The organism is Acinetobacter sp. 24-47-64 (assembly GCF_057737055.1).
In genome coordinates, this window is record NZ_CM173215.1 from 2421237 (window position 1) to 2478907 (window position 57671).

At 37.8% G+C, this 57671-nt stretch carries 48 protein-coding genes (2 of these 48 cut by a window edge); 23 read left to right on the forward strand and 25 right to left on the reverse strand.

Annotation, left to right across the window (positions count from 1 at the left end):
- The 7 genes from AC1M85_RS11525 to AC1M85_RS11555 all read left to right on the forward strand — a co-directional run.
- A protein-coding gene (locus tag AC1M85_RS11525; protein WP_481589064.1) for a ribonucleoside-diphosphate reductase subunit alpha crosses the window boundary here: on the forward strand, nucleotides 1–1026 show its 3' end. Its footprint begins 1800 nt before the window's first position; the window shows 1026 of its 2826 coding nt (coding positions 1801–2826); the start codon falls outside the window, past its left edge; the stop codon is at nucleotides 1024–1026.
- 548 nt (nucleotides 1027–1574) lie between these two features.
- Nucleotides 1575–1706 (forward strand): YhgE/Pip domain-containing protein, encoded by a 132-nt coding sequence (locus AC1M85_RS11530; RefSeq protein ID WP_179999438.1) that lies wholly within the window; start codon nucleotides 1575–1577, stop codon nucleotides 1704–1706.
- Nucleotides 1707–1852: 146 nt separating this feature from the next.
- The gene (locus AC1M85_RS11535; RefSeq protein WP_035267248.1) at nucleotides 1853–3136 is read left to right on the forward strand and encodes a ribonucleotide-diphosphate reductase subunit beta; all 1284 of its coding nucleotides are present in this window, start codon (nucleotides 1853–1855) and stop codon (nucleotides 3134–3136) included.
- Nucleotides 3137–3438: 302 nt separating this feature from the next.
- Nucleotides 3439–4479, forward strand: coding sequence for an SMODS domain-containing nucleotidyltransferase (locus AC1M85_RS11540; protein ID WP_488213103.1), 1041 nt, complete (start codon nucleotides 3439–3441; stop codon nucleotides 4477–4479).
- A complete protein-coding gene (locus AC1M85_RS11545) occupies nucleotides 4476–6197 on the forward strand; it encodes a ThiF family adenylyltransferase (RefSeq protein WP_488213104.1) in 1722 nt (573 codons plus the stop codon). Before AC1M85_RS11540 ends, AC1M85_RS11545 begins: the two co-directional genes overlap by 4 nt.
- The gene (locus AC1M85_RS11550) at nucleotides 6190–6663 is read left to right on the forward strand and encodes a Mov34/MPN/PAD-1 family protein (protein ID WP_488213105.1); all 474 of its coding nucleotides are present in this window, start codon (nucleotides 6190–6192) and stop codon (nucleotides 6661–6663) included. Before AC1M85_RS11545 ends, AC1M85_RS11550 begins: the two co-directional genes overlap by 8 nt.
- A 9-nt stretch (nucleotides 6664–6672) precedes the next feature.
- Nucleotides 6673–8259 (forward strand): SAVED domain-containing protein, encoded by a 1587-nt coding sequence (locus AC1M85_RS11555; RefSeq protein WP_488213106.1) that lies wholly within the window; start codon nucleotides 6673–6675, stop codon nucleotides 8257–8259.
- Nucleotides 8260–8291: 32 nt separating this feature from the next.
- On the opposite strand, the gene AC1M85_RS11560 is transcribed toward AC1M85_RS11555, so the two are convergent.
- Nucleotides 8292–8528, reverse strand: coding sequence for a helix-turn-helix domain-containing protein (locus tag AC1M85_RS11560; RefSeq protein ID WP_312208957.1), 237 nt, complete (start codon nucleotides 8526–8528; stop codon nucleotides 8292–8294).
- A 118-nt stretch (nucleotides 8529–8646) separates the two neighbouring features.
- On the opposite strand from AC1M85_RS11560, the gene AC1M85_RS11565 reads away from it, so the two are divergent.
- Entirely contained in the window at nucleotides 8647–8889 is a 243-nt protein-coding gene (locus AC1M85_RS11565) for a transposase (RefSeq protein ID WP_286381633.1), read from the forward strand.
- 55 nt (nucleotides 8890–8944) lie between these two features.
- Here AC1M85_RS11565 and AC1M85_RS11570 read toward each other — a convergent pair whose 3' ends face one another.
- The gene (locus AC1M85_RS11570; protein WP_488213876.1) at nucleotides 8945–9814 is read right to left on the reverse strand and encodes a hypothetical protein; all 870 of its coding nucleotides are present in this window, start codon (nucleotides 9812–9814) and stop codon (nucleotides 8945–8947) included.
- A gap of 135 nt (nucleotides 9815–9949) precedes the next feature.
- On the opposite strand from AC1M85_RS11570, the gene AC1M85_RS11575 reads away from it, so the two are divergent.
- The 6 genes from AC1M85_RS11575 to AC1M85_RS11600 all read left to right on the forward strand — a co-directional run bounded on the left by AC1M85_RS11575 (nucleotide 9950) and on the right by AC1M85_RS11600 (nucleotide 16732).
- Nucleotides 9950–10216: a hypothetical protein gene (locus AC1M85_RS11575; RefSeq protein ID WP_004891668.1), complete on the forward strand. Its 267-nt coding sequence runs from the start codon at nucleotides 9950–9952 to the stop codon at nucleotides 10214–10216.
- Between the two features lie 240 nt (nucleotides 10217–10456).
- Nucleotides 10457–11161 (forward strand): Tn7 transposase TnsA N-terminal domain-containing protein, encoded by a 705-nt coding sequence (locus AC1M85_RS11580; protein ID WP_488213107.1) that lies wholly within the window; start codon nucleotides 10457–10459, stop codon nucleotides 11159–11161.
- A gap of 1 nt (nucleotide 11162) precedes the next feature.
- On the forward strand, nucleotides 11163–13043 hold the full coding sequence (locus tag AC1M85_RS11585; RefSeq protein ID WP_488213108.1) for a Mu transposase C-terminal domain-containing protein: 1881 nt from the start codon (nucleotides 11163–11165) through the stop codon (nucleotides 13041–13043).
- Nucleotides 13030–13974 carry a TniB family NTP-binding protein gene (locus AC1M85_RS11590; RefSeq protein ID WP_488213109.1) on the forward strand — a complete coding sequence of 315 codons (945 nt, stop codon included), beginning with the start codon at nucleotides 13030–13032 and terminating at the stop codon, nucleotides 13972–13974. Before AC1M85_RS11585 ends, AC1M85_RS11590 begins: the two co-directional genes overlap by 14 nt.
- An 8-nt stretch (nucleotides 13975–13982) precedes the next feature.
- Nucleotides 13983–15938: a TniQ family protein gene (locus AC1M85_RS11595; protein ID WP_488213110.1), complete on the forward strand. Its 1956-nt coding sequence runs from the start codon at nucleotides 13983–13985 to the stop codon at nucleotides 15936–15938.
- A gap of 71 nt (nucleotides 15939–16009) precedes the next feature.
- A complete protein-coding gene (locus AC1M85_RS11600; RefSeq protein WP_488213111.1) occupies nucleotides 16010–16732 on the forward strand; it encodes a hypothetical protein in 723 nt (240 codons plus the stop codon).
- A gap of 304 nt (nucleotides 16733–17036) precedes the next feature.
- Here AC1M85_RS11600 and AC1M85_RS11605 read toward each other — a convergent pair whose 3' ends face one another.
- From AC1M85_RS11605 to AC1M85_RS11645, 9 genes are all read right to left on the reverse strand, one after another.
- The gene (locus AC1M85_RS11605) at nucleotides 17037–18527 is read right to left on the reverse strand and encodes a hypothetical protein (protein ID WP_488213112.1); all 1491 of its coding nucleotides are present in this window, start codon (nucleotides 18525–18527) and stop codon (nucleotides 17037–17039) included.
- 92 nt (nucleotides 18528–18619) lie between these two features.
- Nucleotides 18620–18934, reverse strand: coding sequence for a hypothetical protein (locus tag AC1M85_RS11610; RefSeq protein ID WP_488213113.1), 315 nt, complete (start codon nucleotides 18932–18934; stop codon nucleotides 18620–18622).
- Nucleotides 18935–20289: 1355 nt separating this feature from the next.
- Nucleotides 20290–29748, reverse strand: coding sequence for a BapA/Bap/LapF family large adhesin (locus AC1M85_RS11615; RefSeq protein WP_488213114.1), 9459 nt, complete (start codon nucleotides 29746–29748; stop codon nucleotides 20290–20292).
- 654 nt (nucleotides 29749–30402) lie between these two features.
- Nucleotides 30403–30876: a peptidoglycan-binding protein LysM gene (gene lysM, locus AC1M85_RS11620; RefSeq protein ID WP_092767439.1), complete on the reverse strand. Its 474-nt coding sequence runs from the start codon at nucleotides 30874–30876 to the stop codon at nucleotides 30403–30405.
- Nucleotides 30877–31073: 197 nt separating this feature from the next.
- The gene (acpP, locus tag AC1M85_RS11625) at nucleotides 31074–31310 is read right to left on the reverse strand and encodes an acyl carrier protein (RefSeq protein ID WP_035269198.1); all 237 of its coding nucleotides are present in this window, start codon (nucleotides 31308–31310) and stop codon (nucleotides 31074–31076) included.
- 84 nt (nucleotides 31311–31394) lie between these two features.
- Nucleotides 31395–32129: a 3-oxoacyl-ACP reductase FabG gene (gene fabG, locus AC1M85_RS11630; RefSeq protein WP_481589204.1), complete on the reverse strand. Its 735-nt coding sequence runs from the start codon at nucleotides 32127–32129 to the stop codon at nucleotides 31395–31397.
- On the reverse strand, nucleotides 32126–33112 hold the full coding sequence (gene fabD / locus AC1M85_RS11635; protein WP_481952265.1) for an ACP S-malonyltransferase: 987 nt from the start codon (nucleotides 33110–33112) through the stop codon (nucleotides 32126–32128). The genes fabG and fabD overlap by 4 nt, the downstream gene beginning before the upstream one ends.
- Before the next feature lie 214 nt (nucleotides 33113–33326).
- Nucleotides 33327–33512 (reverse strand): 50S ribosomal protein L32, encoded by a 186-nt coding sequence (rpmF, locus tag AC1M85_RS11640; protein ID WP_035269206.1) that lies wholly within the window; start codon nucleotides 33510–33512, stop codon nucleotides 33327–33329.
- A gap of 77 nt (nucleotides 33513–33589) precedes the next feature.
- Nucleotides 33590–34147, reverse strand: coding sequence for a YceD family protein (locus AC1M85_RS11645; protein ID WP_179999015.1), 558 nt, complete (start codon nucleotides 34145–34147; stop codon nucleotides 33590–33592).
- Nucleotides 34148–34244: 97 nt separating this feature from the next.
- Here AC1M85_RS11645 and AC1M85_RS11650 point away from each other — a divergent pair, with 97 nt between their 5' ends.
- Nucleotides 34245–34907, forward strand: coding sequence for an elongation factor P hydroxylase (locus tag AC1M85_RS11650; RefSeq protein ID WP_481953578.1), 663 nt, complete (start codon nucleotides 34245–34247; stop codon nucleotides 34905–34907).
- Nucleotides 34908–34988: 81 nt separating this feature from the next.
- Nucleotides 34989–35606, forward strand: a complete 618-nt coding sequence (locus AC1M85_RS11655; protein ID WP_488213115.1) for an L-threonylcarbamoyladenylate synthase — start codon at nucleotides 34989–34991, stop codon at nucleotides 35604–35606.
- Between the two features lie 32 nt (nucleotides 35607–35638).
- Here the strand turns inward: AC1M85_RS11655 and AC1M85_RS11660 are convergent, their stop codons facing one another.
- Nucleotides 35639–36370: a GNAT family N-acetyltransferase gene (locus tag AC1M85_RS11660; RefSeq protein WP_488213116.1), complete on the reverse strand. Its 732-nt coding sequence runs from the start codon at nucleotides 36368–36370 to the stop codon at nucleotides 35639–35641.
- A 281-nt stretch (nucleotides 36371–36651) separates the two neighbouring features.
- On the opposite strand from AC1M85_RS11660, the gene AC1M85_RS11665 reads away from it, so the two are divergent.
- Genes AC1M85_RS11665 through rluB form a run of 3 tightly spaced genes read left to right on the forward strand, consistent with a single transcriptional unit; the run spans nucleotide 36652 to nucleotide 39238 of the window.
- Entirely contained in the window at nucleotides 36652–37443 is a 792-nt protein-coding gene (locus AC1M85_RS11665) for a segregation and condensation protein A (protein WP_488213117.1), read from the forward strand.
- Entirely contained in the window at nucleotides 37440–38030 is a 591-nt protein-coding gene (scpB, locus tag AC1M85_RS11670) for an SMC-Scp complex subunit ScpB (RefSeq protein ID WP_035269219.1), read from the forward strand. Before AC1M85_RS11665 ends, scpB begins: the two co-directional genes overlap by 4 nt.
- A 41-nt stretch (nucleotides 38031–38071) precedes the next feature.
- Nucleotides 38072–39238 carry a 23S rRNA pseudouridine(2605) synthase RluB gene (gene rluB, locus AC1M85_RS11675; RefSeq protein WP_081403293.1) on the forward strand — a complete coding sequence of 389 codons (1167 nt, stop codon included), beginning with the start codon at nucleotides 38072–38074 and terminating at the stop codon, nucleotides 39236–39238.
- 47 nt (nucleotides 39239–39285) lie between these two features.
- On the opposite strand, the gene bioD is transcribed toward rluB, so the two are convergent.
- From bioD to ftn, 6 genes are all read right to left on the reverse strand, one after another.
- Nucleotides 39286–39930 carry a dethiobiotin synthase gene (gene bioD / locus AC1M85_RS11680; protein ID WP_092767451.1) on the reverse strand — a complete coding sequence of 215 codons (645 nt, stop codon included), beginning with the start codon at nucleotides 39928–39930 and terminating at the stop codon, nucleotides 39286–39288.
- Nucleotides 39927–40706 (reverse strand): malonyl-ACP O-methyltransferase BioC, encoded by a 780-nt coding sequence (gene bioC, locus AC1M85_RS11685; RefSeq protein WP_488213118.1) that lies wholly within the window; start codon nucleotides 40704–40706, stop codon nucleotides 39927–39929. Before bioC ends, bioD begins: the two co-directional genes overlap by 4 nt.
- A gap of 8 nt (nucleotides 40707–40714) precedes the next feature.
- The gene (locus AC1M85_RS11690; protein WP_488213119.1) at nucleotides 40715–41872 is read right to left on the reverse strand and encodes an 8-amino-7-oxononanoate synthase; all 1158 of its coding nucleotides are present in this window, start codon (nucleotides 41870–41872) and stop codon (nucleotides 40715–40717) included.
- Entirely contained in the window at nucleotides 41869–43152 is a 1284-nt protein-coding gene (bioA, locus tag AC1M85_RS11695; protein ID WP_488213120.1) for an adenosylmethionine--8-amino-7-oxononanoate transaminase, read from the reverse strand. Before bioA ends, AC1M85_RS11690 begins: the two co-directional genes overlap by 4 nt.
- A gap of 82 nt (nucleotides 43153–43234) precedes the next feature.
- Nucleotides 43235–43957, reverse strand: coding sequence for an alpha/beta hydrolase family protein (locus tag AC1M85_RS11700; protein WP_481587224.1), 723 nt, complete (start codon nucleotides 43955–43957; stop codon nucleotides 43235–43237).
- Nucleotides 43958–44123: 166 nt separating this feature from the next.
- On the reverse strand, nucleotides 44124–44588 hold the full coding sequence (ftn, locus tag AC1M85_RS11705) for a heteropolymeric bacterioferritin subunit Ftn (RefSeq protein ID WP_488213121.1): 465 nt from the start codon (nucleotides 44586–44588) through the stop codon (nucleotides 44124–44126).
- A gap of 321 nt (nucleotides 44589–44909) precedes the next feature.
- Between ftn and AC1M85_RS11710 the strand changes: the two genes are divergently transcribed.
- Nucleotides 44910–45974, forward strand: a complete 1065-nt coding sequence (locus AC1M85_RS11710) for an NAD-dependent epimerase/dehydratase family protein (protein ID WP_481589273.1) — start codon at nucleotides 44910–44912, stop codon at nucleotides 45972–45974.
- Between the two features lie 61 nt (nucleotides 45975–46035).
- Here the strand turns inward: AC1M85_RS11710 and ligA are convergent, their stop codons facing one another.
- The 5 genes from ligA to AC1M85_RS11735 form a co-directional block, all read right to left on the reverse strand.
- The gene (gene ligA / locus AC1M85_RS11715) at nucleotides 46036–48081 is read right to left on the reverse strand and encodes an NAD-dependent DNA ligase LigA (protein ID WP_488213122.1); all 2046 of its coding nucleotides are present in this window, start codon (nucleotides 48079–48081) and stop codon (nucleotides 46036–46038) included.
- 96 nt (nucleotides 48082–48177) lie between these two features.
- Nucleotides 48178–49281, reverse strand: a complete 1104-nt coding sequence (locus AC1M85_RS11720) for a cell division protein ZipA C-terminal FtsZ-binding domain-containing protein (protein ID WP_488213123.1) — start codon at nucleotides 49279–49281, stop codon at nucleotides 48178–48180.
- Nucleotide 49282: 1 nt separating this feature from the next.
- Complete coding sequence (gene smc, locus AC1M85_RS11725) at nucleotides 49283–52735, reverse strand: chromosome segregation protein SMC (protein ID WP_488213124.1); 3453 nt, start codon at nucleotides 52733–52735, stop codon at nucleotides 49283–49285.
- 10 nt (nucleotides 52736–52745) lie between these two features.
- On the reverse strand, nucleotides 52746–53441 hold the full coding sequence (locus AC1M85_RS11730) for a GntR family transcriptional regulator (RefSeq protein ID WP_481587219.1): 696 nt from the start codon (nucleotides 53439–53441) through the stop codon (nucleotides 52746–52748).
- A 162-nt stretch (nucleotides 53442–53603) separates the two neighbouring features.
- Complete coding sequence (locus AC1M85_RS11735; protein ID WP_488213125.1) at nucleotides 53604–54404, reverse strand: sulfite exporter TauE/SafE family protein; 801 nt, start codon at nucleotides 54402–54404, stop codon at nucleotides 53604–53606.
- 27 nt (nucleotides 54405–54431) lie between these two features.
- On the opposite strand from AC1M85_RS11735, the gene AC1M85_RS11740 reads away from it, so the two are divergent.
- The 3 genes from AC1M85_RS11740 to AC1M85_RS11750 all read left to right on the forward strand — a co-directional run bounded on the left by AC1M85_RS11740 (nucleotide 54432) and on the right by AC1M85_RS11750 (nucleotide 56521).
- Nucleotides 54432–55184, forward strand: a complete 753-nt coding sequence (locus tag AC1M85_RS11740; protein ID WP_092767469.1) for a biotin--[acetyl-CoA-carboxylase] ligase — start codon at nucleotides 54432–54434, stop codon at nucleotides 55182–55184.
- 26 nt (nucleotides 55185–55210) lie between these two features.
- Nucleotides 55211–55951, forward strand: coding sequence for a type III pantothenate kinase (locus AC1M85_RS11745; RefSeq protein ID WP_035269271.1), 741 nt, complete (start codon nucleotides 55211–55213; stop codon nucleotides 55949–55951).
- 102 nt (nucleotides 55952–56053) lie between these two features.
- Complete coding sequence (locus AC1M85_RS11750; protein WP_488213126.1) at nucleotides 56054–56521, forward strand: hotdog fold domain-containing protein; 468 nt, start codon at nucleotides 56054–56056, stop codon at nucleotides 56519–56521.
- Between the two features lie 30 nt (nucleotides 56522–56551).
- On the opposite strand, the gene AC1M85_RS11755 is transcribed toward AC1M85_RS11750, so the two are convergent.
- Both AC1M85_RS11755 and ffh read right to left on the reverse strand, forming a co-directional pair.
- On the reverse strand, nucleotides 56552–57106 hold the full coding sequence (locus AC1M85_RS11755) for an RBBP9/YdeN family alpha/beta hydrolase (protein WP_488213127.1): 555 nt from the start codon (nucleotides 57104–57106) through the stop codon (nucleotides 56552–56554).
- Nucleotides 57107–57229: 123 nt separating this feature from the next.
- Nucleotides 57230–57671 carry the 3' end of a signal recognition particle protein gene (gene ffh, locus AC1M85_RS11760; protein WP_488213128.1) on the reverse strand. It continues 965 nt past the right edge of the window, so the window shows 442 of its 1407 coding nt (coding positions 966–1407); its start codon lies off the right edge, out of view; the stop codon is at nucleotides 57230–57232.

A 57671-nucleotide genomic window follows, 5' to 3' on the forward strand; every position in this document is an offset into this window, starting at 1 on the left:
AACGTCATCGACATTAACTACTATGCAGTTCCACAAGCGCGTAATTCAAACTTGAAACACCGTCCAGTGGGTATGGGTATCATGGGCTTCCAAGATGCACTATACGAAATGAAGATTGCTTACGGTTCTGATGCTGCGGTTGAGTTTGCAGATGAGTCTATGGAAGTGATTTCTTACTACGCGATTCAAACTTCAAGCGATTTGGCGGTTGAACGTGGTACGTATGAAACATTTAAAGGTTCATTGTGGGATCAAGGTATTTTACCAATTGACTCTCTTGAGCTCGTTGCGAAATCTCGCCCAGAACGTATGTTTGAAGTCGATCGCACACAACGTTTGGATTGGGACACGTTACGTGCCAAAGTCCAAAAAGATGGTATGCGTAACTCGAACGTGATGGCCATTGCACCGACTGCAACCATTTCAAATATTTGTGGTGTATCTCAATCTATTGAGCCAACATTCCAAAACTTATATGTGAAATCGAACTTGTCTGGTGAGTTCACTGTCATCAACCCTTACCTCGTTCGTGCATTAAAAGAACGTGGTCTTTGGGATTCTGTGATGGTCAATGACCTGAAACATTTCGAAGGTTCAGTACAAAAAATTGCGCGTATTCCTGAAGAGTTAAAAGCAATTTTCGCGACAGCATTTGAAGTTGAAGCACGCTGGATTGTTGATGCTGCATCACGTCGTCAAAAATGGATCGACCAAGCACAATCTCTTAACCTTTACATCTCTGGTGCAAACGGTAAGAAATTGGACATCACGTATAAGATGGCATGGTTACGTGGTCTTAAGACGACTTATTATCTTCGTGCATTGGGTGCGACATCTGCTGAGAAATCTACGATTAACACAGGTGCATTAAACGCAGTTAAACCTGCGACAGTTGCAGCACCAGTAGCAGCAGTTGCTCAAGAAGCTAAACCTGAAGCAGCAGCGTCAGAAGAAGGCTTCGAACAAGCAGCGCCAGTGCCAATGGCATGTTCAATTGACAACCCTGATTGTGAAGCTTGTCAATAATCTGACAGGTTTTAAATCCTCCCCCTTGTGAAGCTTTGCTTCTCACCGTTAATAAAGGAGGGGGATTCCTCGAAGCAAATGGCGGGATGCAAGTCCCCCTTTGCAAAAGGGGGATTTAGGGGGATTTCTTAAACTTGATGAACAAAACAGGAGGAAATTAAATATGAGTTTTATAGACGGAAATAAAAATGGCCTGTCTATAGAAACTATAAACAAGCCATTTGAAACCCAAGCTTTCAGAGAAAATAATTCCCTGAATAGCTAAAAGTAGTCAGTTGTTAAATTGTCGAGACTTAACGCTGAATACTTTAGCAAAGTTTAGGGTATGAGTCACTCCTCTGAAAGCATCTTTTACAAAAAGGAGATGCTAATGAGAGTTATGTGCTCATTGGATAAACCTGTCAGTGTATGCGATTACACTCGAGTTCGATTTAATCGACTTGAATATGTTCGCGCTCATTGTCGGAGTTTTCCAAACCAAGCTCAATTAAACTTATGGTAAAAATCGAGAGGCGTTATCGCCTCTCACTTAAATCAAGGAAACCACCATGCCCCATATGACCCATAACTATATGTTAGGACTTGCGGTATTGGTCTTTGCCTTTATTTTCTTTTACACGCCGATGGTCTATGCATTTTTAGCCATTCGCAAACAACAGAAGCGTAAGCAAAATAAGTAGTGCGGAAATTCAATCTACTCAAACGAACAAATTGAGTACATTCATCGGCAAAACTTAATTTTGCTTACACAATATAAGCGTATAGTAGGATGTCTCACGTTGAGATGTCTGAATAAAAAGATATAAGCAACGTAGAGAGAATTGATATGTCTATCCTCAGTTGGGACGATTTCGAAGATGATGAACCGAAACAAACTGCACAAGCACAGCAGTCTGCGCCCATCGAACCGCAAAAAGCGCCTAATCCACAAGTGGTATCTGATGCACGCAACGAACCGACGCGTGTGGCAGCTGCACAACCCGCTCGAACCAGTTCAAACGGAACAACAAATTCAGCCGATCCGTTGGCAAGAGCATCTAACGCCTTAGAACATTTGGACGTTGCTCCAGGTCTTGAAGAGTTAGAGATGGGCGCTCAACGTGTTCAAGTTGATGATAAAGCAATGATCAACTGTCGCGCTGACTTGAACCAACTTGTACCATTCAAATACGAATGGGCTTGGCAAAAATATCTAGATGGTTGTGCAAACCACTGGATGCCACAAGAAGTTAACATGAACCACGATATCGCACTTTGGAAGTCAGAAGATGGCTTAACTGAAGATGAGCGTACCATCGTGATGCGTTCTTTAGGCTTCTTCTCTACTGCCGATTCGTTGGTTGCAAATAATTTGGTTCTTGCGATTTACCGACACATTACTAACCCTGAATGCCGTCAGTACATCTTACGTCAATCATTTGAAGAAGCGATTCACACGCATGCTTACCAATATTGCATCGAATCTTTAGGTATGGATGAAGGCGAAGTCTTCAACATGTACCGCGAAGTTCCATCAGTTGCGCGTAAAGCGGCATGGGGCTTGAAGTACACTCAAGAATTAAGTGATCCAACATTCAAAACAGGCACACCTGAAACAGATCAAATCTTGCTTCGCAACTTGATCGCATTCTACTGTGTTCTTGAAGGTATTTTCTTCTACTGTGGTTTCTCTCAAATCTTGTCAATGGGTCGTCGTAACAAGATGAATGGTGTTGCTGAGCAATTCCAGTACATCTTACGTGATGAGTCAATGCACTTGAACTTTGGTATCGATATGATTAACCAAATCAAGATTGAGAACCCACATTTGTGGACTGCTGAGTTCCAAGAAGAAATCATTCAAATGATTCTTGAAGGTACGATGCTTGAAATCGAATATGCACGTGACACAATGCCACGCGGTGTATTAGGTATGAATGCTGCAATGATGGAAGAATACTTGAAGTTCATCGCAAATCGTCGTTTAGCTCAATTAGGTTTACCTGAGCAATTTGCTGGTGTGAACAATCCATTCCAGTGGATGTCAGAAATGATGGACTTACGTAAAGAGAAGAATTTCTTCGAAACTCGCGTAACAGACTATCAAACTGGTGGTGCGTTAAGCTGGTAATAGATCACGTTATCGTCACGCGACACATTGTTTGTCAAAAACGACACATGGTTTGTCATAAGACGACGCAAGGTTTGTCAAAATATCAATAGACACAGAAATTATCATTGATGCTAATTTCAATATATACCCAATAAGAGATCTAGGTTTCTTATTGGGTAACTTAAAAACATATCACTTTAAAATTTTAAATCTGAAATTGAATATAAAAGTTTGGCTAATTCTGGCTAAGGGGTAATTGTGCTTTGAATAATCAAACAAATAATTAATTTCAAAATAAATAATCAATTAAGAAGGTAAAAATGGGCTTACAAAGTAAATTTTTAACATTTAACACTAATATCCACATAACTCGTCAAAGCGAGGAATATAAGAATGCACGTGAAAAAGACGATAGCATTACAGAAGACATTCGCAAAAAATTTCGAGAAAATGGCTATCCTGTTCAAGAAGATTTCATTCAAGGTTCTTTAGCAACTAACACAGCAATCAAGGAAAAAGGAAAAGACTTCGATATAGATAGAGCGATAGTCATCAATGAAAATGACGCCCCTACTGATCCAACTATACCGAAGAAGGTTGTCTTAGAAATTCTAGAAAATAGAGGTTTCAAGAACGCTAAAATTAAAAAACCTTGTGTCACTGCTGACTATAAAAATGAGGATTTACATATTGATATCCCTATTTATAGTAAATCGGAGAGCGGTTATTACAAATTAGCTGTGGGCAAGAAAAATTCTGATGAAAATAATAGGGAGTGGTCTGACTCAGATCCCAAAGGATTAATTGATTGGATCAATGCTAAAGATAGTTCAGGCATTTATGAAACACAGAAACTCCAGCAATTTAAACGAGTAACTAGATATATAAAAAGATGGAGAAATATCAAATTCCATGAAGAAACATGTAGAAAAATTTTTTCAATCGGTCTAACCGTGATGATTAAAGAAAAATTTCAGAGTTCGATTAATGATGAAGGTCTTGAAAATGATCTAGAAGCTTTGAAGAATACTATCGATCAAATACTAGATCAGTCAAATTACTTTTTATACCAAAATGAGAGTCAATGGACAGTAACAGTTGATTTACCTGTATCACCATACAGGGACATCTTCTCTGGCAGTAGTGTAAATACAGGTACTCAATTGAAAAATAAGCTATCTACATTAAGAAATAACTTAAAAAAAGTCATTGATGAGTCAGATGAAGCTAAACAATGTGATCTATTAAGAGAAATATTTGGTGAAGATTTCCCTGAAGGAACTAAAAATAATTCAAAAAACGAAGCAGCTAAGGTCGTATTTTCCTCAGCTGGATCTGTAGGAACATCTCAAGGCGCATGAACTATCAATTCATAATTCAGCATCTACAAAGCTGTGGATACTCAGTATCTACAGCTGAATTGCTAACTCTAGATACAATAGAAGTTAATGTAACTATTGGGTGTTACGACGTTAAGCTGATTCATATTAAAGTTAAAGAATTAACTTCAATGCCCGCATTTTACTTAAAAAATCCACAACAGTTCCCTAGGTTAGCACATACGACATCTTACAAAGATTTCAATTTAGCTAGTCTATGTGTAAATGTCACAGATTCTGTCTCAATTAATTATGAAGTTCCAGAAATTGCATTTGAAGACTCCTTAAAGAGACATATTGAATTACTAACAAAAAGTTTAACCAATTCGACTTGGAATAAAGATGAACTATTAAGAGAATTTTTAGCTAGTTGGTATAGCTTAAATGATACAAAATTTAATGATGTTCTTTGTCTAGTAGATTCACCTGAATTTTGTAAATTAAAAGTTTATGCGCCTGAGGGGAAATATGGATTAAAAAGTAGCGTGTTAGTTCACCCTGAAAATTATGATCTTGCAACAAAAGAACCTTTTTTTAAAATCCAAGTAGCTCAAAGAAAAAAGAGTCCTGATTTGGGTTGTGTTCTCCCTTTACCTAATCTTTCCTCTATTCCATGGAATGTATCAGACCTTCCTGTATGGTTTTTAGAACATATTGAATTATTAGATTCTGATACAAAACAACGCTTCTTAACTACTTTTGCTCAAATTAGAAAGAATATTTTTTGGATAATATTCAATATTGACACTCCATCAGGAAAATCTTGGTTTGGATTGAAATTTCAGCATAAAAAAAATAAAGTTAATAAGACCCTTCCGCTTAGACTAGAAAGCTTCGCCGAATGGAATATAGAAGCATGCTCGATTAAATTATTTGATAAATCAAGCCTAATTCCCCGTGGTGGTGCCTTTACTGATCTACAAGAGAAAAAAGTCTTATTGGTAGGCTGTGGATCAGTAGGTGGATATATTGCAGACCAGCTCGCCTCATGTGGACTAGGAAGCCTAACGCTAGTTGATTCAGATACAATATCAATTGAAAATACATACAGGCATTACCTTTCAATCGATTACTTAAATTGGGAAAAAACTACAGGACTACAGGTTAAAATTTCAACAAAATATCCTTGGATCAACATCAAGCCTGTTAAGGGATGTTTATTGAATCTTAGAGATATTTCTATTTTAAATTCATTTGATCTAGTTATTATCGCTATAGGTTCTCCAACAAAAGAACGGATATTTCATGATTACTGTATTAAGAATAACGTAGAAACAGCCGTAATTAATGCATGGACAGAAGGTTATGGAGTTGGTGGGCATGCAGTTTTAGATATTCCTGAACAAAAAGGATGCTTAAGATGTGCTTATCTAGATAATAAAAATTTATGTCGAGGCTTGGTATCCAATCTTAATTTTTTAAAACCAAATCAAGATTTAACAAGGAATCTTTCAGGATGTGGTAACGCTTTTCTACCCTATTCAAACTTATCTGCCATTCAGACCGCCAGCATCACTACAGATTTAGCTTTAAAATTTTTACAAGGGAAAGTCAAAGATTCTTCAAAGGTAAGCTGGAGAGGTTCTGATGTAGACGCTTTAAATGAAAATTTAGAGTTAACTAATCGTTATTCTAGCTTTTCAAAATCATTACTAATCACACCACTATTGAATCCAGAATGTGATATTTGTAATGAATGATCAATTAACTGTTCATGTTTCCGACGCTACTGTTCATATCAATAAAGACATCATTGAAATATGGGAACAGTATCGTCAAATCTCATCTGAGTCTAAAGAAGCTTGTGGGATATTGATAGGACATCAAATTCAAAGTACTGAAATCTTTCAAGTAGAATTTGTTACTACCCCACAAAAACTAGACATTAGAACTAGGTATAACTTTGTAATGAAAGATCCATTTCACCAGAAGTTTCTCGATACAAAGTATAAAGAATCTAATGGTACATCTGTTTATTTAGGCACATGGCATAGCCATCCAGAATCGATACCTACACCATCTTCGATTGATAAGCAAGATTGGGAAAATTGCATAGCGAGAAATCATAATAGAAGACTATTTTTTGTAATCGTTGGCATTAAAGAAGTTAAAATTTACACTGTTCAAAATAGCTATTTAAGTACATCTTCAGCCTTGAGGTTTTAATAAAAAAACATGAGTGACACCAATTCTTTGCCTAAATTTGAACTAATACAAAGTAAACTAGAACCATTGGATAACTTACTAACAGCCAAATCATATATCGATGGAATAAAATCTGTTTTAACTTGGGAGAGAATCGGACTATTCATAAGCAAATCAAACAAAAACTTATTAATCTTATTGATTACCTCAGAAAGAATCGAATCTCTTCTGCGGGTTAATCTCTGCGAAATTGATTTGTTAAATTTTCTGGATTACCTTTCAGGTGCTCGATCTACTATCGAGCTACGAGCTACGGATAATATTTTAACATCCGATGATATTGTAAACTTAGAAACGATAAACTCTCTATGGACAACATATGAGTTTTCTAGCGTAAATCTAAAGACCAAGCCATTAAAAATAAAGTTTATAAAAGACTTTTACAGTAATAAGAAAAAGACTGGCCGAGGTAAACAATTCACTAGTAAAACTATCACTAGCTTAATGATTGAGAGTCATGGACGCTGTATGTTTACAGGCTGTGGTGAACGATTAGATATAGATCAGCTTACAGGAGCAAAGGGAAACTTTGCTTATAATGCACATAATATTGCATCTTCAGACAATGGTGAGAGAGGTATACCTTTCTTATCTGAAATGCTTTCTGATGAACCCAATAATGTTTTATTACTATGTGATAAGCACCATAGATTAATAGATAAAGTAGCTCCAAGTAATTATGATGCAGAAACTCTAAATAGCATGAGAAAAGCACATAGTGAAATGGCTCAACAACTTTTAGATGCTCTTGCATTTGAGCCAATTCCAGTATACTCAGTTCTTTGGCCTGTTCATGGCCAACCTGCCTCCAATCCCAACTTAAAAGAGATTTCATCTAGCCTTCTCCCATTACGCTATAGAGTCAATGGCTGCCTCATTCCCCTGTGTGACAGTACTATGAATGGTGAACTCTTCAATACACAGATGATTCAGCATATTGAGAATGAAGCAGCAAAAATTATCAACCAAACCAGAACGACTCATCATAAAGCGGCTATTTTTGCATTTGGCCCTATGCCAGCCTTAATTGGCTTAGGCGCATTGCTAGGAAATAAGGGGGAATTTATCCCTATGTTAAAGTTTAGGGATAGCCAAAAATGGGAATGGCCAAGTCCAACAATGGTAGATCCTTTTAATGAAATAATTGGACTAGACAAACTTAAAAATAACAATGAAGTTGTTCTATGCATTCATGCTACAGCTAAAGTGGATCAGGTACTTGAAAAGGCCCAGCAATTAGCAGAAAGCATTGATAATCAAGTCGTGGAAATATCTACTTTACCTGAGTATATGGGGAGTAAAAGTATGCCCCACCCATTAAACGTTAAAGCTCTTACTGCTCAAATACAAAAACTATTACATCAGTTTAAAAGTGAGTATGGCATTGCCTTAGTACATTTATTCATAACAGCACCGAATGCTGCATGTGTTGCTATAGGACAAGGGATTGATAAAAATCACCCTGATGTAATCGTTTACGACTATAAACAAGCTGGCTTAGAGTCTGTATTAAGGATTAATAGCACTGAAAATGGCAATGAGCTTATATCAGTTTAAAAACAAAAGGCTTGGAAAATATTTTGAGCCTTTTAATTTTGAAAATTACAGAATGTTAGAAACTCTAAAATATTAGCATCCAATACTTTTAACCAATCCATTAGTTCAATCACATCCAGCCGTCTTTCCAAAATTTCAACTTTAGAGACATAAGATTGAGGCTTATTCAAAAGACGAGCAAGCTCAACCTGAGTCACATTTTTTGACTCACGAAGTTCTATAAGTTTTTTAATTAGGTCTTGATACCTAGGATCGTGTATTGAGCGCATGGCTCAATATCAGTTACAATTAAAAATATCCCAAAATAGGATATTTTTAATTTAACTCTATCTGTTTACTGAATTTTTTCTTTTGGATAATCATTGAACGATAGTCTAGGAATTCACTGTGAAGCAAAAATTTTCTATAGCTAAAATCAACAGCATTGTTAAAAAGAATTTAGCAGGTGTAAGTGTTGAGCAGATCTGCGAAGAGTACAAAATCAGTGTTGCTACTTTCTATCGTTGGAAAGCAAACTATATAGATATCAATGAGCAAATTCTGATTCGCTTAGATAAATTAGAACAAGAAAATTTGGCTCTCAAACAAATGTATGCTGAAGAAAGATTATCTAAGCGCCTGAAAATGTAAGGCGTTCTCCCCCAAATATCGAATGTCTACGAAGATATTTTACATTAAAAGTATCTTAGATAGCATCCACTGTCATAATAGTCGATTCTTTAAAGAGATTATGAAACCTGACCTTTTCCAAAAAATCGGATGAAATCCTAACGTCTTTTTTCCAAGTATTAGTTACCAATTTTTCACTGTCCATCTTGGAAAATTGACTCATTAATATTTGTAGATCCACTAGAAAACCTTCTTTGAGGCAATCGCTAAATATTGATTCCTTAGGGTCCACTAAAGAAAATACTTGGGAATGCATCAATAAAATTAAACTTTCACTAAAATGTGAATATGGTTTTTTCATGCAAATAATAAGTAAGGTTCGATAAATAGCTCGACTGATATCAACAATGCTACTATTGTCCTCGACTCCCATTCGATAAAAAATTACCAATGCAGCTAAAGCATCTAAGCTAGCTAATCGTTCCAGCTGTATCAGTTTTCTAGGAGATAAACTTTCAACTAACTTCCTATCACAATTATATTTATTGGGTTTATAGAGTATCCTTTGAACTTCCCACGACAGTTTTCCAATGCCGTCTTTTAAAAGTAAATCTAAATTTATTGAATTTTTCATGGCTTGCCAAAGCACATGATTAATTATTAACGAACTACCTTGTACGGCTGCTTCAGCTTTATCTATAAGTTTTGGATGAGGAACATTTAAACCATTCTTATAGTTTCTCCACTTCCGATCATTATCAGTTACCCCCCCATTCACTACTCTAATTTTATCAGGCTCAATTATTTTTGCTATTTCAGATGGTAGTTGCGCATCTAAACCAAGTTTTATGTGCGAATACCATAGAGCAACCCGTATTTGATCGATTACATCCCTTTTATTAATTCTAACTTTTCCAATATTTTCGTTTTGCAAAACATAACCCATAAAATTCAAACAAAATCCTTAAATATCAATTGTTTAAAAAAATATTTCCGGAAAAAGTTTAGTGATTTATTCAACTTGTACAGATATAGTCTCAAGTATAAGCTTTTGTTGAGACAGGTTACTACCAGGAACTCAATGGAAATCCATCCCATAGTCGATGCAACTACAATAGAAAAAGAGTTATTCGATCGTTACGGCCCGCTAATGACAGATGATGCACTACGAATCGCTTTAGGCTACAAATCCACGGAAGCCTTTCGACAAGCTTTAACGCGTAAAACAGTCCCAGTTCCTGTTTTTAGTATCCCCAATCGGCGTGGCAAATATGCCTTAGTAAAGGATGTTGCTACATGGCTGGCAAATCAAAGGAATGCTATTTTAGATTCTCAAGATAACCATTAAATTCTCAATAATCGAAAATGACCTTGGAGTGATTATGAAAAGTTAGAAAAAAAATCAATAAAAAACGGACCCTTAAAAGGATCCGTTTGTGACTTTATATAGAAGAATATAAAGACCTGAGAATCATAGTATCTTCTCTATATCGTCACCAGTCAAGTGAGTGCTATTCAATAGTAATAGTACAGATTAGCTCATTCTCAAAAATCTATTGAGAATAGGATTACTTCTGGATGAACAGATATGCCTTATCGAACCGTATTTTTAAAAACTGATATTCAAACAGGTATCCTAGAACAAATCAGGATAGCTTTTGAATCAACTGCAAATGTAGCAGCCACACTTCATGGACAACGCAAAATCTACCAAGGTGCTTTTGGTCGTCGAACTTCACTTTTCCCGAGTGAAAAATGTTGCGGAGCAATACCCTTAGAAAGCCGACTTGAACTCGCTCATGCAATCTCATTAGAACAAGATCCCAACATCTTAAATTATCGCTCACAAGCATTAAAAATCTTGCTAGCCAATGAACAGTATTGTTTTCCAGATTTCTTGGTTCAAACAAAAGAAGGTGCTTATGAGGTTCATGAAGTCAAACCATCCATAGCATCATTATCAATAGATGACTTAAATCGCTTTGCGATACTTTCTGAACTACTCCACTCAATGGATATTACTTTTAAGCTAATAGATCACTCAAACTTACCAAGTGAAACAGAAATATCTCAACTGCTTTACTGGTATCAGAGAGGACATCGATTCAGCTGGAGTACTTTCGAAATCAATTATGCTTTAGACCTGTTAAAACTCAATGAATTTGAAAACTCAAATCAAGCCTATAAAACACTTGAATCAATAGGCCTCAAGCAAGAACTAGCTGATTACTTATTTTTTCATCAAAGAATAACAATTGGCCCAGTCAAACAAGAAATCAGTGAGGCCTATTGACATGGACAATGTTCTTTTAACCCCACAACCAGGTTTTCGTTTTTATTTTAAAGAACATCCTGACTATATTTTTGAAATCGGTTCTGTAACCTATAATGATATACGATATGCAGCCATCGCTGGTGGAAAGTCATTTTCAATTACTCCGAATGAGTTTGAAAACCGCTACAAAGAAGGTGAAATTCTATGTGTATTTTCACCTGATAAGCTGATGATCAACCCTAAACACAGTTCAGAAATACACCGTAAAGAACGTTATGTTATAAGTGCTCTTCAAACTCTAAAATCCCCTACGAGCCCTCAAAATTTATCAAAATTAATAGAGCATATCTCGACTGAAATTCAAGATCCCAACCCTCCTTCCTGCCGTACTGTCGCAAGGTGGATTACTAAATATAAAAATTTTTCGCAGAACAAGCTCTGTTTACAAGATAAATATATAGGTAATCATCACTTAAGATTCCCACCTGAAGTCTACCAAATTCTGAATCAAGCAATTAATGAAGTCTATTTAAAACCTGAATATAGAACTGGTAAAGACGTACAAGCCTATATGCTTGGTCGATTCATAGAGCAAGGGATATCATTGGAACAGTTACCAACACTGAGGAGTATCCAACGACACATCAAAAAACTAGACCCTTATATTGAATTAAAAATAAAGAAAGGATCTCGTATAGCGAAGAAAACTTTTCAAGCTGCCGGCAAAAGCATTATTAGTCCTTTTGCTCTTTATATGGTCGAAATTGATACACATTATCTCGATATTATTATAGTAGACCCAAAGAATAAGGTTGCTTTAGGACGACCATTTCTTGCTTGTGCAATTGATGTTTATTCAAGAGCAATTGTAGGTACATATATCAATATGTATCCACCTAGCGCTGCAACTACTTTAGAAACAATTAAGGACATGGTTACTCGGCCGAATCATAAATTACCAGGAGGTATTCCGAGTATTATCATTCCTGATAATGGAATTGAGTTTAAAAATAATTCACTTGCGCGAGTGTGCGAACAGCTGAAAATTACTTTAACTCCATCTCAAGTCGGTACTCCAAATAACAAGCCTCATATTGAACGCTTTTTTAGCACACTCACTCATGGGATCCTTCAAAAGTTACCTGGCACAACTTTTTCAAATCCGATAGATAAAGGGAGCTATAACTCCAATAAAATTGCTCAATTAACTTTAGAACAATTGAAAAAATATATAGATACATGGATCCACGATGTCTATCACAAATCTATTCACCATACGACTGGTCGCTCTCCTATTATTATGTGGCAAGATGCAATTGAAGATATTCGCCCCAGTTTTCTCACTGATATAGATGCAAAAATTTTATGTCGCAGGCCTATTGAAAGAAGTATTAATCACGGTCAGGTCCGTGTAGACGGCATTAGTTATTTTTCTCATTCACTTACAACATTACAAGCACAAGGCATAAAAACCGTTACTGTGCTAATTGACGATTTAAATTTAAATGAAGTTTATGTTGTAGACCCTAATAATAAAGATGTAGTTATTCAAGCAGACTCAACCAATCAAAATTATACATTTGGCTTGTCACGCGTAACACATCTTGAAGTGCAAAAGTTAAAGAAAGCCCAAACTCGATCTGACAAACAAAGGATTGGTCCAATGTCGGACTTATATCACCTGTATAAACTTATGCACGAGATACAAAGCAATCTTATTAAACATAAACCGAGATTAAAGCCCCTTACTTTAGAACTTCCCAAACAATTAAAAAAAGTTGAAGAACAACTTTTTTCTAAAGAAAAGGATCTTTCTGAACAACCTGTTTCTACTATAAATACACCAACACCAATTGAGCAGTTTGGTTCTTTGGAGGTATTTAAACATGGAAAAATTTGATAATCGATTCGATAAAATTAGATCTATTAACAATATTGTCATTACTTCAAATGAGTTTATGACAGCTTTTACAGGTATCCAAGATTGTGTCAAAAGAAGTATTTCCTATAGTGAACCAGTTGGAAGTATGTTGCTCGCAGAGGGTGGATTAGGAAAAACAACGTTGTGCAAAACAATTTTAAGTTTGATGCCACGTTCAGAAAAAACAGAAAAGGATTATAAAAAATCTATTATTCCAGTATGTTATGTCGAAGTACCCTCACCAGCTACTGTAAAGTCATTGGCCATAATGATGCTTAAAGAACTGGGAGATGTTACTTGTGAAAATGGATATGGAACAACTGAATATCTAACAAGTAGGCTTATTCATTTACTTGCTCAATGCGAAACTAAGCTCATATTTTTAGATGAGTTCCATCATTTATTTGAGCGTAAACCTACATCGACGAGAATGAATCGGACTACGGGGAATTGGATTAAAACTTTAGTGAATAGAACTGGTATCAGCTTTTGCTTGGTTGGTTTACCTGAGTTTGTTCCACTACTTCAAATTGATAGCCAAATTGCACGTAGATTTCCATTCATCTACCACCTAAACCCATTAACTGTTGATCCATCACAGGGTAACAGTATGTTTGCATTTCTTGCCGAAGTTTCAAGAACTCTTAATAAGCAAAATATCACTTTTATGCCAGCACTAGATAGCCAACTTGTCGGTATGCAAATTCAATTAGCAACGAAAGGCTATCACTCATACATAATGAGTCTGATTAGAGAAAGTATTACGCATGCTTTAAACGATGGAAGGCAAGTCGTTAATTTTAATGATTTTAGTTATGCCTGGAAACTAGGTATCACACTATACATTAGCAAACAAAGTAAAAATCCATTCGAAATGAATATTTCTCAAATCATATCACTCATGAAATAAATATCATTATGCAAAATTCTCTTTTAATACAAGCAATCCCTTATGAAGATGAATCGCCAATCAGCTTCCTACTCAGAACAGCAAAACTTAATGCACATAGCTCAATCTTTAATTTAGTTGGCAAAGAAAACTATCAATCCATCATTAAGAAATCTCTTAATTACCATCTAGCGGATGATGTTCGCTTTGGTTTAGTTTTGAATGCTTTAAATATAGATAGTGAATATGCTTGTCTAGCTTTTGAAAGATCAGGTCCTACAAATAGATCTCCAAGAACAATAGGTGCTATTGAAGTTCCTCATGAGTTATTTGAATTAGACAACATACGCTACTGTCCTATTTGTCTTGGAGAAAGTGCATATTTAAAAAAATTATGGATGCTCAAACCAATTTACGCATGTCCGATTCATTTATGCTTTTTAATTGATTCTTGTCCAAACTGTGAGAATCCAATTACATCAAAAGCAGGTGTTCAAAACTGTTCTTGCTGTGGTTATGAACTTGATAAAGCCCCAATCAGAGAAGCAAACTCTATTGAAACCATTTATTGGTTTATCGACGTTCTAAACTTCAACTCCAACAAATTATTCAAAGAGTTTGCGGCTTGCTGGAATGCTTTTAATAACTTCTTTAAGTTCGATAGATCTAACACCGATTTGAAAGTTTTCCTTTCCGTATATGAATACTTTCATCATCCTGAACTTTCAGCACTCAAGCTCAGTGCTCTTATTAATTCTAGAATCAATTACTCACATCCTAGGGTACAGTTAATACCATTTTTAAAATATGAGAATTTTTTCAAGAAGCACATTAAAGTCGTTGAACAAAATGCAGATAAATACAAAATAAGTGAAAAAAGTATTTCTATAAAACTTAGAAACCATCAGATAAAACGTATTTTGAAAGTTTCACGTTTTGAGCTTGAGAAATTGATTGAAAGCGACTATCTAAAGCTAGGGAGAAAAGAACTTTATCGTGGAAATATATCGAGTATAGATATAGAACGCTTTCTTTTAGGCTTAATAGACAAGGATGAATCTATAGCCGACACACTGCGTGACACGACTATCGTTAATGACCACATTTGTCTAAAAGAAATTTCTAAAGTTTTAGAAATCAATTATGAAACTGCTCGTAAACTAGCAAATATTGGATGGTTCAATCTAGAACAAAATGAAGTAGATGTAGCTACTCCTAAGCAATATTCAAAGAACAAACTTCATGAATTCAATAGAAAATATATGCTGATTGCTCCTTTAGCAAAACAGTTGAAAGTATCCCCTACAAATCTCATGGAGAAATTAGCATCAATAGGTATTAAGCCCGTTCATGGGCCACATATTGACTCTACGCCTATTAACATTTTTTTAAAGACAGATGTTCAAGATATAAGTACAGCTGATTTAGAGGTCATTCAACACTATCCAACACGTACAGGTAGGCGAAAAGACAAGTCAGAATCAATAAATACCAGTACAAATTATTACTCTTTAAAAGAAGCAGCTGCACTTTTAGGAGTTAGCCCAAATAAAGTTGCGGTACTGGTCCAAAGAGGTATTCTTAGTAAAGATAAGAACGATCCTCACTCAGTTCAAATCCAGACTAATTCGCTATTAAATCTTAAGAAAAAACTCGATAGCGAGGATTATGTTCCTTACTCAGAGGCAGCAAAACAATTGAGTTGTCCTATAAATTGGATGAAAAAATATTGGTGTGATACAGGATTCTTACAAATTGAAGATTTAGTTTATTGGAAACTAGTTAAAAGAAATGAAATCACTGAAGTATTGAAACTTAAAGAAGATTTCGTTACTGGTGCAGAAGCCAGTGCACTATTAGGTTTACCTCACTCTCACATCACCAACCTACAAAATCAAGGTCTTATAAAAGCTTATCATTTTGGAGACAGTGAAAAGAAAATTAGGCTTTTCAATATAAATGATATTCTGTCATTGAAACATTAACCGCTTAATCTTATAAAATTAGCGATATATAACAATGCTAATACGCACGAGTTCTTTAAGGAAAAAAATTTATGAGTAGTTTAAAAGATGCTTTTGAAATTTTAGAAAAAGTATTAACCCTTGTATTACCCTACGTTCAAAAAACAAAAAAAGATATCCAACTATATAAAGACTTAAAAGAGCAAACTAATGATCAACAAGAAAAAGAAGAATATGATTCCAAAATTAAAGATTTATTAGTTTATAAGAGCACGAAAGGTTCGGGATTCACAAATATAAGCATAAGGGATTTCAATAAAAGATTTCCAAGTGCTCAGCTACACTCCCACCATTATAAGTTTATGACTGATCAAGAAAATAGGCTAGTGAAAATAAGTCGTAATTTAGATGGAAATATAACAAATGTAGAGTCAATGATAAGCAAAGAGAAAATGAATAAGGATGAAATGAAAAATGCTAGAAATATGTTTTTAGGATTCTTCATTATGCTGATCCCTACTTTTTTAAAATCCTCATTTATGATGTCTCTCTTTGCTAAATACACACCAACAATCAATCAAATGTTTGAAAATAAATTGTTTTTATCTATTTTATTAATTTCATGTCTTTTAATATCCACCTTTGTAATAATCAGATCGATTAAAAATGTATTTGATATATATACATTACAAGAACTAATAAAATACAAAGTAATTCAAGAAATACCAACTATTCATACACAACTTACATCTGCTTCAGAAGTCGTAATTGATCAAACAAATTCTCAAGTTACAGGTAGAACGGAAAATGATTAGTAAATCATAAAATTGAATACCCTTCTTTGAAAGAGTGGTAATCCCCGTAAAAATAAAAGGATTTAAAAGTAGAATTTCTCCTAATATAAAAGCAGTCCATAACGCGCTTAAAAGTATCTACAAAATCTGTAGATATTCAATTGGGCGCAAAATTTTCGCCAAATTTCTAAAGCACTAAATTTCAATAAGACTACCTTTCTAGCAAGCTATTGGGCACTCATTCAACTAATCTATCAGCTATCTTGAACAAGTTTCACTTTAAGGGTTAAGAAAGTATTAACCCTGTAGCCCTTAAATGCAAAAATTAAGCAGATATAGGAGAATTAAACTCATAACCTAGCGAATCAGCAAACTTTTTAGTCAATGAATTAATTTTTTGAAATCCATTCATGTCCTGTTTTTTTAGATAATCTACTAATTTTTCATCTAGTAAAAGGTTTAGTCGGTATATTTCAGCTTGTCGATCATGTTCATCTGATTGGTTTTCTGCAAATAGTACTTTCATAGCCAACTTATATCTTAAATACCAATAATAGGTTAAAGCTTCTGGATAATCTAAGGGATCTGGTAGTGGCTTATTCTCGTCTTTCACTTTACGAACTACATCATTTAAAACGCCTGTGACCGAGTAAGGAATATTTTTTTCTCCTTGTACTGTCGATTGAATCTTAATACCCTTTTTTGAATCATGCAGAATAACTGCTTTAATAATTTGTCTGTTAAGCGGTTTAAGTTCTTTAATATATGGATGTTTATGCAAATAGATTTGCTCAATAAATTTTGCTTTAAGGTCAAGTTCAGGTGATGTATCGACAGGCTTTCCAAGCAGAAATGTGAGTACATCTTTATCTGAAAATGTAGGTAATATCGCTCCTAGTAATAACTTCAGCTCCAATTTATTGCTATAAACTTTAACACCGACTAGTTTATTGGCTTTACTTCTTAAGGAATATTCATTCAAAGTTAATGCAGTATAGATTTTAAAATCCAAACGATCCATAGATGGAATAGATGTATCAGTATTCACCAAGTTTTTAATCGCAGGCTCAACTGCTTCTGGTGAGTAACGCCCATTATTTACATCGTCGGGAAGATGGTAAGCATTTAATTCGCTTCTGATCCATTCATCCATTTGATTACATGAAGCAGCTAAATCCTTATATATCGAATTAATTTGTTTTAAATAATTTTTAGGCATTGCATAAGTAAGACATGTCATGAAATCAGCTAGAAGTGCATTATTAGCTAATTCTTGTTCAGATAGTGAAGTACATAGCTGAATAGATGTATAAGTATAGTTTGCCTTTTCCTTCGCTTGTGCTCGTAAAAAACTAAAAAATTTTGACCGGTATTGTTTCCCGAAGCGATAAAAAAGAGTTAGTATCTTCATAGCTAAGCTTTTATCATGCTGGTAATACTCATCAAAAGAAATGCCTGTTAATTCAGCTATAAACTTTTTCGTATCTTTCAAGTGATCATGCGGATCTGCACCAGGATACTCAGATCCAAGATAATTAATAAGATCAGTATAGGACCCATTAGCTTTATCAGGATGACCAATTTCAAAAGGTGACTTAAAAATCTCACGTTTTTGTTCATCTGTAATCAAATTATGATAAAGAACTTCTGATAGATAGACATATCCTTCTGACGTTGAGAACCTACCTCCTTTAATTGTTCTTTGTTGTTGAAATAATTTATCAGTTAACAGTACTCCTAAACCACCAGTCGAATACTCTAGTTGGAGTTCTTCAAAATACTTTTGAATAATTAAATTCATAATTTGTGATGGCATTACTAATTTCCCTTATAAATCTATTAAATATTGATATGCAGGAGGTAACACATCAAATGTGAATACCTCCTCTCCTTTATCTGCTTAGAATTCTAGCTTGTAGGAACCATATCCGTACTTGGTGGATTGTGAGTCTTGTTATCTTGCAACAGTGCTGCCTCCTGAGATTTAGTTATTCCTGGTCGTCTTTTACAGTCTTCAAATAACTGAGCCATCCCTTGAACTTGTTCACGGGTATAGGGTGTTTTCGATTTACTATTCTCTTGAAGTTGTAACGCGATAACAGCTGGACTTACCCCATTTTGTACTAACTTAGCTACTCGTTTAACTGTTACACCTGCGCGACTTGTTGGATGACTTAATTGATCGAGAGCATCGATTGTGCTGTTAACTATTTTGTTGCTCATACAAATTTCCCTTAGTTAAGATTAATTTAAGTAGACCATATGTACTACCTCTATAAGCGTAGAGAAAATGAAAGAAAAAATAATGGGGAGTTTTTTTTTAAAAAATAAATTATTGATTTTATTTAAAATACTATTATTCATATAATACCTTTGGACTGGAGCTGACCAACAACTAGATAAATTACATACCACTGACTGGACAGCTGAAGGTAGAGGTATTTATTACTTTGGTTTGACAAGGCAGCCGATAATAAAAAGCTTAAATCATTAGGTAGAGGAAAACCTGTTCCTAATATTCCTAAGGAACTAGAAGAAATGTTAATTGCAGATAGTCCATCAGCTCAGGAAGGTAAAATTCAAGTTGTTGTTATAAGTTGCAATAGAATAGCTTCTTGAAAACACATTTCAAAAATTGACAGAGGTTGTGTCGTTTTATCAAAAAATTGACAGAGGTTGTGTCGCTGACTCTTGTCATCATGTGTCGCAATGCTTTCTAAGTAATTGAATTGAAGAGTATCGAAATGACAAACCTTGTGTCGCATGACGGTTATTGTATCTAAAAATAAAAGAGCCTTATATGGCTCTTTTATTTTTTTTACTCAAGCAGGTTTAGTATGGTACAAGAATAAAAAAATAAAATAGCAGGGTTAAGTTTTCAGATTAAAATTTTCATATTCACATGTTTATTTGATCATCAAAATCAATCAAAGTTAAAGCACTGAGTTTTCAACCAATTTAAGAGTATCGAATTATGCAAGCACTCCTTTAAATCCAATGTGAATAATGAGTAATGAGCAGATTATTCTTCAAACTCAGGCAAAATGATCTCTATAACCTAATTCTGCAACACATATCGAGTTATAAACTTAGACATTACTACTCCCCCCATACTAGCCACCTGAAAACACAAATAAAAATGAGCAAGGTTAACTTTTTTTAACGGAGCGAGTGTTTGTTTCTATATTCTATTTAATAACGTTCAAAAAACAGGTCTAAATATAGAGATGAAAATCTCTTTGGAGTAGGAATTTAATTTTTTGAATCATTACCATTTTTTATTATCAATAAATCCTAAACAACATTTTTTTATGATTAAGTCTATCCCTGATGACTAACACATAAAGCTCTATAAAATGGTGCTTAGATATGATTTTTTTGTTGCAATCGCGTCTCTATAATGAATTTTATTTTATTAGAATATTTTTCAAATGACGAAATAACAAATAAAATTCTTGTTCTTCAAAAATTAATTTATTCAGATTATTAGAATTTTATTTTTTTCATACCAGTTACTTTTGATTTCACATTTTTAAAAATAAAAAGAGGTCTCGAAAGACCTCTTTTCATTTGTTTAATTAAATTTGATTATATTTTAACAGATCATCGATCGCATAAAGACTGCTATCTGTATTTTGCAGAACAATAAGCTCAGTTGGGTTATATTTCGTTTTAGCCCCATCAGTATCAACACTAATCACCGTATTTGCACCATCTTGTTTGATCGTTACAAATTCACCAATGTTAGACGATGTAACATTCTGATCTTTTAATAAAGCAGAAATATCAACTCGATCACCTTCAGCTTGATTAAAGTCAGTCCAAATATCTGGACTTTCGGTATGTTGAGCTTGATTGAGCACATCATAAAGGACTGTATCAGCACCTTCACCAAGAGTAAAAGTATCGATTGAAGCAGATGCTTGTACGGTATCTGCCTCCTCACTTCCAGTTAACGTCATCGAAACATTAATTTCAAGTGTTGCAGATTGTGATGTTCCCGCTTTAGAAACTGTTGTATAGGTGAATGTTTCCAGACCTCCACTTAGACCTGATGGTTGATACTCATAGGTGCCATCTTTGAACACAGTAAGGACACCATGCTTACCTTGAACTGTGAACTCTTGACCACCTTTAGCTGGATCATTTACATAAAGCTCTTTAGATCCAATTTTCAGAATATCAATTTGGTCGATAGCTGTATCATTTTCAAATAAATCACCCTCAAGCAATGGTGTATCAGTTGGAGTAATATTATTGACCATTATTCCAGTAATTGATGCACTAGATACATTCACTGAATTAAATGTACCACTCGTTGTGTTAATTGAAATAACATAATCACCTGCATCGAGCACTTTGCCATCATCTAAAATAATTTCTGAGGCATAAGTCGTTGATGTCGAAGGATTCAATATTGTTCCAGCTGGCCATGTAATACTAACATTTCCGGTATAAACTTGTTCAAGCACTTGCTGTTCAACGCCGTTGACAAGCTGAGTAGTCACCTTATTAATCACAACACTCATTGAAGGATTATCATTAGTTAAAGTACGAGTGATATTCCCTTGGAGATCTAAGCTACTAATATAAGATCCTTCTTCAACTTTAAATTCTAATGTACGACTTGCAGATCCAATAATTCCAGATTCTACAGATTCATTGAGCGTTGAATAGTTTGCCGCTTGAACGTCTACAACTTCTGCATCGTTAGCTACTGTATTGGTATCAATCTTAATATTGAGAACTTCAATGTAAGTTGTGCCATCTGCTCGTTCCACTACAACCTCAAAACGATCAATCTCCCCATATGGTGGAGTCCAACCTACTGTACTTTGTGGAACTGTAACATTGTAGGTATAAGTACCGTCAGTATTAATATTGAGTGAGCCATATTGACCCTGTACAACTAAAGCTTCACCTTCAACCACATCAGTGTTATTTACCAATATTAATTTATCTGTCGTAATCGGAGTCGCATCACCTTGAACTGATCCAGTTATCGTTTCTGGGTTTGCATAATCGTAAATATTGACATCTGTAACTTGAGCTGAAGCTCCTCCAATTACGTTTACACCACTAGTTTGCTTGATAATACCAACGTAAGTACCCTCACCAAAACTCAATGTTACCGGGGTTGAAACACCACCGCCAATGAGCACTTGAACAAAATTTGGAATTTCGTGTACTTGAACCAACTGTTCAGTATTCTCATCTAAACGATAGATAACCAAACTAAATGTTGAAAGTATCGTTACCCCGCCCGCGGAACCGGTAAAGGTCATTTCTTGGAAAGTACCGTCTTCAACAGTGAAGTCCATGACACCTTCCGTACCAATTACACTTGCAGACAACACATCACCAGCAATACCTAGATCAAGTAAATTCAATGCGACTGCATTTGAAATACCTAATGCTTCGCCTGTGGTTTCAGTTAAATCAGGAGTAACATCAAGTAATACTGTATTATCAATGATGGCATTTTCATCTGTGGCAACACGCACTAATTCAATATTTAATTCAGCTGTGCGTTTTTCACCATTTGGTGCCGTTACCTCATATACAAAACGATCAACTTCACCGTAATCTCTAAATAATGGATCTACTGTATATGTATATTGTCCATTTTCAGAGATAGTTAAAGTGCCATACTCCCCTTTAATTGTTGCAATACCATCGGTAAATTGATTAATGGTATCTTCACCATGAATAACTCCACTGATTTTACTACCCTCTGGGACGACATCTGTACCATTTTGATAATCCTGATCCGTAATCACATTACCATTTATTGTTCCTGTCACAGCTTCTGGATTATTAAAATCACGTACAGCATCTGATTCAAATCTTAATGTATACCCCGTAGCAGCTGACAACCCTTGGCCGTTACCTAATACAATGAGCCACTCTCCTTCATCTAAAGAACGACTTATCGTTTCTGACACACCACCTAATACAACGAGATACCAATTATCAATTTTTTCTTTTAATTCATATTCACCAGTTGACTCATTTAACTTATACATAAATAAGTTCATCGTCCCTGCTGTAAGACCACCAGCATCAGCATAGAAACTAATATCTCTTTCGGTGCCTTCTTCGACTGAAAGGGAAACTGAAGAGCTAAATACGCTTTCAAGCACACTTGCATTTAACACTGGACCTAAGCCAACAGAACCCACTGTAAATCCTGTTGAGTTAAGCTCTGTTGGTGTTTCATTAACATCTACAGTCGGTGTGATATCCAATACCAATTGCACATCATTATTCGCTGTTGCAAATGGCTCAGGTACCTCAATATCTACGAGATCATCTATTCTTTCTTGCAATAGAGCTTTTGCAGCTTCAATCGCGTCTGAAGTTTGATCAATATTGTCTAATGCTTGTTGTGCAAGAGTTTTTGCTGCCTGAGCAGCTTCTAGGGACTCTTGCAATTTATCAGCCTCTGCCTGTGTTACAGTACCGTCTTGCAAGGCGTCAGCTAAATCCTCTTCAGCCGTTGTATAAGCTTCTTCAGCACTTTCTATTAAAGCTTCGACCCCCGCTAGTAAAGTATCAATATCATCAGAAATATCATTTTCATTTTGATCATTTACTGTTGGTAAAGTGATATCAACCAGATCATTTAAACGACCTTGTAGCGCATCTTTTTCTGCTTGTACTGCCTCAGGTAACGCTGTCACTTTTGTTTGTGCTTCTGTTTTCGAAGCAAGTGCATCATCACGTGCTTGAGTCAATGCAGTAAGTTCTGTTGGGGTGATTAAACCATCTGATTCGGCATCTGCTAGTGCTTGCTCTGCCTCAGCATATGCTGCTTCAGCCGCCTCTACTGCCTCTGTCGCTTCTTCAAGTGCTGCAACTGCATCATCCACACCATCTTCGTTTTCATCATTTACTGCTGGTAAAGTGATATCAACCAGATCATTTAAACGACCTTGTAGCGCATCTTTTTCTGTTTGTACTGCCTCAGGTAACGCTGTCACTTTTGTTTGTGCTTCTGTTTTCGCAGCAAGTGCATCATCACGTGCTTTAGTCAGTGCAGTAAGTTCTGTTGGGGTGATGAGACCATTGGCATTTGCATCGATCAGCGCTTGTTCTGCCGCAGCGTATGCTGCTTCTGCTGCCTCTACTGCTGCTTCAGCCGCTGCTAGAGCTTCACCAATATCATCAACAACACCATCTTCATCTTCGTCATTTACTGTTGGTAAAGTGATATCAACCAGATCATTTAAACGACCTTGTAGCGCATCTTTTTCTGCTTGTACTGCCTCAGGTAACGCTGTCACTTTTGTTTGTGCTTCTGTTTTCGAAGCAAGTGCATCATCACGTGCTTGAGTCAATGCAGTAAGTTCTGTTGGGGTGATTAAACCATCTGATTCGGCATCTGCTAGTGCTTGCTCTGCCTCAGCATATGCTGCTTCAGCCGCCTCTACTGCCTCTGTCGCTTCTTCAAGTGCTGCAACTGCATCATCCACACCATCTTCGTTTTCATCATTTACTGCTGGTAAAGTGATATCAACCAGATCATTTAAACGACCTTGTAGCGCATCTTTTTCTGTTTGTACTGCCTCAGGTAACGCTGTCACTTTTGTTTGTGCTTCTGTTTTCGCAGCAAGTGCATCATCACGTGCTTGAGTCAGTGCAGTAAGTTCTGTTGGGGTGATGAGACCATTGGCATTTGCATCGATCAGCGCTTGTTCTGCCGCAGCGTATGCTGCTTCTGCTGCCTCTACTGCTGCTTCAGCCGCTGCTAGAGCTTCACCAATATCATCAACAACACCATCTTCATCTTCGTCATTTACTGTTGGTAAAGTGATATCAACCAGATCATTTAAACGACCTTGTAGCGCATCTTTTTCTGCTTGTACTGCCTCAGGTAACGCTGTCACTTTTGTTTGTGCTTCTGTTTTCGCAGCAAGTGCATCATCACGTGCTTGAGTCAATGCAGTAAGTTCTGTTGGGGTGATGAGGCCATTGGCATTTGCATCGATCAGCGCTTGTTCTGCCGCAGCGTATGCTGCTTCAGCCGCCTCTACTGCTGCTTCGGCATCTGCCAATACTTGTTCGTACTCATCTGCTACGCCATCTTCGTTTTCATCATTTACTGTTGGTAAGGTGATGTCGACTAGATCATCTAAGCGTGCATCCAATGCGTCTTTGTCTGCTCCTTCTGGAAGTGCATCAACTTTCGCTTGTGCATCTTCTTTAGCAGCAAGTGCATCATCACGTGCTTGAGTCAGCTCAGTAAGTTCTGTTGGGGTGATTAAACCATCTGATTCGGCATCTGCTAGTGCTTGTTCTGCCTCAGCATATGCTGCTTCAGCCGCCTCTACTGCCTCTGTCGCTTCTTCAAGTGCTGCAACTGCATCATCCACACCATCTTCGTTTTCATCATTTACTGCTGGTAAAGTGATATCAACCAGATCATTTAAACGACCTTGTAGCGCATCTTTTTCTGTTTGTACTGCCTCAGGTAACGCTGTCACTTTTGTTTGTGCTTCTGTTTTCGCAGCAAGTGCATCATCACGTGCTTTAGTCAGTGCAGTAAGTTCTGTTGGGGTGATGAGACCATTGGCATTTGCATCGATCAGCGCTTGTTCTGCCGCAGCGTATGCTGCTTCTGCTGCCTCTACTGCTGCTTCAGCCGCTGCTAGAGCTTCACCAATATCATCAACAACACCATCTTCATCTTCGTCATTTACTGTTGGTAAAGTGATATCAACCAGATCATTTAAACGACCTTGTAGCGCATCTTTTTCTGCTTGTACTGCCTCAGGTAACGCTGTCACTTTTGTTTGTGCTTCTGTTTTCGCAGCAAGTGCATCATCACGTGCTTGAGTCAATGCAGTAAGTTCTGTTGGCGTGATGAGACCATTGGCATTTGCATCGATCAGCGCTTGTTCTGCCGCAGCGTATGCTGCTTCTGCTGCCTCTACTGCTGCTTCGGCATCTGCCAATACTTGTTCGTACTCATCTGCTACGCCATCTTCGTTTTCATCATTTACTGTTGGTAAGGTGATGTCGACTAGATCATCTAAGCGTGCATCCAATGCGTCTTTGTCTGCTCCTTCTGGAAGTGCATCAACTTTCGCTTGTGCATCTTCTTTAGCAGCAAGTGCATCATCACGTGCTTGAGTCAGCTCAGTAAGTTCTGTTGGGGTGATTAAACCATCTGATTCGGCATCTGCTAGTGCTTGCTCTGCCTCTGCATATGCTGCTTCTGCCGCCTCTACTGCTTCTGTCGCTTCTTCAAGTGCTGCAACTGCATCATCCACACCATCTTCGTTTTCATCATTTACTGCTGGTAAGGTGATGTCGACTAGATCATTTAAACGACCTTGTAGCGCATCTTTTTCTGCTTGTACTGCCTCAGGTAACGCTGTCACTTTTGTTTGTGCTTCTGTTTTCGCAGCAAGTGCATCATCACGTGCTTTAGTCAGTGCAGTAAGTTCTGTTGGGGTGATGAGACCATTGGCATTTGCATCGATCAGCGCTTGTTCTGCCGCAGCGTATGCTGCTTCTGCTGCCTCTACTGCTGCTTCAGCCGCTGCTAGAGCTTCACCAATATCATCAACAACACCATCTTCATCTTCGTCATTTACTGTTGGTAAAGTGATATCAACCAGATCATTTAAACGACCTTGTAGCGCATCTTTTTCTGCTTGTACTGCCTCAGGTAACGCTGTCACTTTTGTTTGTGCTTCTGTTTTCGCAGCAAGTGCATCATCACGTGCTTGAGTCAATGCAGTAAGTTCTGTTGGCGTGATGAGACCATTGGCATTTGCATCGATCAGCGCTTGTTCTGCCGCAGCGTATGCTGCTTCTGCTGCCTCTACTGCTGCTTCGGCATCTGCCAATACTTGTTCGTACTCATCTGCTACGCCATCTTCGTTTTCATCATTTACTGTTGGTAAGGTGATGTCGACTAGATCATCTAAGCGTGCATCCAATGCGTCTTTGTCTGCTCCTTCTGGAAGTGCATCAACTTTCGCTTGTGCATCTTCTTTAGCAGCAAGTGCATCATCACGTGCTTGAGTCAGCTCAGTAAGTTCTGTTGGGGTGATTAAACCATCTGATTCGGCATCTGCTAGTGCTTGCTCTGCCTCTGCATATGCTGCTTCTGCCGCCTCTACTGCTTCTGTCGCTTCTTCAAGTGCTGCAACTGCATCATCCACACCATCTTCGTTTTCATCATTTACTGTTGGTAAGGTGATGTCGACTAGATCATCTAAGCGTGCATCCAATGCGTCTTTGTCTGCTCCTTCTGGAAGTGCATCAACTTTCGCTTGTGCATCTTCTTTAGCAGCAAGTGCATCATCACGTGCTTGAGTCAGCTCAGTAAGTTCTGTTGGGGTGATTAAACCATCTGATTCGGCATCTGCTAGTGCTTGCTCTGCCTCTGCATATGCTGCTTCTGCCGCCTCTACTGCTTCTGTCGCTTCTTCAAGTGCTGCAACTGCATCATCCACACCATCTTCGTTTTCATCATTTACTGCTGGTAAGGTGATGTCGACTAGATCATTTAAACGACCTTGTAGCGCATCTTTTTCTGCTTGTACTGCCTCAGGTAACGCTGTCACTTTTGTTTGTGCTTCTGTTTTCGCAGCAAGTGCATCATCACGTGCTTGAGTCAGCTCAGTAAGTTCTGTTGGGGTGATTAAACCATCTGATTCTGCATCTGCTAGTGCTTGCTCTGCCTCTGCATATGCTGCTTCTGCTGCCTCTACTGCTGCTTCAGCCGCTGCTAGAGCTTCACCAATATCATCAACAACACCATCTTCATCTTCGTCATTTACTGTTGGTAAAGTGATATCAACCAGATCATTTAAACGACCTTGTAGCGCATCTTTTTCTGCTTGTACTGCCTCAGGTAACGCTGTCACTTTTGTTTGTGCTTCTGTTTTCGCAGCAAGTGCATCATCACGTGCTTGAGTCAATGCAGTAAGTTCTGTTGGCGTGATGAGGCCATTGGCATTTGCATCGATCAGCGCTTGTTCTGCCGCAGCGTATGCTGCTTCAGCCGCCTCTACTGCTGCTTCGGCATCTGCCAATACTTGTTCGTACTCATCTGCTACGCCATCTTCGTTTTCATCATTTACTGTTGGTAAGGTGATGTCGACTAGATCATCTAAGCGTACATCCAATGCGTCTTTGTCTGCTCCTTCTGGAAGTGCATCAACTTTCGCTTGTGCTTCTTCTTTAGCAGCAAGTGCATCATCACGTGCTTGAGTCAGCTCAGCAAGTTCTGTTGGCGTGATTAAACCATCTGATTCTGCATCTGCTAGTGCTTGCTCTGCCTCAGCATATGCTGCTTCAGCCGCCTCTACTGCCTCTGTCGCTTCTTCAAGTGTAATATCTTCGCCGTCTGGTACGCCATCACCATCTGCATCATTGACTTCAGGCAAGTCAATATTTACAAGAGCATCTAGACGATCTTGTAAACCATCTTTAATCGCTCCATTTGGCAATACATTTACCTTATCTTGAGCAACTTCTTTTGCATCAAGTGCAGCCTGTACTTTCTGTTCAAGAATACTGAGTTCAAGCGGGTTAATTAAGCCATCTTTTTGAGCCAAAGCTAAATTATTAAGAGCTTCAGCATATTTAGCTTCAGCTTCTTCTACAGCTGACTGCGCTTCCTGAATCGCTTCTGGTAAGCCATCTACAATGCCATCACCATCTGCGTCATTTACTTCAGGCAAACTTATGTCAGTCAGATCATCTAATCGATTTTGAAAGGCATCTTTCTGTTCCTGAACAGATTCAGGTAGAGCATTTACTTTACTTTGAGCAGTTGACTTAGCAATTTGTGCCTGCTCTAAAGCATTCTGTAAAGCATTAAGCTCTGTTGGATTAATTAATCCATCACGATTTGCAACAGTTAAAGCATTTTCAGCAGCTGCATACTTTGCTTCAGCCTCCGCAACAGCCAACTCTGCTTCAATGAGTGCTTCAGCGATATCATCTACGATACCATCATCATTTTCATCATTAATTTCAGGTAGGATGATATCCACTAAATCTTCAAGACGTTCCTGCAAAGCATCTTTTTGAGATTGAACTGATTCTGGTAATAAATTTGTTTTAGTTTCTGCTAAGGCTTTGGCACTCTCGAAAGCCTCTTTAGCTTGATCTAATTCCGCTCTTTCAGCAGGTGTAATCAGGCCGTTTTCATTCTTCTCTAAAATTAAATCTTTTAATGCTTCGTACGCTTGTTCAGCATTGGCTACAGCTTCTTCAGCATCTAGTAAAGCTTGCTCGAGATCATCTGGTACACCATCACCATTTTGATCATTAATTGCTGGCAACTCTTCATCAACCAAATCATCTAGTCGATCTTGTAAATCAGATTTTGCCTCGCCATCTACCAAGTTATCGACTTTATCTTGAGCAGCATCTTTAGCATCCTTTGCATCTTGTAATGCTTCCTCTAATTCAGCTTTTTCCTCAGGAGTAATTAACCCATCATTTAATTTATCTTCAATCAAATCTTTAAGATCTTGATAAGCTTTCTCTGCATCATTAACCAGCTGTTTTGCTTCTTCTAATTCATCGTTAATTGGTGGTTCTGGTTCCGGCGATACAGAATTAGATTTTTTATCAGAATCACTCATATTATCTGCAATAGCAACTACTCCAGCAGCTAATCCCCCTGCAATTAACCATGGAGTTAACCCTGTCAAAACTGTACTTGAGTTTCCAGCGATAAGTGCTGAAATATCATCAATTGGATAATATTTAATAGTCGAAGCTATTTCATTGGCAGCATCTGTGAACTCAACCCAATAAAGCTGACCATTGTCATTAAATAAAATATTATGACTATTTAAAGGATCCTCAAAATAACTTTCTACAACTAATTGTTCGCCATTTTTAAAATTAATAACTAAAGAATTTCCTTCTTTCTCAAAGTTTAAGACCTCTTCGATTGATGCATCAATTTTCACAATTGAGTTCTGGTTTAATACGATTTTATTAGCAGTAGTCTTTTCTAAAACCGCCCCATCGTTTTTTGATAATATTTCTAAATTTTTCATGACGTCACCCAGTATTATTAAGATATTCTTTAACCCTCTATTTTTTTATCAGATTGAGAATCAATGTAAACGTCATAAAAAGTCAGTTGAAAATCAACAAAAATTCATAGTTAAAAAAAATTTTTTACACCCCATTCGAGATTCTTAAAGCAATGTTTTTATTGAGAATATTTAAATTTATACAAAGTCACTATTTATAAATTAATAGTGAAAAAAATCTCATAATTTATTATTTTATATAAGTTAGACATAAAATTTTTAAATATTGCAAAAAAATACCAGAAACAAAATTACACTATTAATTAATTAAAGTTACATAATAAAACCTAATGAAACAATATTTTATCTCCTGAAACAAATTAAATTTTATTTATTTTCAAACACTTATTTTTACTAATTTATTTTTTCTATATAAAACATAAGGTTAGAATTAATGAGTTTATTTCAATTTTTTTATTCTTATTACTTCGAAATAACTTAAAAAATGGCCAAAAACACCATTGCAATGTGGAAGTTAAAATATATTTATAGAAATTTTCCAGCCGTTAAAATATTGTTTTATATTGATAATTTAAAAATCAGTTTTAAGTTATTAAGTTACTTTAAAATCAAAAACCGAGATTTAAATCTCGGTCTTTTAGATTCATTGATATTTTAGTTTGGAATTCTTAGAACCTGTCCCGGGAAAATATCATCTGCATTTTTAAGTAATGGTCGGTTTGCTTCAAAAATTTTGTTGTACTGATTTGCATCACCATAAAACTCTTTAGAAATTTTTGAAAGATTATCCCCTGATTTTACTGTATAGAATTTACTTTCAGGCTCTGGAGATGAAACAGTAAGTTGGTCATCGACTTGAGCAACATGATCAATATTTCCCACAGCCAAGATGATCTTTTCACGATCTGCTTGAGTTTGCACTTGTCCTTTTACAGTCGCTAAATCACTGCTTGCATTATAAGTCACAGACAGTCCTGTTACTGGTAAGCCAAGTGATTTAATATGCCCCAATAATTTATTCGCAATTTCTTGAGCAGATGGCTCTGCTGGCGTTGCTGGTGTAGCTTGTTGCTCAGCTGGTGCGGTATTTTTTTTCCCAATACCTCTCACAAAATCAAAAAGACCCATTGTTATTCTCCTATTGTTATTTCAGTTTGGTGATCAAATAATTTAGATCCCTTAATTTTTATACAGAAGAACTATACCTAACGCCGTTATCTTTCTTAAACTTAAGGTAACTTAATGTAATATTGCAATTTAATCCTTAATAAAAAAAAGCCACCATAAAGGTAGCTTTTAAGTTCGAAAAGAACTGAATCTGATGATTAAGCTAATTTCTTAGTTACATAATCGATAGCAGATTGAACAGTTGTAATTTCGTTAGAGTCTTCATCAGGAATAGTAATGTCGAAATCATTTTCGAAAGACATTACAAGCTCAACTAGATCTAGAGAGTCAGCACCTAAGTCATCCATGAAAGATGCTTCGTTTTTAATCTCTTCAGCTTTTAAGCCAAGTTGTTCAGCTACTGCTTGTTTGATACGTTGTTCGATATCGCTCACAGGAATTCTCCTCATTGCTTGTGGCGGCGTATAATGCCTATAGTTTAATTGAATCTTGATATATTTGAAAGTTTATACATCGCATTACGCCATGTATAAACCGCCATTCACGTGTAATACCGTACCAGTAATGTAACTTGCTTTATCAGAAGCAAGGAAACTTACTGCATTTGCGATATCTTGAGGCTGACCAAAACGGTTCAATGCCACTTGATCACTCATTTTTTTCTGAATTTCATCACTTAACTGTTCAGTCATCTCAGTTGCAATAAATCCAGGCGCGATACTATTGACAGTAATTTGACGACTGCCCATTTCTTTAGCCAAACTGCGGCTAAAAGCTTCAATCCCAGCCTTCGCAGCTGAATAATTTGCTTGACCTGGATTTGCAAAATGCGCAACGACAGAACTAATATTGATAATTCGTCCAAATCTCGCTTTCGTCATACCTTTCAATACACGTTTAGAGAGACGGAACACTGCTTTAAGATGAATATTTTGGATATCATCCCAATCATCTTCAGACATACGAAGCAGTAGATTATCTTTTGTGATACCTGCATTATTCACAAGAACAAGTACAGGACCAAAACTTTGTTCAATATCTGTAATGAGTGCATCAATTGCAGCTCCATCACGAACATCGAGTACTTTTCCTGCACCATGTTCAGCAAATTGTGTAGATAATTTTTCAGCACCAGAATCAGATGTAGCCGTACCTACAACAAAAAAGCCATCTTCGATCAGCTGTTGTGCAATCGCAGCACCAATACCACGGCTTGCACCTGTCACTAACGCGACTTTACGTTCCTGCGTCATGCAATTTTCCCTTCTGCAACTAATACAGTATTTAAAGCATCTTCTAAACGAGATTTAGTATCTAAAGGCAATGCTTTTTCAACATGTGCTAGACGTTTTGCTAAATTTGTTAATACATTCCCAGGACCACATTCAACAACATAGCTCACATCTTGATCAGCCAATACTTGAAGTGTTTTAGTCCATTGGACAGACTCATAAAGTTGTGATGTCAACGCTGTACGCAATTCATCAACACTGTCAGCCACTTGTGCATTGACATTTTGAATCACTGGAATGCGAGGTAATTGAATATCAACATCTGCTAAAGCTTTGGCAAACTCTGCTGCCGCTGGCTTCATTAATGAACAATGTGATGGTACTGATACTGGTAACGCAATTGCTTTTGCACCTTGCTCTTTTACCAAAGCCATTAACGCTTCAACTCGTGCAGTATCACCTGCCACCACAACTTGACCCTGTGCATTATAGTTTGCAGCCTCCACCGAACCCTCACCTTGAGCGGTGACTTGAGCACACAGTTCTACAACCTTAGCATCATCAAGACCAAGAATCGCAGCCATAGCACCTTGACCCTGAGGGACAGCATCTTGCATCAACTTACCGCGTAAGTTCACCAATTTAACTGCATCTTTTAAGCTTAAAGATTCTGCAGCAACCAATGCACTGTATTCACCCAGTGAATGTCCCGCTAAATATTTAGGAACGACACCACCAAGCTCTAACCATACACGCCATAAAGCAATGCTTGCTGTGAGCAGTACTGGTTGTGTAAATTCAGTTTGGTTTAACCCTTCACCACTTTGCGCAATGTGCCATAAATCAAAGCCGAGTGCTTCAGAAGCTTCAGCAAACGTTTCTTGCACACTACTAAACTGTTCTGCAAGCTCCGCTAACATTCCTGCTTTTTGAGAACCCTGTCCAGGAAAAACAAATGCAGTTTTGGTCGCAAGAACGGCTTGCTCGAGGCGTTTAGCAGACATATAAAAATCCTTTATTCAGAGCTTTGACTATTCAATTTTGATTCATTTCGATCATATTGAACATCAAACTCAAGTCTTAACTGATTTGATGGAGCGAAATTTATCATTAAAAAAAAGCTTTGGTAATTGCCAAATACAACAAAAAATAGAAATAAAAAAAGGGAGCTTACGCTCCCATTTTTTCTACTAAGCTTGACGCTTAATACATCACCAATTATTCAGCATCAGCTGCTTTAGCGAATAATTGACGACCACGGTAGACACCATCTTTAGTTACGTGGTGACGACGGTGAGTTTCACCAGTCGTTTGGTCTACTGTTAATGCATTCTCGGTTAAAGCGTCATGTGAACGGCGCATGTCACGGCGAGAGCGACTTTTACGGTTTTGCTGAACGGCCATGATGGCTCCTTACAAAGATCGAAAAAATGGATCAGAACAAATTCGATTGTCTTATACCTAAGAGTATAACACAAAAATTAGTTAAGTTTACCCTTCAAAGCTGCCAAAACACCAAACGGATTATCTCGTTTTTCTTCAACAACTTCTTCTTGGGCAGGTTGATGCTTATGCTCACAAGACTCATGTCTTGGTGACAAAGGAATCAACAATAACAATTCATCTTCTATGAGAGAAAGTAAATCAGCGGTTGCAGGTGCATCAAATGAACCTTTTGTCGTTGCTTCACTCTCACCTAAGACGATGAAATCAGCATCCTCATCCAAGCGCTCTATCAGTGACTCATCATCGACTAAAGCCAGATGAAAGTCCAATTCGAGAGGTAATTCAACAGTATCCAAACAACGTTGGCATTCCATTGGAACCTTCGTTTCAACACTACCATCAAGCCAAACGATACGATGATACGCATCCATTGATAGCTTACAGTCTATATTGATCAATTGATTATCAATTGACCCAACAGCTTCACGGGATATACGAACAAAGCGCGACAATGGCAGTGTACCTGACCATGTGAAGCCCTGTTCAGCCCATTTAAACGGCTCAATCTGTGCCGGAAAGGTATTTGCTGACATAATTAAGGCGGCAATTCTACAAATTCATAAGTACTCTGTCAAAGATTAAGATACAATTTTGCACTTATTCAGACAGATCATTTGGGTTAATCAAGTCATGCATCAGTTGCAGCCGCAACCTGAAGTCACAACTTCATTACAGTTACACTATCCTTCGACCTCAAATTTGACCGATCACTTAGACCGCGTGCAACTCGCACCTTGGGTAAATCTGCAAACAGAAGCTCAACAGGTAGACTGGCTTATCTTACACTTTAATCATTGGTTTTCCCACTTAAATGTCACATTAGTCAAAGGCGACTTTGAACCTGAATACTTCCCTGCCTCAGACCAACAACCCGCTCGCATCCAATTCGCACATGGATTTTTCAATAGTGCTTTACATGAAATAAGTCATTGGACAATCGCAGGGGATCATCGTCGCACTCTTCCTGATCTTGGCTACTGGTATGCACCAGATGGTCGAACCGCTGAACAACAAGCCCTATTTGAACAAGTCGAAATTAAACCTCAAGCAATTGAATGGATGTTTGCCACAGCCTTTGGTCGAAAATTCCGCGTTTCTCTGGACAATTTAACGGGTGAAGGTGGTGATGGACAGTCTTTTAAAGACAATGTTTATGCTCAAGTACAACGTTATTTTTCAGGTGAAGCTCAGCTTCCTCGAGATGCTCAACACTTTATTCAGTGCATCTGTAAGTGTCTCAGAAGTGGCAAAACATTACATTTGGATGAATTTTCTCGTGCATCGCTAGATTAAGTCTAGTAAATATATATTCATGACATTGAAGTGAATGTCCATGCACGCAATAATACGAAAAAATAATCAGGAGAAAATAAAATGCTTCATTTAAGAGTACATCCTGACAATCCACAATCTCGACTTATTACTCAAGCAGTAGAAAGAATACGTGCAGGCGATGTCGTGGTTTATCCAACAGATGCGGCCTATGCCATCGGATGCCAAATTGGTAATAAGCAAGCAATGGAACGAATTGCTCAAATCCGTGATCTTGGTGCTAAGCATCAATATGCGATCTTATGTGCGGATCTCTCAGATATTGCAACGTATGCAAAAGTGGATAATGCAACTTATCGTCTGCTTAAAAATAATACACCTGCGATTACCACCTTTATTTTGCAAGCGACAAGTGAAGTCCCTCGTCGCTTGATGCACCCCAAAAAGAAAACCATTGGTTTACGTGTACCGAGCAACCCAGTCTGTCAAATGCTTCTTAAAGAGCTGGGGGAACCTTTACTCACCAGCACCCTGATTCTTCCAGGTCAAACTGAGCCTTTGGATGATCCATATGAAATAGAACAACAATTAAGTAAAAGAATTGATGTTTTTATTGATAGTGGACTTGGTACATTAACTACGACAAGTATTGTTGATCTCTCAGGAAGTCAACCTGTTATTATCCGCCGTGGCGTGGGTGATGTGAGTGCTTTTGAGTAAAATGCCTCACCATTCATCTCGCTTTATTTAATTTACGCTGATTTTTCGTTATAAAATGCTTGGAGGGTCTTTATTTGTTGACCCTCTTGCGTAAAGTTGCTTGGTTCAAGCCAAGCTAAATAACTTTCTTTTAAAGTCAGCCACTCTTCATCCAACATTGAAAACCAAAGCGTGTTTCGGTTTCTTCCCTTGACCACTTTATGTTGTCTAAACATTCCTTCATATTGAAAACCGAATCGTAGTGCGGCTTTTTTGGAAGCTAAGTTCAACTCATGACACTTCCACTCTATACGCCTAAATCCTAAAGTAAAACACTCATTCAACAGTAAAAATAATACTTCTGTAGCAGCTCTAGACCGTTTTAAATCTGCTGAGAAATATACATTCCCAATTTCAACTACTCCATCATCCAACCCGATATTCATCAATGCGATCCACCCCACTGGTTTGTTCACTATGCGAATAACATAATAAATATTCCCCTGTGTTCCAAATTGCGATGAGAGTTTATATGACAAGTCTTCAATCGAAGTTGGCGCATCGTAAGGCAAATAGGTAAAGCTTGAAATAAACTCATCTGCAATCTTAATCGGGAATAGATTTCTCGCAAGCTCTTCAATATTTTCAATTAAATTTAAAGGATATAAATTTACATACGTTCCACTCAACGCTTTGAATGAGTCTATAGGGTGCGTATTTGAGTGAACTTTTATACCTACACTTTGTTCATATACATTTTGTTCTACTTTTTGAAAATTATTCATACTCTTTTACTTCTCGTCGAATACACACCAACAATGAATACCAGTTTACATTTATCAGTTAAAACACTAAATATATCTATATAACCTTAAAAAATACCACCTATTTATTTCAAATTTTTTATCGTAAAACTGCGGATAAAGATATATTCAGCACTCGATTTAATTTAGAATACCCATATTGTTTTTATGCTATTCGAATCACTGTCCTTTTACTGATTTCGATATGTGATCTCCTGAATCGCCCAACATGCTTTTGAAAATTCGCGTGGCTAATAATTGTAATGACTCAAGCTATCCATAATCCCATGGACGCACTTCCACACATCCGTGTTTTAGATGAGTGGCAAGATACGATTCCTGAAGATTTATATATACCGCCTGCAGCATTCGAAATTCTATTAGAACATTTCGAAGGACCACTCGACTTTTTAATTTACCTCATCCAAAAAAACGGTTTCGATCTACTTCAGCTCGATATAGCTCCGATTGCAACGCAATATTTGTCATATATTGACAGTATGAAGTCACTCAATATTGAGTTGACCGCAGATTATATGGTGATGGCGGCTTTATTAGCAGATTTAAAATCACGCTTACTGCTGCCTAAACCTAAATCAATTCAAATTGAAAAAGATCCAAAACAACAATTAATAGATCGTTTAGAGACATATTTAAGGATCAAGCAAGCTGCTGAGCGTCTCGGTCAAATGCCTATTTTGGACCGTGATACTTTTCTACCCAACGTTAGCCTTGGACAAATTAATACAGTAAATGAAGGTTATGAAGCCTCTCTTCTGCGCGATGCTATGTTTTGTATTTTTAATCGCCCAGAGCCTGTTACACACCAGATTACTCAAGAACCTGTTTTGCTTGAAGAACGTATTGCCTATATTGAACAGATGACAAAATCAGGTGAGGTTTTGAAATTTGATCAACTTTTAAAACCAAGTCAAGGTCGTATGGGGTTAGTGGTGACCTTTATGGCAATATTAGAGCTAACACGTCAGCAAAAAGTTCAAATTATTGCATCAGGTATTGAAGCCCCGCTGGCAATTCAAGGGGTGATGATATGACCATTGATCAATCAAACTCCTTTCAAGTTGATGAGTTACACCACGAAGTGCTCATGCAGCTCGAAGCAATTATTTTTGCCAGTGAAGCGCCTGTTTCTATTGCACGCTTGAAAGAGGCATTTCAAAACCAATTTTCCAAACAACAACTGCGCGCATATTTGCAACAGCTTGCAGTGTTACAACACGGTCGTTCAATTGAGCTGACTGAAACAGCTCAAGGTTTTCGCTTTCAAGTTCGTGCTAAGTATCGACAAGTGATTGCACAAACTTGGCCAGAACGTCCAACTAAATTATCACCATCATTGTTAGAAACTCTAGCAGTGATTGCTTATCATCAGCCCGTTACCCGAGCCGATATTGAGCAAATTCGAGGAGTCACGAATAACAGTCAGCAACTCAGAACGTTATTCGATTGGAACTGGATTAAAGAGTCTGGTTTCCGGGAACTTCCAGGAAGACCCGCGTTGTTGGTTACAACGCCACAATTTTTAAATGCTTTTGGTTTAAGTGATTTAAATCAACTGCCTCCCCTACAGGATGCCAAGGAAGCTTTTATGGCATTGGATGCTCACGCACCCAAGTCGTAAATAGGTGAACTGTTGATGATTATTTCTAAGGTTATGCTGTTATGAGTGAAAAATTGCAAAAGGTATTGGCACGTGTAGGTTTGGGCTCTCGCCGCTATATGGAAGAAGTCATTGCTGCCGGTCGTGTTAGTGTCAACGGTCAAGTTGCTCAAGTAGGTGAACGTATCGAACCAACCGATGAGCTTCGTATCGATGGTCGTAAAGTACAGTTCCAAATAGAAGATGAAATCCGTCGTCGTGTATTGATTTACTACAAACCTGAAGGTGAAATCTGTTCACGTAACGATCCTGAAAATCGCCCAACTGTATTTGATCAATTACCATCAATTCCGGGTGATCGTTGGGTCATGGTTGGTCGTTTAGATATCAACTCAACAGGATTATTACTTTTCACAAACGATGGCGAGCTTGCAAACCGCTTAATGCATCCATCTAGTGAAATTGAACGCGAATACGCTGTACGTGTGATGGGTGAAGTGACCCCTCAACTGAAAAAGAACATGACAGATGGTGTCATGCTCGATGATGGTCCAGCAAAATTTGAGTCATTCTCTGAAATTGGTGGTGAAGGGATTAACCGTTGGTATCAAGTGGTTGTAAAAGAAGGACGTAACCGTGAAGTACGCCGCATCTTTGAATCACAAGGCTTGAAAGTCAGCCGTCTATTACGTACACGTTATGGTACAGTCATTCTGCCACGTGAATTACGTACAGGTCGTTGGATTGAACTTGATAAAAATGACATTGATAACTTAACTAAGTCTGTTGAGCTCAAACCACGTCAAGGTACTGGTCTTTACGGTATGGCGAAACGCCGCAATGAACGTATGCAAGAGAAACCACTTGCAGCACGTCGTGGTGGTTATTTACGCCAACAACGCCGTGACGAAGGTGAGCATCAAGAACCACGCCGTGACTTCCGTCAAGGTGGTGCTGATCAAAGCCGCAGTGATAATCGATTTAACAATCGCGCACCGCGTCAAGAAGGCTCAGAAAACCGTTTCAATGCACGTGCGCCACGTCAAGAAGGCTTTGAGAATCGATTCAACAATCGTGCCCCTCGCACTGAAAATCAGGATTTCCGCAATAAGCGTCCTGAAAACAAAGGTGAAGTAAACGGCAATTCTGTTGATTACAAACCACGTAATGAAAATAAATTTGGTCAACGCAAACCTTTTGGTATTAACAAAGGCTTTAAGAAGTTCTAATTTTTTAAATCCCTAAAAAAACCGCTCAATAGAGCGGTTTTTTTCATTTATTCAATAAAAGGAATATCAATCCATTTAGCAGATGGAAAATGTTGCGATAAATACTTTTTTAAGTAGGCAGATGTATCACGTGAAATAAGCTCATCGTCAGATTCAGCATTCAAATTATATGCTAGAGCATATAACTCAAGCCCACGATGCTTCAGTGCCTCTAAGCTCAACAAAGTATGGTTGATGCTTCCCAAACGCCCCGAACTCACCAAAATTATGGGATATTTTTTATCCACTAAATAATCAATGGTTAAATATTGTGTTGTTAGAGGGACCATCAAGCCACCCGCCCCTTCAAGTAAAACAACTTCATATGAAGAGGACAACTGTTGAGTCGCTTGTTCAATTTTAGCGAAATCAATACTTCGCCCATCTATACGTGTCGCTAAGTGAGGCGATGCAGGATAACTGAAAATTTCAGGCATAGTGAGTTTTTGAGTATCTTCCTCTAACCAACCACATCCCATAATTTCACGATGTTTTTCAATATCTTCAGAAACATCCACATTACCCGTTTGAATTAATTTCTGAGTAATGACATTCCGCCCTTGTTCACGCCAAATTTTTGCCAAATAACCAGTGACGTATGTTTTTCCAATTCCAGTATCAATACCGCTCACAAAGTAGATTTGAGCACTCATGACTTACTCCGTGCGATAAAAAATATAGGGTGATACGTTAAAGGATATACAAGATTCTCTTGCTCATCAGTCGCAATAAATTGTCGGTAAGCTAGATAAAATTGATTCAAACTTTCCTTCGTCCAACGAAACCCCTGTGAGGTTGCCGTCACACCTGTGGCCTGTAAATGTTTTAGGACTAATTTTGGGTGCGCGAAGTGTAATTGAGCCAATTGTTGTTCACAGTGCATCACTTCAAAGCCGTTCTGCTCTAGTAAGCTTTTAATTTGGCTTTGATCAAAATATTTCAATCCTTGACCAGTTAAGGATTTAATTTCTTTTAAGTTCTGAGGCCCATAAGTTGAAAAGCAAAAAAAACCATTGGGCTTTAAAGCCGAATGAATTTTCTGTATCAATCTTTCAAACTCAGACATCCACTGTAATGCAGAGCTTGAGACACATAAATCAAGGTCTTTGGGCAACTCAATTTTTTCGACATCACCAATACGCCACTCGACAGGCTGATGATGACTAATGGTATGCTCAACATCAGCATATAAATCATTCAAAATGACTTGATCCATTTTAAAATGATTAAGCATCTCTTGAGTTAGATTTCCAGTTCCACATCCAATTTCAAATACTTTAGCAAGCTCAGAAGCTGAAACATAAAGACGCATCAGCTCGTTTAAATGCTTCGCTACATTTTGTTGAATACGTGCTTGATCTGCATAAGTCCAATGCGATTTTGCAAATCGAGTAGCAATCATTTCTTTTTGAATAAATTTGTTCAACATAGAGTCATTCATAATTGTTCTTTCAACCGCTCCAATTCATCTTGATTCAGCTGAGAATTCATACAAATTCTCAGGCGTGAACTTCCTTGTGGAACCGTTGGTGGCCGAACCGGCAAAATATAAAAACCAGATTGTTGTAATTGTTGTGCGCGCTCAAGTGCACGCTGAGAATCACCTAAAATTAAAGGAATAATCTGCGAGCTTGAAGGACATTCGTAACCTTGCTCAAGAATATATTGAAGCAGTTGCAGACTCAAATCACTTAAATGAGCACGTTGCTCCTGCATTTTTTTCATTTTATTCCAAATAAAATGCGTCCAAGCCATGTTGATGGGCGGTTGTGCGGTACTAAAAATCAACGAGCGCATTTTGTTGATTAAATAATCTTTTAAGATTGGATGACACACAATGTATCCACCAACAGATGCGAGTGCTTTCCCAAATGTTCCTACCAAGAAATCGATATCATCTATGACAGCATATTGTTCAGCGCAACCGAGTCCTTGCTTCCCCCGAACACCAATAGCATGTGCTTCATCAACATATAACATGATTTTACTGAACTGATATTTCAGACTCACCAATGCAGTTAAATCAGTTTCATCACCATCCATACTAAAAATTGATTCAGTTACCACAATGATTCTTTGATACAAGGGATCATCATGATATTGCTCGATCAATTGCTTTAAATGAAGCAGATCATTATGTCGATAACGTATCAGCTTCGCTTTACTTAAGCGAATCCCATCAATCATGCTGGCGTGAATCAATTTATCCGAAAGAATTAAAGTCTGACTATCAGCAATCGCAGGCAAAATACCAATATTCATGTGATAGCCACTGTTGAATAACAGGACTGCCCTTTGATTGAATGATTGACTCATGTCATATTCAAATTGCTCATATTCAGGATAATTTCCTGTGAGTAATCTTGAAGATGAAGAGCTCATTCTTTTTGAATCTACTGAACAATGATCAAAAAAAGCTTCTCTTATTTGTAGATCTGATGCAATTCCTAAATAATCATTACTCGAAAGATTCAACATTCTCTGTTGCTGAAACTCAACCCATTTTCCATACTGAACGATGGATTTAAACTGCCGAAAATTTCCAGTTTGTTTTAATGAGTCTAACTGCTCTGCGTAGTGATCCAACAGATTCATCTCATTTCCTCTGCAAGCTCCATCACAACACTCACCAACTGCGTTAGTAATTCAGTGAGTTCGACATCTGAAATCACAAAAGGCGGCATGACATAAACTAATTTTCCAAAAGGACGAATCCACACGCCTCGTTCTACGAAACGCTGTTGCAGCGTTTTCATATCAACATTTTGTTTAAGTTCAACAACACCGATAGCACCGAGCACACGGACATCTTGAATATGTGCTTGATCATCTAATCTATGTAAATAATTTTTTAGAACTTGCTCTATTCTTTGAATATTGGACTGCCAATCTTGTGACAATAAAAGCTCAGTACTCTTTAAGGCGACAGCACAAGCCAAGGGATTCGCCATAAATGTAGGTCCATGCATAAATACGCCAGCTTCACCAGAGCTGATCACTTCAGCGACATGTCGCGTGGTCAGTGTTGCAGATAAAGTCATATACCCACCGGTCAGCGCCTTACCAATACACATGATGTCTGGTTCAACTTGAGCGTGTTCCCAAGCAAATAATTTACCTGTTCGTCCAAACCCCGTGGCAATTTCATCAAATATCATTAACACCTGATATTGATCGCATAGCCTCTTGGCTTCGCGTAAATATTCAGGATGATAGAAACGCATGCCTCCAGCACCTTGCACAATCGGCTCAATAATCATGGCAGCGATAGTGGCATGATGGTTTTTTAAAGTTTCTGCCAATACAAGAGTATCTGCTGGATTCCAATCTTCATCAAATCGAGTCTGCGGTGCAGGAACAAAATAACGAGAAGGCAAGCTAGAACCAAAGACCTGATGCATCCCTGTGACGGGATCACAAACTGACATTGCATTCCATGTATCACCATGATAACCAGAACGCGTCGTGATAAAACTGGTTTTATCTTTCTTATCTTGTGCGGTCCAATATTGAACTGCCATTTTCAATGCGACTTCAACGGCGACAGAACCTGAGTCCGCATAGAATATTTTATCTAATTGAGGTGGTGTAATTTTTAATAATGCCTTCCCTAATTCAATCGCAGGATCATGAGTAAGCCCACCAAACATAATGTGTGACATGTGCTGCAATTGATCCGACACAGCTTGATTAAGTTGAGGATGGTTATATCCGTGAATGGCACACCACCAAGATGACATACCATCAATGAGTTGACGGCCATCTTCAAGTTCAATCATCACCCCTGTAGCCTTTTTTACTTTATATGTCGGCAGTGGGTTTAACATCGAAGTATAAGGGTGCCATAAGTGTGCTAAATCGAATTCGTCAACCATCCTGGAAGAATTTCCTTATTAATCTAAACAGAGCATAACGCGAATTATTTTTGTTATGAATTGCCTGATTAGACAATATTCATCAGGATTTCTCATTCTTTCTTAGATATTGAACGATTTTGTCACTTAGTTGTGTAGCTCTAAAAATTGAAAAGCAGTGAGAGCCTGGGATAATTTCGAATTTAAAAAACTTTGCATCTATCTTTCGGATATTATCTAGAACTTTGTTACTAACTAATCCATCATCATCAGCAAATACATGTAATTGTTTTCCGACATAATTTTTCAATATCTCGACAGTATTAAGATGATATAGTAAATCCAAGCCCTGCTTTTTTAAATCTAGCTCTTCACTCGTAATTGAATTTTGCAAAGATTGCCAATCTTGCTTAGCAGTTTGGCTTCCCTGTGAGACCAGATAACAAAATCGCTTTAAAGTGGTCATGGGATCATTTTCAAAAGACTCTCTAAAACTTTGAAAAGTAGAAACCGGCATACCTGTACACCAGCGTTCATTGGCAACGAAGCAAGGATTCGATGCTAAAGTAATTAACGTTTTTGCCTGACCTGAAAGCTCGAAAACCTTTTGGGTGAGCAACGTTGCTAATTGTCCGCCTAAAGACCACCCCATAATGACATCGACTTTTTTGGCTAACTCTACATGTTTAGATAATTCCACAGGGTCGAGTGCATTAAAGATATTAATCAGATCGATTTGAAATCCTGCCATATCCAAAGCAGTTTTTAAATTTTCTAGTGGTTTTGTTCCAAGTCCCCAACCGGTAATTAATAAGATTTTACTCATGATTGCCAATCCTTAGCTGATCGTTTTCGGTCAGTATATAAAGCCAAGCACAATAACTCATTGAGCAAATCATTCAATTTCACTTTGATTTTTAGATAATTATTAAAAATGAGCCAATTCAGGCAAAACTGAGGTATAAAAAAACCCAGCCTTGCTGGGTTTTAACTTACATTTGAGACTGAATATAGTTTTGTAAACCAATTAGTTCAATTAAGCGAAGCTGTTTTTCCAACCAATAGGTATGATCTTCTTCGGTATCCGACATTTGTTGACGCAACATATCACGTGTCACGTAATCGCTTTTTTCCTCACAAAGCTTTACACCTTGCGCTAATTTTTCACGCACTTCGTACTCAAGCTTTAAATCGGCTTTTAAACATGAAACAACGTCTTCACCTACTTCAATATCATCACGACTCATATTCGGTGTGCCTTCCAAGAATAAGACACGGCGAATAATAGCATCAGCATGTTGTGCTTCTTCTTGCATTTCGTGATCGATACGCTCAAAAATCTTAGTGAGACCCCAATCTTCATACATACGTGAATGAATGAGATATTGATCACGAGCAGCCAGTTCACCACCGATCAACATATTTAAGTAATCTACGACTTCTGGATTGCCACGCATTTCAATCACTCCATTCTTTAATAGCAACATTATGAACAATCAGAGCTTATTTTGCAAAAAATATAATGTGTAAGTTTATGATTTTTATATAATTAAAATGAGAAACATACGCATTTGCAGTTTGAATCACTTATTTTTTACTTAAAAAATAACCCCTTGCATACAGTTAAAAAAATTCGAGAGCAGTTTTAAACAAATTTTAGCTCTATTTAATTTTGTAACCAATCGAAGTGACTCTCATTACATTTGAGTTGATGTTGAAAATGATCAAGGACAAATCCTTTTTTTAATTTTAGAATGAATCTATTTGACCATCAGGCAATAACAATGATGACGACTACTGCTCCGATTTTGGTGACAGGTGCAACTGGCTATATTGCTGGTTGGGTAATTAAACAATTATTAGAACAAGGATACACAGTTCACGCCACTGTACGAGACTTAACTAAAAGTTCAAGTTTTCAACATTTAGAACAAATCGCATCTCAAACTTCAGGCGCTTTAAAGTTATTTCAAGCAAATCTCTTAGAAGAAGGTTCGTTTGATGAAGCAATGAAAGACTGTGAAATTGTGATCCATATGGCGTCACCTTTTTTAGTGACTAACTTTAAAGATCCAATCACAGACTTGATTGACCCTGCACTAAAAGGTACGACCAATGTACTGAACAGTGTCAATCGTACAGATACAGTAAAACGTGTCGTTGTCACATCTAGTATTGCTTCAACTTATGGCGATGCAGTGGATATTTTGAAAACTGAGCAGAACCAGTTTGAAGAAAGCCATTGGAATACCACCAGTAGTGCCGAACACCAACCTTATTTTTACTCTAAAGTCGCAGCAGAACGCAAAGCATGGGATATGCAAAAGGCACAATCTCGATGGAATTTAGTGTGTATCAATCCCTCATTGGTTGTTGGACCATCACTCACACCTTCTACACAATCTGGAAGTGTTGAAGTCATTCAACAATTTGGAAATGGCATGACATTATTTGGTGTTCCTCCAATGTGGAATGGTTTAGTCGATGTTCGAGATGTCGCTCATGCGCATATCCAAGCAGCACATCACCCTAAAGCACATGGACGATATATTATTAATGCTAAAACGATGACCCTACTCGAAATGGGTAAAACATTACGACAACATTATGGTGGACGCTATCCTTTCCCACGAATGATTGCTCCCAAGTTTTTATTCAAATTACTCGCTCCTCTGTTTGGCTATACGCGAAAATTCGTTGACTTGAATGTGGGTTACCCCATTTACTTCAATGCTGAGCGTAGTAAGCAAGAATTAGGCATGCAATATCGTGACGTTGAGACAAGTATCGTAGAACATTTTCAACAGCTACTTGACGATGGCATTATCAAAAAACGTGGTTAATATCTAATTACTCGAGAAAAAAGGGCATCTATTGATGCCCTTCGTTATGTGCAAGATACACTTAAGACTCAGGTTCAGTGAGCTGACCATGCTGAATCATAAATGCAATAAACTCAGCCTCATTCATCACCGGAATACCTAGTTTTTCTGCTTTTTCAAGTTTGGAACCCGCCTTTTCACCAGCAACCAAGCTTTTCGTTTTACTGGATACACTACCACTCACACGTGCACCTAATGCCTGTAAGAGTTGAGTCGCTTCATCTCGCCCCATACTGCTTAAAGTACCAGTCACCACCCAGCTCTCACCATTTAAAGGTTGTCGAGTCGGTGCTATCGGTGCATCCCAATGAATTCCAGCCTCAATTAATCGATTTAATACTTCAATATTATGTTCAGCTTTAAAAAAGTCTAATATCCATTCTGCAGTAATATCACCTACATCAGGGGTTTTCTTCAGTGCTTCTAAATCAGCAGATTTCAGCGCATCTAAAGTCTGGAAAGTATTGGCTAACATTCGAGCCGTAGTCTCGCCTACTCCTCGAATGCCTAGTGCGTAAATAAATGCCGCTAATGTTGTTTTTTTACTACTTTCAATTGAGTCGATGAGTTTTTGTACAGATTTCTCACCCATTTTTTCAATAGTCAATAATTTTTCACGATGCTCGTGCAAGTGATAAATGTCTGCAACATCTTTAAGGAGTTCAAGATGTAATAAAGACTCAACCCAACGATCACCCAAACCTTCGATGTCCATTGCTTTACGTGATACAAAATGACGGATCGCCTCTATACGCTGTGCCGCACAATAAAGCCCACCAGAACATCGTGCTAAAGCTTCGCCTTCAGGCATCACAACTGGAGAAGCACATACAGGACATTGTTCTGGCAATTGAATTTCAGTGGTTTCTAGAGGTCGAAATTCTGGCCAAACCTTTTCAACTTTAGGAATAACATCTCCGCTACGATAGACACTCACCGTATCTCCAACGCGCACGTCCAAGCGATGTATTTCACCAATATTATGTAAAGTCACGTTTGATACTGTGACTCCGCCAACCGATACAGGATTTAATCGCGCTACAGGCGTTAAAGTACCTGTACGCCCTACCTGCCAATCAATATTTTCAACTGTGGTTAGCGCAGCCACTGCAGGAAACTTATATGCTGTTGCCCATCGAGGTTCACGACTTAAAAAGCCTAATTGTTGTTGTTGCTTCAAATCATTGACTTTGATGACCATCCCGTCAATTTCAACTGACAGGTTTGGACGCTCCTGATTTACAGATTCATAAGCCGCTTGAACCTCTTCAATACTGTCACAAACAAAATGTTTTTCCCCAACAGCAAAGCCCAACTGTTCAAGCCAATTTAAGCTCTCTGACATCGTGCTCAGACCATGATGTGGCATGCATTGCGCAATTCCATAAGCATAGAATGCAAGTGGTCGTGATGCTGCTATGGTCGGATCAAGTTGACGCAAACTCCCTGCTGCTGCATTTCTTGGGTTAGCAAAAGTTTTCTCACCTTTGGCCTCATTTTCAGCATTTAACTTTACAAATCCAGCTTTAGGCATTAGTACTTCGCCACGAACTTCTAACAACGCTGGTGGTACACCTTGAGACATCATGAGTACTTTAGGCAAATTACGAATTGTTTTTACATTTTGGGTTATGACTTCTCCTGTTTCACCATCCCCACGTGTAACCGCTCGAATCAACACACCATGTTCATACCATAGTGAGATCGCAAGCCCATCAAATTTAAGTTCGACGTCGTATTGGATTTTCTGGTTAGGTAAACGCTCTTCAATTCTGCGTGCAAAGGCAAAAAGTTCATCCTGATTAAACACATTACCCAAAGACAACATTGGAACAGTATGTGTAATATTTTCAAACTTAGATAAAGGTTTATCACCGACTTTATTGGTCGGTGTATCCGTCTGTACTAAATCAGGATTTTGTTCTTCTAAGTTTTTTAGTTGATAAAACAATTGATCATATTCACTGTCTTCAATTGTCGGCTGATCCATCACATAATAAGCATGGTTATGCCGAGCCAATAATTGAATGAGTTGGCGCATTTGCGCAACGACAGCGTTCTGATCCATATTTTCACCATATAAAAGGGCGGAAAATTCCGCCCAATAATTTCAACCTAAACAGTATAAATGACTTTACACAAATTCAGTAAGTCACCTAGGTGATTAAACAGCTTGACCTGATCTATAGTCGATCGCTTTATGGCGCCAGTGTTCTTTTAACTGCGGTGTAAATTCAAGATTATTTTCATCATAAACGGTACCATCTGTTTCACGTGCAATAAGCCCTGCAATACTAACCATACTGTCATAGCCTTTTTGAACATTATGATGCGGTAATGCTAAGAAGAATGCTAAACCTTGAACTTGTTCACCAGATAATGTTTCTAAATCGAAACCTGCAGGACCCTGATCTGTGATTCTGAGTACGGAAAACAGCAATGGGCTGACTGCATCAGGAGTTTCATAACGATGGAAACAGTTCATTTCGCCAAAGCGCAATCCATATTTCATTAACACTTTCAAAGCTTTATCACCAGAAAGTGCTTTTCGAGGGTTCGGATACATATTCAAACTAATAATGTATTCGGCATTTGCTAAAGCACTTTCATCATCAAAACGTTGCTGTTCATGTAAATGCACATCCAAGATGCTGCTTTCTTCTTCAAATTCTTTGATTTCAGCAGTTTGAATATTAGGATTTAATACAAAACTTGGCTCAACTTTTTTCGAGTCTTCAATTGTAGTTTCTACGATTGAATCTTTGGAAATAAGATCTGCACTTTGAGTGTCTGTTACACCATCAATCGACTGAGCTTTACTCTCGACTGTTTCTGTATTTTTTTCTAGTGGGTCAGTCTCAGTGCTGTCCGAGTTTTTACTGGAGTCGAGCAGAGATTTACTTTCTTTCTCTGCAAGGTCTACCGAAGTATTCAGTTGCACTGTATCTACCACTTCTACAGTTTTTTGAATATTTTCAGGCGTCTTTGTAGCATGCTGATCAGCTGTTTGATCCACTCGAGCCACTTCACTCGCTTCAATGTCTTTCAAACTTGGTTCTACGCGCTCAGAAGAAGCCAATGGAGCGGCTTGCGCCTGTAAAAGACTACGAACATGACGCGGAATGACGGGTTGATTACATTGTTCATTTATATGTAATTCAGCATCTAATGACGGTGCTGCATCACTCGGCTTGCGCAGGATCATAAACAACCCTATGCAACAGATCACGATTGCGATCACAATTCCGATAATGGTACTGATTTCCATATTAAGACTCCGCAGCTAAACCGTATTCTTTCGCTTCTTCTAGATCAACAGTGACTAACTTCGATGTTCCTGGCTCAGGCATTGTTACACCAAGTAAGTCAGTAGCCATCGTCATCGCAACTTTATTGTGTGTAATGTAAATGAATTGGACCTGTTCAGAAAGCTCTTTTACTAAATTACAAAAACGTCCAACATTTGCATCATCTAACGGTGCATCAACCTCATCCAATACACAAAATGGTGCTGGATTCAGTCGAAATATAGCAAAAACTAATGCTAGTGCTGTTAGTGCTTTTTCACCGCCTGATAACAATGCTAAAGAGCTATTTCGCTTTCCTGGTGGTCGAGCCATTAGCTTTACACCAGATTGCCAATCATCTTCTAAACTTAAACTTGCTTCACCACCATTAAACACCTTTGGGAATAAGTTTTGCAATTCCGCATTTACTTGATTAAAGGTAGTCATGAATAGCTTTTTAGTTTCTTGATCAATGCTTTTCATCGCATCTTTTAATTGTGCGACTGTTTTTTCAAGATCTTCAATTTGATGGCTTAAATCTTCATAGCGCTTTGATACTTCTTCATACTCTTCTGAAGCTGCTAAGTTCACAGCGCCTATTTTGTCAAACTGACGCTGTGCTTGCTCTAACTGCTGTTGGTGCTGACTCAGATCGATTTGCATATTTTCTAATAATTCAGCATTAAGCTCTTTTAATTGTTCAGCATAATGTTGTAAATCAGATTTAGTCACTTGCCATGCTAAACGCTTCTCTTCTAACTGGGTTCTAAAGTGCTCATCACTTTGCTGATGATTTAATCGTAGCTCCGTCAATTTTTGTTGCTTAGACTGTATTTCATTAAGTTCGACTTGCCATGAGGACCAAGTCTTTTGTAACTTTTCAGTCTGCTGCTTTTGAACCTCATATTGGCTTTGCAAAGTGGGTAATTCTAATTGAATCGGATCCACGAAATTTTTAGCTTGTGTAATTTGAGTGATGATCTGCTGATATTGCGTTTTTAGAAAACTTGCATCTTTTTCCAACAGCTCAATTTGTTGCTGATTTTGCGTATGAGTACGGCGGTTTGTTTCTAACTCTTGTTGTTTTTTGTAGACTAAGTCCTGAAGATGCTCAACCTGATCATTCAATTCTTCAACTTGAAACTCTAAGGTTTTGTAGTGTGGAAGATTGTGTTCAATTTTAAGCATCAATGCATGTAAATCGATTTCCAAATCATCTTTTTGCATCGCATCTTCTTCAAGCTGCGCATCAAGTTGAGCAATTTGTGACTCAATGTGTAGATTTTGCGACTCGAAAGCCTGCTGAGCCATTTGCTGTTTTGCAATCTTCACTTCAACTTGGTGAGCAAGGGCTTGATGATTTTTTAACGCTTTTTGCAACTCCGTACATTCACTATTTTTTTGTTCAAGCTTTAATTGCATCTCTGCGAGTTCGAGCGTCATTGACTCATGCGCTTTCACCATTTGTGTCAACTCTGAATCAATTTCATCTAATCGAATTCGGTGGCTAAGTGCTCCTTGAGCATCTTGACTCGACTCATCAAAGTACAGACCAATCATCCAGTCAGGACCAATATGATAGCCATCCAAACTTAAAATAGACTCACCTGGTTTTAATTGAGGCTGTAATTGAAGCGCCTGCTCAAAATCTTGAGCTATCGCAACGTTTAACCATAATGAGTTTTGGGGGAAATCAATCCAGCTCGCTAATGTGGGTAAACCAAGTACAGTCCCAGATACATCTTGCTGAATAACTTTTAATTGACGGGCAGATTCGGTCTGAAATAAATCTTCACTCTTTAACGTATTCGCATGCAGCCACTTTGACAGAAATTTTTCGACCAATGCTGCAAACGGTTTCGCCTGATCTTTTAGCTTCAAAATTTGCATTAAAGGGTCATTGCTCTTCGATGCATGTCGACTGACTTTCACCACAAGCTGTTGTAATTGTTTTTGTTCAGATTTCAAAATCTGGATGTGTGAATTCAAATCTGTGCATTTACTTTTTTGCTCAGTCAATGAGATTTGATCACGTTTCAATTGAGTTTCTAATGTCGTAATTCTTTCTTCTAGACGAACGATTTCAATCTGTACATCATGTTTTTCATGCAGGAGATTGTCAATATCATCCTGTTCATACTGTGCTTGATTTTGAGATTTTTGTTCGAGCAAAGTTTGTTTTTGCTGCTCAATTCGAAGCACATTTTTAGCCAATTGATCACTCTGCGCCAACATTTGTGCACGTTGCTGTTGTTGCTTTTCAACCAATGCTTTTATTTCAGAAAATGATTTTTGCGCTTCAAGTTGCTTTGCCTTCAGCTCATTGAATTGTTGTAAATCAAGCTGTGCATTTGATTCAGTATCACTCAATGTTGTTGCTTGATGTTCTTGCTGGAGGATCAAATCTTCCAACTGAATATCAATCAGTTGCATCCGCTCTTTGGTTTGTATTTTTTGCTCTTCAAGCTGCTTTAAAGTTAAAGTATTTTGAGCAAACAATTGCTGTTTTTGATCCAAATTGGCTTGTAATTCAGCCAGCTTTTTTTCAGCTTGTTGCCATTCTTGCTGAAGTGGTGTGGATTGTTGCATTAATCGCTGAAATAACTCATTTGTTGCTGTTAAATCATGCTCAACAGTGGTGAGTTCAGAACGAACAAGCTTAAATTGCTCACCCAATTCAGTCATTTCAGTTGTATATTCTTGTTGAATTCGTTCACTTTGATGGCATTGAAATGAAAGTATCTCAACTTTCAAAGTTCGAATTTCAGTCTCTAAGGCTTTATATTGAAGTGCAGCTTCTGCTTGACGCTTTAGTGTCTTTAATTGGGATTTTAATTCAACAGCAATGTCATTTAGACGACTTAAATTTTGATGAGTATGTTCTAAATGTTGCATCGTCTCACGACGACGTGCTTGATAACGTGATACTCCAGCAGCTTCTTCGATATAAACGCGCATTTCATCTGGTTTTGCATCGACCAAACGGTTAATCATGCCTTGTTCAATAATCGCATACGAACGAGGACCTAAGCCTGTTCCTAAAAAAATATCTGTAATATCACGGCGGCGGCATTTTGTACCATTAAGAAAATATTCAGATTTACCATCGCGATTGACTTGGCGACGTACCGCCAACTCACTATAAGCGTTATAGGCTCCACCTAGTTTTCCATAGGTGTTTTCGAAGCGTAATTCTACACTCGCCATTCCCACTGGTTTACGCTTTGCTGTCCCAGTAAAAATGACATCCTGCATACTTCCACCACGTAACTGGCGTGCGCTTGACTCTCCCATCACCCATCGGATTGCATCGATGACGTTGGATTTACCACAACCATTTGGTCCCACGACTGCGGTACGGTTGGCTTTAAATTGTAAGGTGCTGCTATCCGCAAAAGATTTAAAGCCAGAGAGTTTTAAGCTGCTTAATCGCATAGTGTCCTGATTATCTGCGCGATCTCCGCGCCCAAGCTAGTTCAATTTGTTTCATTCGTGTCAGTGACTCTAACACTAGATTGCGCAAGTGTCGGCAAAAATCTTCCATAAATAAAGTAGCTTGTTGTGATTTTCGGATCAAAATTGCATCGATCACAAGCTTAATTAATTCAAGTGCTTCTTGAAGCTCTCTACGCGAAGTATTTAAGGTTAAAAAATAACTACGACGTATAGATGGCAACAGTTCGCGATAAAACTTCATTAAGTATGGGTTGGCTACCATATCTTGTTGCTTAGCTAAAAATTGAAATACACCATCGTAAAATTTTTCAGTATTACTTTGTTTAACTTGTTCAATTAAATATTGCATAAGTTGCTGAAGCGCCTCAGCTTCATGATTACGCCAAGTTTCACTCATACGCTGGACGATCTGCCCTAACATAAGTGCACTCGTATCAAATAAAGCTCGCACTTGTTGAGCAGACATTTCTGACACAATTGCGCCGCGTCTTGGATAAATTTCAATTAAATGCGTGCGTTCAAGTAATAACAAAGCTTCACGTACAGAACCTCGACTCACGTCTAATTCTTTAGCGATACGCAATTCTTGTATACGTTCACCTTCGACCAATTCGCCACTAATAATCTGTTCACTTATATGTCTGGCTATTTGCTCTGAAAGGCTGTCCACTTCTTCCAATTGCATAATATTCCTATTTATTTTTTTACTCATACTTCATCAAGCATGATGCTATTTTATTGTTTTTATACCAATAGCATCATGCTGACTATGTCTTTGTCTGACAATTTATCAAATTTTTAAGTCAATACACATCATTATTTTCGAGAATTATTTGGCATATTTTTCTCAAAATACGCCTTGATAAATAAAATAAATCCCTACAGTTGTAAGCAAAGCTGCAAAACATTTTTTCAACATCGCTGCTGACAGTTTATGTGCAACTTTTGCTCCTACTTTTGCGGTGATAAAACTCATTACACTAATGCCAATGAATGCATAAACATGAACATATCCAATGGCATTTTCGATTTCAGCAGATGCTTTTTGTCCGTAGAACATAAATCCAAATGCACCTGCTAAAGCAATCGGCAGTCCACATGCAGCAGATGTTGCAACAGCTTTTTGCATCACCACCCCATGATGATTTAAATAAGGTACGGTTAAACTTCCTCCACCGATCCCAAAAATTGCTGAAGCCACCCCAATTCCACTTCCCGCAGCCAATTGAGCAGGTACAGAAGGTAGTTGCTTAGATTGATCGACCACCACATTAGCACCACGGAACATACGGTATGCAACCCAAATTGCGAAACAACCGATAATCAATTGCAGCATTGGTCCAGAGATAATACTGGCCAATCCAGCACCAAAAAATGAACCCAGTACCAAACCTGGCGCTAAATTTTTAAATACTGACCATAGCACTGCACCTTTTTTATGATGTGCCATAACTGAGCTAATCGATGTGACCACAATCGTAGCTAATGATGTTCCAAGCGCCATGTGCATAATGACAGTTGGGTCATAACCCATTTGGGTAAATACAATAAATAAAATGGGTACGATGATTAATCCACCGCCCACGCCAAACAACCCTGCAGTAAAACCAGCGATTGCACCAATAGCTAAATATATGATTAACTCCATAAATCTTTTACTCTTCTCAGATTCAACATGGATTTAGAGACTCGCCACCTCAGTCAGCTTTTAACTGAAGCTCAACAACTTCCAGAAGTTTTACTGTTAAAACAGAGCACCACTTCAACCAATGATGAAGTACGCGCACTCATCAAAAAAGGTGTACAGGGTATTCTTGTATGCAGTGAGACTCAAACTCAGGGACGTGGACAACATCAACGACAATGGGTTTCCCCAGTCGGGAATATTTATTTAAGCACATTGCTAGAAACCAAAACACCCTTAGATGGTCGACTATCCCTTGAGATTGCACTCAATATTTTGCAAATTCCTTCATTTAAGTCATTGGATCATTTACAAATCAAATGGCCAAATGACCTTTATAGTGCGCAAGGCAAATGGGGTGGCATTTTGGTAGAGCCTGTAACCCCACATCAGGCGATTGTTGGTGTTGGTATTAATTTATTGCCTGTTTCTGATGCAGCAATCGAACAGCAAACCACATCAATCATGCAATTGGGTTTAGCTCATCCAAATCGAATTAAGATTATTTCAGAGCTTTATCTCGCAATCATGCAAGCTGGACAATGGTTTGAGCATGGAAGTTATAACCTCTCGGGACGTTTCAATCACTATGCTGCTTTTATGAATCAGACTGTAGAGTTTGAGCAAGTGAATAAAACAGTACAAGGTATCTTTAAAGGTATTGGAGATGATGGTCGAATTAATATTTTGACTGAACAAGGTTTAATCGGTTTGTATCAAGGGCGTTTACGCTTAAAAAAATAAAGAAAAGATAGGTCAGCGAATACATGATGAAACGTCTTTGGTTAGATATAGGCAATACGCGTTTAAAATATTGGATCACGGAAGGTGAGCAAATCTTGGAGCATGTGGCGGAGCTTCATCTACAATCTCCTGCGGACTTAATGTTGGGTCTCATCCAACACTTTAAATCTCAAAACCTATCAGAAGTCGGTATCTCATCTGTTCAAGACAAGAAAAATAACGATCGTATACTCAAAATTTTAAAACTGCTGGATATCCCAATTGTCGTTGCTAAAGTTCATCAAGAATATGCAGGACTCCAATGTGGATATACAGAACCGAATCAATTGGGTATCGATCGTTGGCTACAAGTTCTAGCGGTCGTCACCGATCCTCAAGAGAAATATTGCGTGATCAGTTGTGGAACGGCCTTAACAATTGATTTAGCAGATGGATTTACACATTTAGGGGGATATATCGTACCTAATCTCTATCTACAACGAGACTCACTTATTCAAAATACCAAAGGGATCAAAATCCCTGATGCTGCATTTGATGAGTTAAGTCCTGGGCAAAATACAATGGATGCTGTTCATCATGGTATTTTATTGGGATTGGTCAGTATGATCGAAAAAGTTTTAACAACATCTCCAAGAAAATTAATCCTTACAGGTGGAGATGCAGCACTTTTTGCTCAATATTTACAATCTTATGACCCGAAAATTGAAACCGATTTATTATTAAAAGGCTTACAACGCTATCTTGCTGTCACGCAACAAAAAACATAACTTGGTCATCAGGTCTGCTGAACTGAGTGTCTCTTAAAACAAAAAATTATTCACTCAGTGTCAGTACACACATCCAAAATACAAAAAAACAGGCTGAACAACATGAATAACAGGACGTTAAACGTTTGGAATATCGCGAAGAAACTGCCCTTTGGGAAAATACTTTTCAATCAAGTGATCCAACTCAAAGCACCTTATTTCAAGTCGATTCGCACGAAAATTATTGAATTGAGACCAGATTTTTGTCAGGTCCAGATGTCTAAAGAAAAAAGGGTTTTAAATCACCTCGATACTGTACATGCGATCGCATTGTGTAATTTGGCAGAGCTTACTGGTGGTCTAATGACAGAAGTCACTCTTCCACCAAGTCATCGATGGATACCCGACGGTATGCAAGTCAACTATATTAAAAAAGCAACGACCGATTTAACAGCAGTTGCTTATCCTCTGACGCCAATTCAAGCGGGGCAATCCATACCAAATAGATTTGTAGCGTGTGTCGAAGTTCATGATCAAAACCAAGCGCTTGTCTTTAGAGCAGAAATCAATATGTGGGTGACATCACGTTAAACACGTCAGTGAGAGCTTATAGCTTCTGAATTAATCTCGAATAATCTCAGCCCAGACCTCAGGCAATGCCGTACAACCTTCTGAATCAATAAAATGGCCTTGATGTTCAGCAGCAACGACATGTGCATCAATACTTTCAGCTTGCTGGAAACTAAATTTAGGCAGAACGCGCTCATCACCTTCAGAATAAATGACCACGCGATCATGAACTTGGTCACGAATGAGTTGAAAATCTATATCAGCAGCATCAATAAATGGATTGACTTGCTCAAGCCGCCCTAAACGTCCATTGAAACCAGCGACTAGAATTAATTTTTTGATTTTTTGGTTTAAAAGCACTTGGCTTAAGTAATGTAAAGTTGCAATACACCCGAGACTGTGAGCAACAAAAATTGTTTGATCATCAATTTGAGCTATTTGCTCTTTCATTTGTTGTTCCCACGTTCCTAATTGTGGCGTCTCAGAAGGATCTAATCTCAATACTTTTAATGGAATACCATACTGATCAGCTTGTTGTTGTATCCATGGAAACCAATTTTCTTCAGGGCTTGCCGTATATCCATGCACAACATAAACCTGTGTCATTTTCTTGCACTCTTGACTCTATTCTCAACATCATGAATTGATTATTTTTTAAACTAAATAGTAAGTTTGCAAAATTATGTAGCATGAAAAAAGGCGCCAAAGCGCCTTTTTAAATTATGGGAGTTATTTTGGATCTTTGCCACCAAATAACGGACCAACGCCACCGCCGCCACCAAATTTCTTTTGCATACCGCTTAATGATTTCATCATTTTCGCCATACCCGATGGATTCGCAAATTTTTTCATCATTTTTGCCATTTGGGCATGTTGTTTGATCAGCTTATTGACTTCAGCAACATCCATACCACAACCTGCTGCGATACGTTTTTTACGGCTTGGATTCATCAAGTCAGGATTGCGACGCTCTTTGATGGTCATCGATTGAATAATCGCTTCCATTTTCTTCACCTGCTTTTCAGGATTTGCTTGAGCAATCGCATCCTGAATTCCTGAGTTACTCATGCCAGGCAACTTGTCTAAGAAGCCCATCATACCGCCCATTTTATTCATTTGTTCAAACTGCATCAGCATATCTTCAAAGTTGAAGCTACCGCCTTTTTGCAGT

Coding starts and splice junctions, on each gene's coding strand:
- AC1M85_RS11530 (WP_179999438.1), top strand. CDS start 1,575: ATGCCCCATATGACCCATAACTATATGTTAGGACTTGCGGTATTGGTC.
- AC1M85_RS11535 (WP_035267248.1), top strand. CDS start 1,853: ATGTCTATCCTCAGTTGGGACGATTTCGAAGATGATGAACCGAAACAA.
- AC1M85_RS11540 (WP_488213103.1), top strand. CDS start 3,439: ATGGGCTTACAAAGTAAATTTTTAACATTTAACACTAATATCCACATA.
- AC1M85_RS11545 (WP_488213104.1), top strand. CDS start 4,476: ATGAACTATCAATTCATAATTCAGCATCTACAAAGCTGTGGATACTCA.
- AC1M85_RS11550 (WP_488213105.1), top strand. CDS start 6,190: ATGAATGATCAATTAACTGTTCATGTTTCCGACGCTACTGTTCATATC.
- AC1M85_RS11555 (WP_488213106.1), top strand. CDS start 6,673: ATGAGTGACACCAATTCTTTGCCTAAATTTGAACTAATACAAAGTAAA.
- AC1M85_RS11560 (WP_312208957.1), bottom strand. CDS start 8,528: ATGCGCTCAATACACGATCCTAGGTATCAAGACCTAATTAAAAAACTT.
- AC1M85_RS11570 (WP_488213876.1), bottom strand. CDS start 9,814: ATGGGTTATGTTTTGCAAAACGAAAATATTGGAAAAGTTAGAATTAAT.
- AC1M85_RS11575 (WP_004891668.1), top strand. CDS start 9,950: ATGGAAATCCATCCCATAGTCGATGCAACTACAATAGAAAAAGAGTTA.
- AC1M85_RS11580 (WP_488213107.1), top strand. CDS start 10,457: ATGCCTTATCGAACCGTATTTTTAAAAACTGATATTCAAACAGGTATC.
- AC1M85_RS11585 (WP_488213108.1), top strand. CDS start 11,163: ATGGACAATGTTCTTTTAACCCCACAACCAGGTTTTCGTTTTTATTTT.
- AC1M85_RS11590 (WP_488213109.1), top strand. CDS start 13,030: ATGGAAAAATTTGATAATCGATTCGATAAAATTAGATCTATTAACAAT.
- AC1M85_RS11595 (WP_488213110.1), top strand. CDS start 13,983: ATGCAAAATTCTCTTTTAATACAAGCAATCCCTTATGAAGATGAATCG.
- AC1M85_RS11600 (WP_488213111.1), top strand. CDS start 16,010: ATGAGTAGTTTAAAAGATGCTTTTGAAATTTTAGAAAAAGTATTAACC.
- AC1M85_RS11605 (WP_488213112.1), bottom strand. CDS start 18,527: ATGCCATCACAAATTATGAATTTAATTATTCAAAAGTATTTTGAAGAA.
- AC1M85_RS11610 (WP_488213113.1), bottom strand. CDS start 18,934: ATGAGCAACAAAATAGTTAACAGCACAATCGATGCTCTCGATCAATTA.
- AC1M85_RS11615 (WP_488213114.1), bottom strand. CDS start 29,748: ATGAAAAATTTAGAAATATTATCAAAAAACGATGGGGCGGTTTTAGAA.
- lysM (WP_092767439.1), bottom strand. CDS start 30,876: ATGGGTCTTTTTGATTTTGTGAGAGGTATTGGGAAAAAAAATACCGCA.
- fabG (WP_481589204.1), bottom strand. CDS start 32,129: ATGACGCAGGAACGTAAAGTCGCGTTAGTGACAGGTGCAAGCCGTGGT.
- fabD (WP_481952265.1), bottom strand. CDS start 33,112: ATGTCTGCTAAACGCCTCGAGCAAGCCGTTCTTGCGACCAAAACTGCA.
- rpmF (WP_035269206.1), bottom strand. CDS start 33,512: ATGGCCGTTCAGCAAAACCGTAAAAGTCGCTCTCGCCGTGACATGCGC.
- AC1M85_RS11645 (WP_179999015.1), bottom strand. CDS start 34,147: ATGTCAGCAAATACCTTTCCGGCACAGATTGAGCCGTTTAAATGGGCT.
- AC1M85_RS11650 (WP_481953578.1), top strand. CDS start 34,245: ATGCATCAGTTGCAGCCGCAACCTGAAGTCACAACTTCATTACAGTTA.
- AC1M85_RS11655 (WP_488213115.1), top strand. CDS start 34,989: ATGCTTCATTTAAGAGTACATCCTGACAATCCACAATCTCGACTTATT.
- AC1M85_RS11660 (WP_488213116.1), bottom strand. CDS start 36,370: ATGAATAATTTTCAAAAAGTAGAACAAAATGTATATGAACAAAGTGTA.
- AC1M85_RS11665 (WP_488213117.1), top strand. CDS start 36,652: ATGACTCAAGCTATCCATAATCCCATGGACGCACTTCCACACATCCGT.
- scpB (WP_035269219.1), top strand. CDS start 37,440: ATGACCATTGATCAATCAAACTCCTTTCAAGTTGATGAGTTACACCAC.
- rluB (WP_081403293.1), top strand. CDS start 38,072: ATGAGTGAAAAATTGCAAAAGGTATTGGCACGTGTAGGTTTGGGCTCT.
- bioD (WP_092767451.1), bottom strand. CDS start 39,930: ATGAGTGCTCAAATCTACTTTGTGAGCGGTATTGATACTGGAATTGGA.
- bioC (WP_488213118.1), bottom strand. CDS start 40,706: ATGTTGAACAAATTTATTCAAAAAGAAATGATTGCTACTCGATTTGCA.
- AC1M85_RS11690 (WP_488213119.1), bottom strand. CDS start 41,872: ATGAATCTGTTGGATCACTACGCAGAGCAGTTAGACTCATTAAAACAA.
- bioA (WP_488213120.1), bottom strand. CDS start 43,152: ATGGTTGACGAATTCGATTTAGCACACTTATGGCACCCTTATACTTCG.
- AC1M85_RS11700 (WP_481587224.1), bottom strand. CDS start 43,957: ATGAGTAAAATCTTATTAATTACCGGTTGGGGACTTGGAACAAAACCA.
- ftn (WP_488213121.1), bottom strand. CDS start 44,588: ATGCGTGGCAATCCAGAAGTCGTAGATTACTTAAATATGTTGATCGGT.
- ligA (WP_488213122.1), bottom strand. CDS start 48,081: ATGGATCAGAACGCTGTCGTTGCGCAAATGCGCCAACTCATTCAATTA.
- AC1M85_RS11720 (WP_488213123.1), bottom strand. CDS start 49,281: ATGGAAATCAGTACCATTATCGGAATTGTGATCGCAATCGTGATCTGT.
- smc (WP_488213124.1), bottom strand. CDS start 52,735: ATGCGATTAAGCAGCTTAAAACTCTCTGGCTTTAAATCTTTTGCGGAT.
- AC1M85_RS11730 (WP_481587219.1), bottom strand. CDS start 53,441: ATGCAATTGGAAGAAGTGGACAGCCTTTCAGAGCAAATAGCCAGACAT.
- AC1M85_RS11735 (WP_488213125.1), bottom strand. CDS start 54,404: ATGGAGTTAATCATATATTTAGCTATTGGTGCAATCGCTGGTTTTACT.
- AC1M85_RS11740 (WP_092767469.1), top strand. CDS start 54,432: ATGGATTTAGAGACTCGCCACCTCAGTCAGCTTTTAACTGAAGCTCAA.
- AC1M85_RS11745 (WP_035269271.1), top strand. CDS start 55,211: ATGAAACGTCTTTGGTTAGATATAGGCAATACGCGTTTAAAATATTGG.
- AC1M85_RS11750 (WP_488213126.1), top strand. CDS start 56,054: ATGAATAACAGGACGTTAAACGTTTGGAATATCGCGAAGAAACTGCCC.
- AC1M85_RS11755 (WP_488213127.1), bottom strand. CDS start 57,106: ATGACACAGGTTTATGTTGTGCATGGATATACGGCAAGCCCTGAAGAA.